General features: G+C 39.0%; 72 protein-coding genes and 2 other annotated features (1 of these 74 running past the window's edge). Of the genes, 2 read left to right on the top strand and 70 right to left on the bottom strand.

All coding sequences use genetic code 11. The annotated features are described in order from the left end of the window. Window positions 1-223 precede the first annotated feature (223 nt). Window positions 224-442, bottom strand: a complete 219-nt coding sequence (locus ABH960_RS27245; RefSeq protein ID WP_002139933.1) for a hypothetical protein — start codon at window positions 440-442, stop codon at window positions 224-226. A gap of 193 nt (window positions 443-635) precedes the next feature. Between ABH960_RS27245 and pdaB the strand changes: the two genes are divergently transcribed. Then, window positions 636-1,400 (top strand): polysaccharide deacetylase family sporulation protein PdaB, encoded by a 765-nt coding sequence (gene pdaB, locus ABH960_RS27250; RefSeq protein WP_113938444.1) that lies wholly within the window; start codon window positions 636-638, stop codon window positions 1,398-1,400. 124 nt (window positions 1,401-1,524) lie between these two features. On the opposite strand, the gene kbaA is transcribed toward pdaB, so the two are convergent. Next, window positions 1,525-2,136 carry a KinB signaling pathway activation protein KbaA gene (kbaA, locus tag ABH960_RS27255; RefSeq protein ID WP_002124701.1) on the bottom strand — a complete coding sequence of 204 codons (612 nt, stop codon included), beginning with the start codon at window positions 2,134-2,136 and terminating at the stop codon, window positions 1,525-1,527. A gap of 139 nt (window positions 2,137-2,275) precedes the next feature. Between kbaA and gerD the strand changes: the two genes are divergently transcribed. Further along, window positions 2,276-2,890 (top strand): spore germination lipoprotein GerD, encoded by a 615-nt coding sequence (gerD, locus tag ABH960_RS27260; protein ID WP_002009716.1) that lies wholly within the window; start codon window positions 2,276-2,278, stop codon window positions 2,888-2,890. 53 nt (window positions 2,891-2,943) lie between these two features. On the opposite strand, the gene ABH960_RS27265 is transcribed toward gerD, so the two are convergent. The 68 genes from ABH960_RS27265 to mcsB all read right to left on the bottom strand — a co-directional run. Beyond that, a complete protein-coding gene (locus ABH960_RS27265; RefSeq protein WP_113938445.1) occupies window positions 2,944-4,011 on the bottom strand; it encodes an Mrp/NBP35 family ATP-binding protein in 1,068 nt (355 codons plus the stop codon). Between the two features lie 144 nt (window positions 4,012-4,155). Next, on the bottom strand, window positions 4,156-4,869 hold the full coding sequence (gene cwlD, locus ABH960_RS27270; RefSeq protein ID WP_002009721.1) for an N-acetylmuramoyl-L-alanine amidase CwlD: 714 nt from the start codon (window positions 4,867-4,869) through the stop codon (window positions 4,156-4,158). A gap of 66 nt (window positions 4,870-4,935) precedes the next feature. Further along, window positions 4,936-5,364, bottom strand: a complete 429-nt coding sequence (locus ABH960_RS27275) for a DUF2521 family protein (RefSeq protein WP_002029335.1) — start codon at window positions 5,362-5,364, stop codon at window positions 4,936-4,938. Window positions 5,365-5,526: 162 nt separating this feature from the next. Next, window positions 5,527-5,919, bottom strand: coding sequence for a 30S ribosomal protein S9 (rpsI, locus tag ABH960_RS27280; protein WP_002009728.1), 393 nt, complete (start codon window positions 5,917-5,919; stop codon window positions 5,527-5,529). Between the two features lie 21 nt (window positions 5,920-5,940). Further along, on the bottom strand, window positions 5,941-6,378 hold the full coding sequence (rplM, locus tag ABH960_RS27285; RefSeq protein WP_002029337.1) for a 50S ribosomal protein L13: 438 nt from the start codon (window positions 6,376-6,378) through the stop codon (window positions 5,941-5,943). Window positions 6,379-6,530: 152 nt separating this feature from the next. After that, window positions 6,531-7,274 (bottom strand): tRNA pseudouridine(38-40) synthase TruA, encoded by a 744-nt coding sequence (gene truA / locus ABH960_RS27290; protein ID WP_002124694.1) that lies wholly within the window; start codon window positions 7,272-7,274, stop codon window positions 6,531-6,533. A 14-nt stretch (window positions 7,275-7,288) separates the two neighbouring features. Then, complete coding sequence (locus tag ABH960_RS27295; RefSeq protein ID WP_002124692.1) at window positions 7,289-8,083, bottom strand: energy-coupling factor transporter transmembrane component T family protein; 795 nt, start codon at window positions 8,081-8,083, stop codon at window positions 7,289-7,291. After that, window positions 8,071-8,952, bottom strand: a complete 882-nt coding sequence (locus ABH960_RS27300; RefSeq protein WP_002124690.1) for an energy-coupling factor ABC transporter ATP-binding protein — start codon at window positions 8,950-8,952, stop codon at window positions 8,071-8,073. The genes ABH960_RS27295 and ABH960_RS27300 overlap by 13 nt, the downstream gene beginning before the upstream one ends. Next, complete coding sequence (locus ABH960_RS27305; RefSeq protein ID WP_002009740.1) at window positions 8,928-9,770, bottom strand: energy-coupling factor ABC transporter ATP-binding protein; 843 nt, start codon at window positions 9,768-9,770, stop codon at window positions 8,928-8,930. Before ABH960_RS27305 ends, ABH960_RS27300 begins: the two co-directional genes overlap by 25 nt. Before the next feature lie 104 nt (window positions 9,771-9,874). Further along, window positions 9,875-10,237: a 50S ribosomal protein L17 gene (gene rplQ / locus ABH960_RS27310; protein ID WP_000331490.1), complete on the bottom strand. Its 363-nt coding sequence runs from the start codon at window positions 10,235-10,237 to the stop codon at window positions 9,875-9,877. 35 nt (window positions 10,238-10,272) lie between these two features. Then, window positions 10,273-11,217, bottom strand: coding sequence for a DNA-directed RNA polymerase subunit alpha (locus tag ABH960_RS27315; RefSeq protein ID WP_404449553.1), 945 nt, complete (start codon window positions 11,215-11,217; stop codon window positions 10,273-10,275). 180 nt (window positions 11,218-11,397) lie between these two features. After that, window positions 11,398-11,787, bottom strand: coding sequence for a 30S ribosomal protein S11 (rpsK, locus tag ABH960_RS27320; RefSeq protein ID WP_002009745.1), 390 nt, complete (start codon window positions 11,785-11,787; stop codon window positions 11,398-11,400). Between the two features lie 24 nt (window positions 11,788-11,811). Beyond that, window positions 11,812-12,177: a 30S ribosomal protein S13 gene (rpsM, locus tag ABH960_RS27325; protein ID WP_002009746.1), complete on the bottom strand. Its 366-nt coding sequence runs from the start codon at window positions 12,175-12,177 to the stop codon at window positions 11,812-11,814. A gap of 21 nt (window positions 12,178-12,198) precedes the next feature. Then, a complete protein-coding gene (gene rpmJ / locus ABH960_RS27330) occupies window positions 12,199-12,312 on the bottom strand; it encodes a 50S ribosomal protein L36 (RefSeq protein ID WP_000868344.1) in 114 nt (37 codons plus the stop codon). A gap of 35 nt (window positions 12,313-12,347) precedes the next feature. Next, window positions 12,348-12,566, bottom strand: a complete 219-nt coding sequence (gene infA, locus ABH960_RS27335) for a translation initiation factor IF-1 (protein ID WP_001029884.1) — start codon at window positions 12,564-12,566, stop codon at window positions 12,348-12,350. Window positions 12,567-12,634: 68 nt separating this feature from the next. Further along, window positions 12,635-13,381: a type I methionyl aminopeptidase gene (gene map, locus ABH960_RS27340; protein WP_404449561.1), complete on the bottom strand. Its 747-nt coding sequence runs from the start codon at window positions 13,379-13,381 to the stop codon at window positions 12,635-12,637. Then, the gene (locus ABH960_RS27345) at window positions 13,381-14,031 is read right to left on the bottom strand and encodes an adenylate kinase (protein ID WP_002124689.1); all 651 of its coding nucleotides are present in this window, start codon (window positions 14,029-14,031) and stop codon (window positions 13,381-13,383) included. Before ABH960_RS27345 ends, map begins: the two co-directional genes overlap by 1 nt. 54 nt (window positions 14,032-14,085) lie before the next feature. Next, on the bottom strand, window positions 14,086-15,387 hold the full coding sequence (gene secY, locus ABH960_RS27350; protein ID WP_002124688.1) for a preprotein translocase subunit SecY: 1,302 nt from the start codon (window positions 15,385-15,387) through the stop codon (window positions 14,086-14,088). Then, window positions 15,387-15,827 (bottom strand): 50S ribosomal protein L15, encoded by a 441-nt coding sequence (rplO, locus tag ABH960_RS27355; protein WP_002009754.1) that lies wholly within the window; start codon window positions 15,825-15,827, stop codon window positions 15,387-15,389. The genes secY and rplO overlap by 1 nt, the downstream gene beginning before the upstream one ends. Window positions 15,828-15,860: 33 nt before the next feature. Then, a complete protein-coding gene (gene rpmD, locus ABH960_RS27360) occupies window positions 15,861-16,043 on the bottom strand; it encodes a 50S ribosomal protein L30 (RefSeq protein ID WP_002009757.1) in 183 nt (60 codons plus the stop codon). 13 nt (window positions 16,044-16,056) lie between these two features. Further along, a complete protein-coding gene (rpsE, locus tag ABH960_RS27365) occupies window positions 16,057-16,557 on the bottom strand; it encodes a 30S ribosomal protein S5 (RefSeq protein WP_002009759.1) in 501 nt (166 codons plus the stop codon). Between the two features lie 21 nt (window positions 16,558-16,578). Continuing rightward, window positions 16,579-16,941, bottom strand: coding sequence for a 50S ribosomal protein L18 (gene rplR / locus ABH960_RS27370; RefSeq protein ID WP_002009761.1), 363 nt, complete (start codon window positions 16,939-16,941; stop codon window positions 16,579-16,581). A 31-nt stretch (window positions 16,942-16,972) separates the two neighbouring features. Next, entirely contained in the window at window positions 16,973-17,512 is a 540-nt protein-coding gene (gene rplF / locus ABH960_RS27375) for a 50S ribosomal protein L6 (protein WP_002009762.1), read from the bottom strand. A gap of 32 nt (window positions 17,513-17,544) precedes the next feature. Continuing rightward, the gene (gene rpsH / locus ABH960_RS27380; protein ID WP_002009764.1) at window positions 17,545-17,943 is read right to left on the bottom strand and encodes a 30S ribosomal protein S8; all 399 of its coding nucleotides are present in this window, start codon (window positions 17,941-17,943) and stop codon (window positions 17,545-17,547) included. 29 nt (window positions 17,944-17,972) lie between these two features. Next, window positions 17,973-18,158 carry a 30S ribosomal protein S14 gene (gene rpsN, locus ABH960_RS27385; protein ID WP_001085700.1) on the bottom strand — a complete coding sequence of 62 codons (186 nt, stop codon included), beginning with the start codon at window positions 18,156-18,158 and terminating at the stop codon, window positions 17,973-17,975. 33 nt (window positions 18,159-18,191) lie between these two features. Beyond that, a complete protein-coding gene (gene rplE, locus ABH960_RS27390; RefSeq protein WP_002091528.1) occupies window positions 18,192-18,731 on the bottom strand; it encodes a 50S ribosomal protein L5 in 540 nt (179 codons plus the stop codon). Between the two features lie 26 nt (window positions 18,732-18,757). Further along, window positions 18,758-19,069 (bottom strand): 50S ribosomal protein L24, encoded by a 312-nt coding sequence (gene rplX / locus ABH960_RS27395; RefSeq protein ID WP_000558201.1) that lies wholly within the window; start codon window positions 19,067-19,069, stop codon window positions 18,758-18,760. 38 nt (window positions 19,070-19,107) lie between these two features. Beyond that, entirely contained in the window at window positions 19,108-19,476 is a 369-nt protein-coding gene (rplN, locus tag ABH960_RS27400) for a 50S ribosomal protein L14 (RefSeq protein ID WP_000615912.1), read from the bottom strand. Between the two features lie 43 nt (window positions 19,477-19,519). Next, complete coding sequence (rpsQ, locus tag ABH960_RS27405; RefSeq protein WP_002091526.1) at window positions 19,520-19,783, bottom strand: 30S ribosomal protein S17; 264 nt, start codon at window positions 19,781-19,783, stop codon at window positions 19,520-19,522. Window positions 19,784-19,803: 20 nt separating this feature from the next. Continuing rightward, complete coding sequence (gene rpmC, locus ABH960_RS27410; RefSeq protein WP_002091523.1) at window positions 19,804-20,004, bottom strand: 50S ribosomal protein L29; 201 nt, start codon at window positions 20,002-20,004, stop codon at window positions 19,804-19,806. Next, window positions 19,994-20,428, bottom strand: coding sequence for a 50S ribosomal protein L16 (gene rplP, locus ABH960_RS27415; protein ID WP_000928969.1), 435 nt, complete (start codon window positions 20,426-20,428; stop codon window positions 19,994-19,996). The genes rpmC and rplP overlap by 11 nt, the downstream gene beginning before the upstream one ends. A 1-nt stretch (window position 20,429) precedes the next feature. Then, window positions 20,430-21,089 (bottom strand): 30S ribosomal protein S3, encoded by a 660-nt coding sequence (gene rpsC / locus ABH960_RS27420; protein ID WP_002009771.1) that lies wholly within the window; start codon window positions 21,087-21,089, stop codon window positions 20,430-20,432. Between the two features lie 3 nt (window positions 21,090-21,092). Next, window positions 21,093-21,434 carry a 50S ribosomal protein L22 gene (rplV, locus tag ABH960_RS27425; RefSeq protein WP_002009773.1) on the bottom strand — a complete coding sequence of 114 codons (342 nt, stop codon included), beginning with the start codon at window positions 21,432-21,434 and terminating at the stop codon, window positions 21,093-21,095. A gap of 17 nt (window positions 21,435-21,451) precedes the next feature. Next, entirely contained in the window at window positions 21,452-21,730 is a 279-nt protein-coding gene (rpsS, locus tag ABH960_RS27430; protein ID WP_000124452.1) for a 30S ribosomal protein S19, read from the bottom strand. Window positions 21,731-21,790: 60 nt separating this feature from the next. Next, window positions 21,791-22,621, bottom strand: coding sequence for a 50S ribosomal protein L2 (gene rplB, locus ABH960_RS27435; protein ID WP_000511584.1), 831 nt, complete (start codon window positions 22,619-22,621; stop codon window positions 21,791-21,793). 28 nt (window positions 22,622-22,649) lie between these two features. After that, window positions 22,650-22,940, bottom strand: a complete 291-nt coding sequence (rplW, locus tag ABH960_RS27440) for a 50S ribosomal protein L23 (protein ID WP_001205557.1) — start codon at window positions 22,938-22,940, stop codon at window positions 22,650-22,652. Further along, window positions 22,940-23,563 carry a 50S ribosomal protein L4 gene (gene rplD, locus ABH960_RS27445; RefSeq protein WP_001127261.1) on the bottom strand — a complete coding sequence of 208 codons (624 nt, stop codon included), beginning with the start codon at window positions 23,561-23,563 and terminating at the stop codon, window positions 22,940-22,942. The genes rplW and rplD overlap by 1 nt, the downstream gene beginning before the upstream one ends. Before the next feature lie 25 nt (window positions 23,564-23,588). Next, the gene (gene rplC / locus ABH960_RS27450) at window positions 23,589-24,221 is read right to left on the bottom strand and encodes a 50S ribosomal protein L3 (RefSeq protein WP_000160209.1); all 633 of its coding nucleotides are present in this window, start codon (window positions 24,219-24,221) and stop codon (window positions 23,589-23,591) included. 34 nt (window positions 24,222-24,255) lie between these two features. Further along, window positions 24,256-24,564 carry a 30S ribosomal protein S10 gene (rpsJ, locus tag ABH960_RS27455; protein ID WP_001040595.1) on the bottom strand — a complete coding sequence of 103 codons (309 nt, stop codon included), beginning with the start codon at window positions 24,562-24,564 and terminating at the stop codon, window positions 24,256-24,258. A 400-nt stretch (window positions 24,565-24,964) separates the two neighbouring features. After that, window positions 24,965-26,155, bottom strand: a complete 1,191-nt coding sequence (gene tuf / locus ABH960_RS27460) for an elongation factor Tu (RefSeq protein WP_002009778.1) — start codon at window positions 26,153-26,155, stop codon at window positions 24,965-24,967. Between the two features lie 117 nt (window positions 26,156-26,272). After that, on the bottom strand, window positions 26,273-28,351 hold the full coding sequence (gene fusA, locus ABH960_RS27465; protein ID WP_002169326.1) for an elongation factor G: 2,079 nt from the start codon (window positions 28,349-28,351) through the stop codon (window positions 26,273-26,275). 207 nt (window positions 28,352-28,558) lie between these two features. Beyond that, window positions 28,559-29,029, bottom strand: a complete 471-nt coding sequence (gene rpsG, locus ABH960_RS27470; RefSeq protein ID WP_001137492.1) for a 30S ribosomal protein S7 — start codon at window positions 29,027-29,029, stop codon at window positions 28,559-28,561. A gap of 29 nt (window positions 29,030-29,058) precedes the next feature. Further along, window positions 29,059-29,481: a 30S ribosomal protein S12 gene (rpsL, locus tag ABH960_RS27475; protein ID WP_001142341.1), complete on the bottom strand. Its 423-nt coding sequence runs from the start codon at window positions 29,479-29,481 to the stop codon at window positions 29,059-29,061. Window positions 29,482-29,595: 114 nt separating this feature from the next. Continuing rightward, window positions 29,596-29,844 (bottom strand): 50S ribosomal protein L7ae-like protein, encoded by a 249-nt coding sequence (locus tag ABH960_RS27480; RefSeq protein WP_000121833.1) that lies wholly within the window; start codon window positions 29,842-29,844, stop codon window positions 29,596-29,598. A gap of 113 nt (window positions 29,845-29,957) precedes the next feature. Then, window positions 29,958-33,569: a DNA-directed RNA polymerase subunit beta' gene (gene rpoC / locus ABH960_RS27485; RefSeq protein WP_002009783.1), complete on the bottom strand. Its 3,612-nt coding sequence runs from the start codon at window positions 33,567-33,569 to the stop codon at window positions 29,958-29,960. Between the two features lie 37 nt (window positions 33,570-33,606). Further along, window positions 33,607-37,140 (bottom strand): DNA-directed RNA polymerase subunit beta, encoded by a 3,534-nt coding sequence (gene rpoB, locus ABH960_RS27490; RefSeq protein WP_002113316.1) that lies wholly within the window; start codon window positions 37,138-37,140, stop codon window positions 33,607-33,609. A 291-nt stretch (window positions 37,141-37,431) separates the two neighbouring features. Continuing rightward, the gene (locus tag ABH960_RS27495) at window positions 37,432-38,031 is read right to left on the bottom strand and encodes a class I SAM-dependent methyltransferase (RefSeq protein WP_404449581.1); all 600 of its coding nucleotides are present in this window, start codon (window positions 38,029-38,031) and stop codon (window positions 37,432-37,434) included. A 76-nt stretch (window positions 38,032-38,107) separates the two neighbouring features. Then, the gene (rplL, locus tag ABH960_RS27500; RefSeq protein ID WP_002009788.1) at window positions 38,108-38,467 is read right to left on the bottom strand and encodes a 50S ribosomal protein L7/L12; all 360 of its coding nucleotides are present in this window, start codon (window positions 38,465-38,467) and stop codon (window positions 38,108-38,110) included. A 67-nt stretch (window positions 38,468-38,534) separates the two neighbouring features. Continuing rightward, a complete protein-coding gene (gene rplJ, locus ABH960_RS27505; RefSeq protein WP_002009790.1) occupies window positions 38,535-39,035 on the bottom strand; it encodes a 50S ribosomal protein L10 in 501 nt (166 codons plus the stop codon). A gap of 39 nt (window positions 39,036-39,074) precedes the next feature. After that, window positions 39,075-39,220: a sequence feature (ribosomal protein L10 leader region), on the bottom strand. Between the two features lie 49 nt (window positions 39,221-39,269). Then, window positions 39,270-39,962: a 50S ribosomal protein L1 gene (gene rplA, locus ABH960_RS27510; protein ID WP_404449584.1), complete on the bottom strand. Its 693-nt coding sequence runs from the start codon at window positions 39,960-39,962 to the stop codon at window positions 39,270-39,272. Between the two features lie 180 nt (window positions 39,963-40,142). Next, window positions 40,143-40,568, bottom strand: a complete 426-nt coding sequence (gene rplK, locus ABH960_RS27515; protein ID WP_001085872.1) for a 50S ribosomal protein L11 — start codon at window positions 40,566-40,568, stop codon at window positions 40,143-40,145. 168 nt (window positions 40,569-40,736) lie between these two features. Further along, window positions 40,737-41,270: a transcription termination/antitermination protein NusG gene (gene nusG / locus ABH960_RS27520; protein WP_002009795.1), complete on the bottom strand. Its 534-nt coding sequence runs from the start codon at window positions 41,268-41,270 to the stop codon at window positions 40,737-40,739. Between the two features lie 131 nt (window positions 41,271-41,401). Next, window positions 41,402-41,581: a preprotein translocase subunit SecE gene (gene secE, locus ABH960_RS27525; protein ID WP_002009797.1), complete on the bottom strand. Its 180-nt coding sequence runs from the start codon at window positions 41,579-41,581 to the stop codon at window positions 41,402-41,404. A 32-nt stretch (window positions 41,582-41,613) separates the two neighbouring features. Continuing rightward, window positions 41,614-41,760: a 50S ribosomal protein L33 gene (gene rpmG / locus ABH960_RS27530; RefSeq protein WP_012260172.1), complete on the bottom strand. Its 147-nt coding sequence runs from the start codon at window positions 41,758-41,760 to the stop codon at window positions 41,614-41,616. A 128-nt stretch (window positions 41,761-41,888) separates the two neighbouring features. Continuing rightward, window positions 41,889-42,548, bottom strand: coding sequence for an RNA polymerase factor sigma-70 (locus ABH960_RS27535; protein WP_002009799.1), 660 nt, complete (start codon window positions 42,546-42,548; stop codon window positions 41,889-41,891). Between the two features lie 67 nt (window positions 42,549-42,615). Next, the gene (locus tag ABH960_RS27540) at window positions 42,616-43,128 is read right to left on the bottom strand and encodes an NYN domain-containing protein (RefSeq protein WP_002009801.1); all 513 of its coding nucleotides are present in this window, start codon (window positions 43,126-43,128) and stop codon (window positions 42,616-42,618) included. A gap of 3 nt (window positions 43,129-43,131) precedes the next feature. Next, window positions 43,132-43,875, bottom strand: coding sequence for a 23S rRNA (guanosine(2251)-2'-O)-methyltransferase RlmB (gene rlmB, locus ABH960_RS27545; RefSeq protein WP_002091503.1), 744 nt, complete (start codon window positions 43,873-43,875; stop codon window positions 43,132-43,134). Then, window positions 43,872-44,279 (bottom strand): Mini-ribonuclease 3, encoded by a 408-nt coding sequence (locus tag ABH960_RS27550; protein WP_002063411.1) that lies wholly within the window; start codon window positions 44,277-44,279, stop codon window positions 43,872-43,874. The genes rlmB and ABH960_RS27550 overlap by 4 nt, the downstream gene beginning before the upstream one ends. 2 nt (window positions 44,280-44,281) lie before the next feature. Further along, the gene (cysS, locus tag ABH960_RS27555; RefSeq protein ID WP_002091500.1) at window positions 44,282-45,679 is read right to left on the bottom strand and encodes a cysteine--tRNA ligase; all 1,398 of its coding nucleotides are present in this window, start codon (window positions 45,677-45,679) and stop codon (window positions 44,282-44,284) included. Further along, window positions 45,660-46,325 carry a serine O-acetyltransferase gene (gene cysE / locus ABH960_RS27560; protein ID WP_002169329.1) on the bottom strand — a complete coding sequence of 222 codons (666 nt, stop codon included), beginning with the start codon at window positions 46,323-46,325 and terminating at the stop codon, window positions 45,660-45,662. The genes cysS and cysE overlap by 20 nt, the downstream gene beginning before the upstream one ends. A 137-nt stretch (window positions 46,326-46,462) precedes the next feature. Continuing rightward, window positions 46,463-46,708: a binding site (T-box leader), on the bottom strand. A 47-nt stretch (window positions 46,709-46,755) separates the two neighbouring features. Then, window positions 46,756-48,213, bottom strand: coding sequence for a glutamate--tRNA ligase (gene gltX, locus ABH960_RS27565; RefSeq protein ID WP_002091496.1), 1,458 nt, complete (start codon window positions 48,211-48,213; stop codon window positions 46,756-46,758). Window positions 48,214-48,302: 89 nt separating this feature from the next. Further along, complete coding sequence (ispF, locus tag ABH960_RS27570) at window positions 48,303-48,779, bottom strand: 2-C-methyl-D-erythritol 2,4-cyclodiphosphate synthase (protein ID WP_353706480.1); 477 nt, start codon at window positions 48,777-48,779, stop codon at window positions 48,303-48,305. 113 nt (window positions 48,780-48,892) lie between these two features. After that, window positions 48,893-49,573: a 2-C-methyl-D-erythritol 4-phosphate cytidylyltransferase gene (ispD, locus tag ABH960_RS27575; RefSeq protein ID WP_002009811.1), complete on the bottom strand. Its 681-nt coding sequence runs from the start codon at window positions 49,571-49,573 to the stop codon at window positions 48,893-48,895. Window positions 49,574-49,589: 16 nt separating this feature from the next. Continuing rightward, window positions 49,590-50,693 carry a PIN/TRAM domain-containing protein gene (locus ABH960_RS27580; RefSeq protein ID WP_002063406.1) on the bottom strand — a complete coding sequence of 368 codons (1,104 nt, stop codon included), beginning with the start codon at window positions 50,691-50,693 and terminating at the stop codon, window positions 49,590-49,592. Between the two features lie 160 nt (window positions 50,694-50,853). Beyond that, the gene (gene disA / locus ABH960_RS27585; RefSeq protein ID WP_000392162.1) at window positions 50,854-51,927 is read right to left on the bottom strand and encodes a DNA integrity scanning diadenylate cyclase DisA; all 1,074 of its coding nucleotides are present in this window, start codon (window positions 51,925-51,927) and stop codon (window positions 50,854-50,856) included. Between the two features lie 3 nt (window positions 51,928-51,930). Beyond that, window positions 51,931-53,307 carry a DNA repair protein RadA gene (gene radA / locus ABH960_RS27590; RefSeq protein WP_002169331.1) on the bottom strand — a complete coding sequence of 459 codons (1,377 nt, stop codon included), beginning with the start codon at window positions 53,305-53,307 and terminating at the stop codon, window positions 51,931-51,933. Window positions 53,308-53,401: 94 nt separating this feature from the next. Continuing rightward, the gene (gene clpC / locus ABH960_RS27595; RefSeq protein ID WP_002063405.1) at window positions 53,402-55,837 is read right to left on the bottom strand and encodes an ATP-dependent protease ATP-binding subunit ClpC; all 2,436 of its coding nucleotides are present in this window, start codon (window positions 55,835-55,837) and stop codon (window positions 53,402-53,404) included. 22 nt (window positions 55,838-55,859) lie between these two features. Then, on the bottom strand, window positions 55,860-56,828 hold the 3' portion of the coding sequence (gene mcsB / locus ABH960_RS27600) for a protein-arginine kinase McsB (RefSeq protein WP_404449593.1). 96 nt of this gene lie beyond the right edge of the window; the window shows 969 of its 1,065 coding nt (coding positions 97-1,065); its start codon lies beyond the right edge, outside the window; the stop codon is at window positions 55,860-55,862.

Raw genomic sequence — 56,828 nt, forward strand, 5'->3', positions numbered from 1 at the left:
GTTAGTTTGTCTAGCATCTAAAAATAAAAATTGACGTTCACGTTGTTTGTTTCGTTCAGTTTTCAAAGAACTACTTGGTCGCTCATTTGCGACTTCCTTATGTTAACATCTTCATTTTTCGATGTCAACTAAGTTTTTCAATTTCTTTTTTGCCGTTTTCTGCGTTTCTGCATCAGCGACGTTTATTAATTTATCATATACTTATTCTTAACGTCAATACTTTTTAATAAAAAATTCTTTTTCTTACATAACGAATACATTCTTCCCTATTAGCAACTCTCCGAAATAAACAAAAAATGATTTTATACCTTTCTTCCATCGCCTTTTTTACAACGCTATGTATACGCTCATCTTCAAAATCAAATAAAAGTTCCTCTAACTCTCTCTTCAGTATGTATTCCATTTCTTTTTTCTCTTCCTTCGTCAACATAATCCCAAGCAAATTATCACCCCAATAACTCCTTACGTGTACCTATAAACGCCCCACTCATTTTCAATTATTAATAATGTATCATCAAAAAACAAAATTCTATCACTCATTATATCCACCACTTACGATATTAATCCTTTGTTCTCTTTTTTTAATTTAAAGCATATATGTAACTGAAAAGGATTGGACAAAGGGGCGTAATATTATGTTTTTCTTTTTTATTACGAGTAAAAGAACATTTAAACACATTAGCTTAATAATCGTACTTTCCTTATTTACAGCATGGCTACTCTTTTTAAAAACATATTCACATGAATCTGCTTTTTCAACTGCTACTGGCCCTAAAGTGATTTACAAAGGGGACACTGCAAAAAAACAAGTTGCATTCACGTTTGACATTAGTTGGGGGGACAAAAAAGCTATTCCAATCCTTAATACACTCAAAGAAAGAGAAATTAAGAATGCAACCTTCTTTCTCTCTGCTGCATGGGCTGAAAGACACCCTGATATTGTCGAACGCATCATGAAAGATGGACATGAGATTGGTAGTATGGGCTATAATTACACATCCTACAATTCACTAGAAGCAAATGAAATACGACGAGATCTTTTGCGGGCACAAGATGTTTTTACGAAACTTGGCGTAAAACAAGTCAAGCTATTACGTCCACCTAGTGGCGATTTTAACAAAACAACTCTTAAAATAGCGGAATCACTCGGGTACACCATCGTTCATTGGAGTAACAATTCAAATGACTGGAAAAATCCCGGCGTAAATAAAATCATTTCCACAGTCTCTAGCAATTTAAAGGGTGGAGATATCGTCTTATTACATGCTTCTGATTCTGCTCTTCAAACAAATAAGGCTTTACCATTACTCTTACAAAAATTAAAGAGCGACGGATATGAACAAACATCTGTATCACAACTTATTTCCAACACAAGTACAAAAAGTGAAGATATTAAGTAGTTCCTTTCTACACGGTCCTTCACACATAAAAAGCTCTGCTATCTTTTGTTAAGATAGCAGAGCTTTTTTATCCTAGCATTTACAGACGATAAGAATCTGGATAATTAAAAATCCCCTCTCCTCATTAAGCTGACTTACTCTTTTGTCCAATTAAACGATGCAATACAAGTAACTGATATGAATTACATAATAAAAGTGGTATCACCATTAAATATAACCAATCTGTATCATTAATCCGGAGCGCTGGTACCCATTCAAGAATTGTTACAACAACCATAAAGAACAGAGCGGGAACAAATGCTTTTTTATTCGTTTCTTTACTCTTTATATAAGCGACAATTGCCCCAAACACAAATAACATCCCAGCAACAAGTATGTTATTCCCTAATGAAACTTCCCCATTTGCAACAAGTACTGACCTTAAATAAACGAAATCAAATAATACGAACGCAATAAAGAACAGTTGCACTGTATTCCATAAAGAAGATGACCGAAACATCCCTAATCCAAAACGATGGATCGTTAAATACGCAAAGAACCCCATTTGACTTATAACACTAAAAATAAACCCTACGCCCATCAACCAAAAGGAAATTGCTAAAATCTCTTTTCCGTCGAAATTTTGAAAAAATTTAGCGTACTTGTCCCACTCTAAAACAAAACCAATAAAGACTGTGCTAATCCCACCAAGAAACAACGTCGTAAAAAATAGTCGTACCCACTTGCGGCTATTCACAACACATCCCCCATTATTCTTATATTTCTAATTAAATTGTAACAATGACAATTTCAAAAAGCTAGCCATGTTAATGTATAAATTCCTTAAAGAGATTTATATTAAAAAAAGAGAACTTTGTTGAAAGGAGCTCCAACTTATGAAACGGATGCTGCTCGTTTTGATTTCTTCTTTTCTATTTATAGCACTAGCGGCATGTGCACAAGAAAAAGAAGCAAAATCCGAACTTGATTATGATCAAACAAAAAAAATGATTGTTGATATTTTAAAAACCGATCAAGGAAAAAAAGCGATCCAAGATGTATTAACTGATGAAAAAATGAAACAAGCACTCATACTAGATGAAACAGTAGTAAAGAAAACGATTGAAGATGCACTGGTATCTGAAAAAGGGCAACAATTCTGGGAAAAGCTCTTTAAAGACCCTGAGTTCTCATCGAAATTTGCTAAAAGTATGGGAAAAGAACAAACAAACTTAATGAAAACTTTACTAAAAGATCCTGAATACCAATCAGGTGTTATAGAGATTATGAAAAATCCTGAAGTAGAGAAAATTATGTTACAAACAATGAAGAGTAAAGAATATCGTCAATATTTACAGCAAGTACTAACTGAAACTGCCGAAAGTCCACTCTTCCAAGCTAAGATGATTGACATCATTAGTAAAGGTGTACAAAAAGCCGAAAAAGGTGGATCTGATAAGAAAGGCGCAGGTGGTGAAGGCGGTTCTCAAGATGGGAACAAAGAACAATAATAAAAATTATAGTAATGAGTGGACAATGTATATATTGTCCACTCATTACTACTTTATTTTTGCGCGACAGCTGTTTTATCAATAACTGTCTCAGCTATCGTACGATAAATGAGACCCGTTGTATGTGTATCTTCATATACTGACGGCGCAAAGTCCTCTTTATTCCAATCAGGTTGTTGAAGTGGAATTCGGCCAAGTACATCCGTTTGGAGTTCCGTAGCCAATTTATCTCCTCCGCCTCTTCCAAACACATACTCTTTTTCACCAGTTGCTTTACTTTCAAAATACGCCATATTTTCAACAACACCAAGAATACTATGTTCTGTACGTAAAGCCATGGCTCCAGCGCGCGCTGCTACAAATGCCGCTGTTGGATGCGGCGTTGTTACAATAATCTCTTTACAAGCCGGCAACATCGAATGTACATCTAGAGCAACATCACCCGTACCTGGTGGTAGGTCCAATACTAAGTAATCTAAATCACCCCACTCTACTTCTGTGAAAAAGTGATTTAACATTTTCCCAAGCATCGGTCCTCTCCAAATAACAGGTGCGTTATCTTCTACAAAGAATCCCATTGAGATTACTTTCACGCCTAGACGCTCCACTGGTATTATCTTATCACCTCTTACGATTGGACGTTTTTCTATACCCATCATATCCGGTACACTAAAACCGTAAATATCCGCGTCAATGATACCAACCTTTTTGCCTAAACGAGCTAAAGCAATTGCAAGGTTAACAGAAACAGTTGATTTCCCTACTCCACCTTTTCCACTTGCCACTGCTAAAAATGTTGTATTTGAGTTCGGCGATAATAAGGATTCACTTTTCTCTTCCTCTTGCGGTGGTGCAAACTGAGCTAATTCCTCTTCTGTAAATTCTGCAAAACGAAGTCCAACTGTTGTTGCTCCAAGTTCTTTTACTAACTTTACAATTCCAGACTGCAACTGCATTTGTTCCGCTGTACCCGTCTTTACAATTGCAATTTTAACACTTACATGTTCTTTCTCAGGCTTGACTGTCACCTCTTTAATTGCATTTGTTTCTTTTAACGTTTTATGTATAAACGGATCTACAATCCCTTCCAATGCTTCCACTACCTGCTCTTTTGTTACCATAATTAGCCCAGCCCCCTGTATAAAAAATAACGTAATGTTAATTAAATTTATCTCTCTTTATTTTTGAAATAAATGCGTTTACATTTCCAGTATAACATATTTTCGGAAAACTTCGTTAACGAGAGAAACTCGAAAAAATCCTCCTTATTCTGGAGGATTTCCTTTTTCCGTAAAATAACGTAATATACCACGATATATTGCAGCAGCTACTTTTTGTTGGTATTTCTCCGAATTTAACATATATCTTTCATTCACATTCGATAAAAAGCCAGCCTCAATTAAAGCACCTGGTGTTTTGGCATACTTCAATAAATACACGTGAGGAATTGTTTTAGCAGAACGATTCGTATTTTCTAAGCTTGTTCTCAATTCAGCTTGTATAAATTTCGCAGCCCGTTCATTTTCAATCGAAGAACGATAGTAGAACGTTTGTGCGCCCTTAGATCCACTACTAGTTAGGGCATTTAAATGAATACTCGCAAAAAAGTCTACATCAGGCTTATTAATGATCTCAACACGCTTTTTTAAATCCTCTGCTTTACGTCTACTATATGACTTTGTATCTTTATTAGCTAAATCATAATCTCCTTCACGCGTTAAAATAACTAAAGCACCTTGTTCTTGTAAATAATCTTGTACCTTTTTTGTAATCTCAAGTGTAATATCTTTTTCTACAATATCCTTTCCACCAACAGCCCCTCCGTCTGGCCCACCATGCCCAGCATCTAATACAATCACTTTCCCTGATAAGGGTAAATTCCAAGCTCGCCACGATTTTGTAATTTGAAATTCTTGTTTAACTAAAAAAAACAAAACAACCGCAGCGAGCGCAAAAGAGATAATTCGAATTCTCTTCATACCTTTCCTCCTCCAGCTAGTCCCTCTAATTACTTATATGGGACAAGAGGAAAGTTTATGCTTGTCTTAGTGTAGCTTTAATCGATATCTTCTTTCGCCTTTTTCATACCCTTCCTGCCACCACAGGCCGATAAACTGCTGGCAAGATTCAAAAAGCAATTCCTCGTCTTGCAACTTAATTTCACGTATAGTCATACTCGTTAAAAATTGAAATAACGTTTCAGTTAATTGTTGTTCTTCTTCTAAAGCCCTATATTTCACATCAAAGAATGATTCACCATGATAACCAAATTTACTGTATCTCGCTCCTAATAAATAAGATTCTATCCCTAGTTCAATACAATAATCTTCATACTGACGATGAAGTTCTTGCATCTGAAAGGCATCACGAATATTTAAACGCAATGTTTTTAATGATAATTCTCGCAGCATCTTCCGCTCGTATTTTAACTGCTTTTCTTTTTGTTTTTCTTGTAAGCTGACAATGACATTCATAGTACTTATAAACCTCCCTAATACGTATTAGTCTAAACTTCTAAAGAAGAAGCATACGCGAGGCGGTAGCACTAAAATATTCCAAGCTAAAAAAATTACAAAAGAAGAATTAAACATAAAAAAACCCCAACCAAAATGGTTGGGGTTTGTAGTTCGCAAAAATTAACGTTTTGAGAACTGAGGTGCACGACGTGCGCCTTTAAGACCGTATTTTTTACGCTCTTTCATACGTGCGTCACGAGTTAATAGACCCGCACGTTTTAATGTTAGACGGTATTCTGGATCAGCTTTTAATAAAGCGCGAGAAATACCGTGACGAATAGCACCAGCTTGACCAGTGTATCCACCACCATTTACGTTTACAAGTACATTGTAGTTACCTAAAGTTTCTGTTGCAACTAGAGGTTGTTTCACTACTTCACGTAATGCAGCAAATGGGATATAGTTTTCAAAATCACGACCGTTAATAATAACGCGTCCTTCGCCTGGAACTAGGCGTACGCGCGCTACTGAACTCTTACGACGTCCAGTGCCATAGTATTGAACCTGTGCCAAAGTAAGCCCTCCTTTAATTAATTATCCGCGAAGTTCGTAAACTTCTGGTTGTTGTGCTTGGTGTGGATGCTCTGCTCCAGCATACACGTTTAATTTCTTAGAAACTTGACGTCCTAAACGTCCTTTTGGAAGCATGCCTTTAATTGCAAGCTCTAACATTTGTACAGGGTAGTTTGTACGCATTTCTAGAGCTGTTCTTTGCTTAAGTCCACCTGGGTGGTTAGTGTGACGGTAGTAAATTTTATCGTTTAATTTATTACCTGTTAAATGAATTTTCTCAGCGTTAATAATAATTACATGATCACCCGTGTCAACGTGTGGTGTAAATGTTGGTTTGTGTTTACCACGTAAAATGGATGCTACTTCAGTAGATAGGCGACCTAAAGTTTGACCTTCAGCATCAACCACATACCATTTACGCTCAACTTCGTTAGCTTTTGCCATAAAAGTCGTACGCATGTGTTTCCCTCCTCGTTATCTTTTCCATAGAAAAAATCTATTGTTTATCTTAAACACGATTTCCTTCCGGGGCTAATCGTGGTTTTAGAAACAATACCATATGTTATGATATACTTTTGAGTTTCTAATGTCAAGCAAATGTTACACCAGGATTAGTTGTTATAGTTTACCTGCCATAAGTAAAGTCCATGACCTGGAGCCATCTTTCCAGCAAACTGGCGATTTTGTTTCGCTAAAATCTCTGGAATACTATCTGGATCAAGCTTTCCTTGACCTACGCTAAGTAACGTACCAACAATAATTCTGACCATATTATATAAAAATCCATTACCTACAAAGCGAAAAATTAATTCATCGTCTTGCTCAATTAATTCGATTTCATAAATTGTTCGTACTTTATCTTTTTTGTCAGTTTTTGCCGAACAAAAAGAAGTAAAGTCATGCGTTCCAATAAAATAAGGAATCGCTTTTCTTATAGAGTTTATTTCGAGTGGATATGGATATTGATATACATAATTTCTACGGAATACATCCGCAGTCTTTGATAATAATACACGATAGCGATATTCTTTTTTCTCGACACCGTAACGTGCATGAAATTCTTCTGTTTTCTTCTCTACCTGCCTGATAATAATATCATCCGGCAACATTGTATTTAAAGCATTACTCCATTGCCACTCTTCAAGAGACAAAGGTGTATCAAAGTGTATCACTTGTCCTTTGGCGTGAACGGTAGAATCCGTTCTGCCTGATGCCTGCACACGAACAAGTTCTCCTTTATGCAACTTCTGCAATGCTTTCTCTATTTCTTGTTGAACAGTCCGATGCTGTGGTTGAATTTGGTAACCACAAAAATGAATGCCATCATATGCAACTGTACATTTTATTCTTTCCATTTCTCTATTCTCCATTACGACCGCACCCATGCCAAAATACAAGCTAAACAAAGTAAGCTTACAATTGTTACTGTATCACTTATTTTCCAGCGTAGTTGCCTAAATTTAGTACGTCCTTCGCCACTTTTATATCCACGAGATTCCATCGCAATCGCTAAGTCCTCTGCACGCTTAAAAGCACTGATAAATAATGGAACGAGTAGTGAGATAATAGCTTTCATCCTATCTTTTATCGGTCCCCCGGCGAAATCAATGCCACGTGACGCTTGTGCTTTCATAATTTTACTCGTTTCATCCATTAATGTCGGGATAAAACGTAGTGAAATTGACATCATTAATGCGATTTCATGAACAGGAACTTTTATACGCTTGAACGGCTTTAATAACGTCTCCAACCCATCTGTAATTTCAATAGGTGTCGTCGTTAACGTTAATAATGTCGTCATTAAAATAATAACGAAGAATCGTATAGAAATGTATATTCCTTGCTCTAATCCTTTTTCATGTATCGAAAACCAACCAAGCTGGAATAGTACTTCCCCTTCTTTATTTGTAAAAATATGCAGGAAAAATGTAAAAAGAAAAATCCACAGAATTGGTTTTAAGCCCGAAAGTACATAACGAATCGGCACTTTTGCAAAAAATAAAGCAATGAGTGCATATAAAAATAAAAATCCATATGAAATCGCATTATTTGCTAAGAAAACAACAAATACATATAAAAAGACAATCAACAGCTTCGTACGAGGATCCAGTTGATGAATGAGTGACTGACCTGGAATATATCTCCCAATAATCAACTGCTGCATGATTCATGACCACCTTTTCGTAACACCTGTACAACTTCATGAGTAAGATCCTCTAAAGATAAGGTAGCCTTCGAAATTGAAATACCAAACTTCTCTTCAATTGCACGTTTATACTTTAAAGACATTGGAAGATCCACACCGATTTGTTCTAATTCATCAGCATATGAAAATACTTCCTCTGCTCTTCCTTGCAAAAAGACCGTTCCTTTATGCATGACCACTATTTGATCTGCATACTTAGCGGCATCCTCCATATTATGGGTAACAAGAATGACTGTAAGCCCCTGTTCCTTATGCAAATTGTAAAACATCTCCATGAGCTCGTGCTGTCCTTTTGGATCAAGCCCTGCTGTAGGTTCATCTAATACAAGCACTTCGGGTTCCATCGCAAGTACGCCTGCTATTGCAACACGCCTCATTTGCCCACCGCTTAATTCAAACGGAGAACGTGCTAATAACTCTATGTCCAATCCAACAAGCTGGATTGCATCTTTCGCCTTTTGTTTTGCCTCTTCTTCAGATACACCAAAATTAGTCGGTCCAAAACAAATGTCCTTTTCAACTGTTTCTTCAAATAGTTGATGTTCTGGAAACTGAAAGACAACCCCTACTTTTTTTCGTAGCGGCTTAAGCTTTTTCTCTTTCTTCCCTGCTGAAATTAAATGTTCACCAATTTGAACCGTACCATTTGTCGGCTGCAATAAACCATTTAAATGTTGAATCATCGTCGACTTACCTGAACCAGTATGACCGATAATGGCATAATAGCCCCCACTTGGAAACGACACGTCTACATCATAAAGTGCGCGTCTTTCAAATGGAGTTTTATATTGATAACGATGTTCTACTTTTTGGAATGTAATCTCCAAAGTTCGTTCACCAAGCTTTCCATTGTAAGATGCGTATTTTGCAAGTGAATTTCATTTCTTTTTAATAATTCTGCTATTTTCACCGAAAAAGGTACATCTAATCCAATCTCTTGGAGCATATGAGAGGATTTGAAAATTTGCTCTGGAGTACCTTCCTCTAATATTTCTCCCTTGTTCAAAATAATAATACGGTCTGACTGTGCCGCTTCTTCTAAATCGTGCGTAATCGATAATACCGTAATACCCTTTTGATCAACAAGTTGTCTGACCGTTTCTACTACTTCACGTCTCCCCTGAGGGTCTAACATTGAAGTTGCTTCATCTAGTATTAAAATAGATGGTTGAAGTGCTAGAACACCTGCTATTGCGACTCGCTGCTTTTGTCCACCAGATAACGAATGGGGTTCTTCATTTAAAAAATCTTCCATACGGACAAGTTGCAGAGCTTGTTCTAGTCTTTCTATCATCTGCTCCCTTGGCATTCCGATGTTCTCTAGGCCGAATACAACGTCATCTTGTACTGTCGTTCCAACAAATTGATTATCTGGATTTTGAAATACCATGCCAATTTGCTTTCGAACATCCCATACTGTTTCCTCTGATAAAATCATTGTATCATTTAAAGTAATTTTCCCTGATTCCGGTAAAAATAAGCCATTCAATAATTTTGCAAGTGTAGACTTCCCTGAACCATTTTGTCCAATAACAGATACCCATTCTCCTTCATATAAGGAAAACGAAACATCTTTTAATGCATAAGAGGCTGCCCCAGGATATTGAAATGATATATTTTCTGTCCGAAGTTTCTCTTTTTTCAATACAAGGCACCCTTTCTTTCGTCAAGTTAGCCTATTTTTATACTTAAAAAAAAAGGGCCATGACCAGTTACTTGAAAAGAACTGTCCTGCCCTTTTAATCATCATTATACTAACTCGATAATTACCATTGGTGCTGCGTCTCCGCGACGTGGACCAATTTTTGCAATACGAGTGTATCCGCCTTGGCGCTCAGCATAGCGTGGAGCTACATCAGCGAATAATTTTTGAAGTGCATCTTGACCAGTCTCAGCGTTAGCAACCTCATTACGGATGAAAGCTGCTGCTTGACGACGAGCATGAAGATCTCCGCGTTTACCTAAAGTGATCATTTTTTCCACTACAGAACGAAGTTCTTTTGCACGAGTTTCTGTCGTTTGGATGCGCTCGTTGATAATTAAATCAGTAGCTAAATCACGTAACATAGCTTTACGTTGCGCACTTGTACGGCCTAATTTTCTGTATGCCATTCGTAGTTCCCTCCTTTGTTGATGGGTTTAAATCCTCAGTCGTCTTTACGTAAACCTAAACCTAATTCCTCAAGTTTATGTTTAACTTCTTCTAAGGATTTACGTCCTAAGTTACGAACTTTCATCATATCTTCTTCTGTTTTGTTCGCAAGCTCTTGTACAGTATTAATTCCTGCACGTTTTAGGCAATTATAAGAACGAACAGAATGATCTAGTTCTTCGATAGTCATCTCAAGAACTTTTTCTTTTTGATCTTCTTCCTTCTCGACCATAATCTCAGCATTTTGTGCTTCGTCAGTTAAACCAACAAAGATATTTAAATGCTCAGTTAAGATTTTGGCACCTAAAGAGATAGCTTCTTTTGGCCCGATGCTTCCATCCGTCCATACATCAAGCGTAAGCTTATCATAATTAGCCACTTGTCCGACACGTGTCTTTTCCACTTGGTAAGTCACACGTGATACTGGAGTATAAATAGAATCAATAGGAATTACTCCTATTGGTTGATCTTCGCTTTTATTTGCATCAGCTGGCGTATACCCACGGCCACGCTTTGCAGTTAAACGCATGCGGAAATGCGCATTTTTTGCTAACGTCGCAATGTGTAAATCTGGATTTAAGATTTCAACATCACTATCGTGAGTAATATCAGCAGCTGTGACAATACCTTCGCCCTGTACATCGATTTCCAACGTCTTCTCTTCTTCAGAGTAGATTTTAAGAGCTAACTTTTTCAAGTTTAAGATCATCGTCGTAACGTCTTCTACTACGCCCTCAACTGTTGAAAATTCGTGTAAAACGCCATCAATTTGGATAGCAGTTACAGCGGCACCAGGGAGTGAGGATAAAAGAATACGACGTAAGGAGTTACCCAAAGTAGTACCATATCCACGCTCAAGCGGTTCAATCACGAATTTGCCATACTTAGCATCTTCGTTAAGTTCAACCGTTTCGATTTTCGGTTTTTCGATTTCAATCATTAACTAAACCCTCCTTCAAAACGTCGAAACCCCGGTTAAACAAAGGAAGAACCTCTGTTTAACCGAAAGTCCCCCTTAGGCAGTTCCCGATTGTGCACAACAAGCGATGTTTCTGTACGAAATTTCTCGATAATGCATCATATCCATTATAGACAAAAGGGAAAATTCTATACAGAAAAATTACACACGACGACGTTTTGGTGGACGACATCCATTATGAGGAACTGGAGTAACATCTCTAATTGCTGTTACTTCTAGACCTGCCGCTTGAAGAGCACGAATTGCAGCTTCACGACCAGCACCAGGACCTTTAACAGTAACCTCTAAAGTTTTTAAACCATGCTCCATTGCAACTTTAGAAGCAGCTTCAGCAGCCATTTGCGCAGCGAATGGAGTAGATTTACGAGATCCACGGAAACCAAGTGCACCAGCACTAGACCAAGAAAGTGCGTTACCATGAGTATCTGTAAGTGTTACGATTGTGTTGTTGAAAGTAGAACGAATATGAGCTATACCAGCTTCAATATTCTTTTTCACACGTTTTTTACGAGTGTTTGTTTTACGTGCCATTGTTAGTTCAACCTCCTTTACTTATTATTTCTTTTTATTTGCTACTGTACGACGTGGACCTTTACGTGTACGAGCATTGTTTTTAGAGTTTTGACCACGAACTGGTAAACCACGACGGTGACGAAGACCACGGTAAGAACCGATCTCCATTAGACGTTTAATGTTAAGAGATACTTCACGACGAAGGTCTCCCTCAACTTTAATACGATCGATGATATCACGGATACGTCCTAATTCATCTTCCGATAAATCACGAACTCGTGTTTCCGAAGAAATACCAGCTTCTGTAAGAATTTTTTCAGCAGTTGTGCGACCAATGCCGAATACGTAAGTTAAAGAAATAACAACGCGCTTGTCACGAGGAATATCTACACCTGCGATACGTGCCATTTTGAATGCACCTCCTTCTGATTAACCTTGTTTTTGTTTATGTTTAGGGTTTTCACAAATAACCATTACTTTTCCACGTCTACGAATAACTTTACATTTTTCGCAGATTGGTTTAACTGACGGTCTTACTTTCATGTCTCGAACCTCCTTAAAGATTACGGAGTGCTATATTATTTAAAACGGTACGTAATACGACCACGATTTAAATCGTACGGAGATAATTCTACCGTAACTTTGTCTCCTGGTAAAATACGAATGAAATTCATACGGATTTTACCAGAAACGTGAGCCAATACGACATGCCCATTCTCTAATTCTACTTTGAACATAGCATTTGGCAACGTTTCAAGAACGGTACCTTCGACTTCAATTACATCATCTTTAGCCATTCAATAGTTCTCCCTTCTTCAAATCAGTAACATTTTACACTGCTCTGAAATCCCGGAGAGCCAGCTACTTATAAAGTGGTAAGGATTTCGTATCCTGCTTCTGTAAGAGCAATCGTGTGCTCAAAATGGGCACACCATTTACCATCTACCGTTACCACTGTCCAGTCATCAGATAGTGTTTTTACATATCGTCTTCCTTGATTCACCATCGGCTCAACACAGATGACCATTCCCGGCTTTAATCTAGGGCCTCTATTTGGTGGACCATAGTGCGGGATTTGAGGGTCCTCATGTAAGTCTTGCCCGATTCCGTGACCAACATACTCCCTAACGATCGAGAACCCATTCTCTTCAGCATGTGTTTGAACCGCATGCGAGATATTTGATAATCTTTCGCGTGGTTTTACTTGTTCTAGACCAAGATACAACGATTTTTCTGTGACATCAAGTAGCTTTTGAACAGATTCAGAAATGTTTCCAACTGGATACGTCCATGCAGAATCACCATGGTACCCATTGTATTTCGCACCAATATCGATACTGATGATATCGCCCTCTTCGAGCTTACGCTTCCCTGGAATCCCGTGTACAAGCTCTTCATTTACAGAAGCACAAATGCTCCCCGGAAATCCGTTGTATCCTTTAAAAGATGGCGTAGCACCATATTTTCGAATCGTCTTTTCCGCTATTTGATCGAGCTCTTTCGTTGTAATTCCTGGAGTAATATGTTGTTTCAACTCTTGATGAGTTAAAGCAACGATCCTGCCAGCTTCTCGCATGATTTCTATCTCGCGAGGAGTTTTGCAGATGATCATTACGCTAAGTCTCCGATGAGAACATCGATATCAGCAAATACTTTATTGATATCTTGCTCACCATTAATGCTTTGTAAGTAGCCAAGCTCCTCGTAGAAATCAAGCAAAGGTTTTGTTTGCTTAATATTTACATCTAAACGATTTGCTACAGTTTCTTCATTGTCATCAGAGCGTTGATATAATTCGCCACCACATTTATCGCACACATCAGCTTTTGCTGGCGGATTGAATTCTAAGTGGTAAGTCGCACCGCATTCTTTACAAATGCGACGGCCTGTAAGGCGTGTTAATAACAACCCTGAATCCACATTAATGTTTAAAACATAGTCGATTTTTTTGCCAAGATCTTTCATAATCTCTTCAAGAGCTGATGCTTGTGCAACAGTTCGTGGGAAACCATCTAATAAGAAGCCTTTAATACAGTCTTCTTGGCTTAAACGTTCACGAACAATTCCAATTGTAACTTCATCTGGAACAAGCGCACCTTTATCAATAAAAGATTTTGCTTGTAAACCAAGTTCAGTTTCAGCCTTCATAGCTGCACGGAACATATCTCCTGTTGAGATGTGAGGGATGTTATACTTGGCAATAATCTGTTCGGCTTGTGTACCTTTACCAGCACCAGGAAGCCCCATTAAAATCAAGTTCATCCTTGTTCCCCCTCAGTACATGAGCATGTAGGGAAGACAGTTCTTCCCACTTACTCACTGCTTGATAAACCCTTTGTAATGGCGTTTTACCAATTGGCTTTCTAGCTGCTTCATTGTTTCTAAAGCAACGCCGACAACGATTAACATACTCGTTCCACCAATCTGTGCAGATGGAGGAAGATTTCCCAATTTCGTAAAGATAACTGGTAAGATTGCAATCGCTGCTAGGAAAATTGATCCCACAAAGGTCAAACGATACAAGATTTTTGTTAGATATTGTTCTGTATTCTTACCCGGACGAATACCTGGAACATATCCACCTTGCTTGTTTAGATTCTCTGACATTTGCTCTGGATTAACCTGAACAAATGCATAGAAATATGTGAAGGCTACAATGAGCGCAACATATATGATCATTCCCACTGGGTGAGAATAGTTAAAGTTTGCAATAATCCACTGCGACACATCATGTTTCGGGAAGAACTGTGCAATAGTTGGAGGCGTAATTAAGAATGAAACAGCAAAAATGACTGGAATAACACCCGCACTATTTACCTTAAGTGGTAAATGAGTGTTTTGTGCTCCAGCATGATTCCCATTCCCTCCTGTTACACGCTTCGCGTATTGAATTGGGATCTTTCTAACAGCCTGTTGAATGAAAATAACACCAACAATAACCGCTAGCACAGCTAGTAAAATCAATGCAACTTTAACGATACTCATGAACAATTGATCTCCGATATTTTGAAACTGTTGTTGATACACTTGAGATATAACACTTGGGATCGCTGCGGCAATACCGCCAAAGATAAGAATGGAAATACCATTACCTACACCTTTAGCTGTAATCTGTTCACCTAACCACATTAAAAATGCAGTACCAGCAGTCAGTACCGTAGCAATGTATAAATAAGTGCTCCAACCTGGATTCAAAATTAATTGCCCACCTACCATACCGTTAAAACCGATTGACATACCAAACCCCTGAATAAACGCAAGAACAATTGTAAAGTAACGCGTGAATTGCGTTAGTTTACGACGGCCCATTTCGCCTTGCTTCGACCATTCCGAAAATTTAGGAACAACATCCATCTGCAATAATTGCACGATGATGGATGCTGTAATATACGGCATGATTCCCATCGCGAAGATGGAGAAGTTTTTCAAGGCGCCACCGCCAAATGTATTTAGGATACCTAAGGCATTTAATTGATCTTGTGCTTTCAGTACGTCTCCATTTGTAAATGGCACTGGGATAAACGTGCCAATCCTGAATACGACTAACATCGCTAAAGTGAATAATATTTTACGTCTTATCTCAGCAACGCGCATAAAGTTGGAGATTGTACGAAACATTAGATCACCTCAACTGATCCGCCAGCTGCTTCAATTGCTTCTTTAGCACTTGAAGAGAACTTGTGCGCTTTAACAGTTAATTTTTTCTCTACTGCTCCGCTTGCAAGAATTTTAACACCGTCGTTTAATTTGCTGATAACGCCAGTTTCCAGCAATAATTCAGGTGTTACTTCTGTACCATCTTCAAAACGATTTAACGTTGATAAGTTTACAATAGTAAACTCTTTACGGTTAATGTTTGTGAAGCCGCGTTTTGGTAAACGACGGAATAGTGGAGTTTGACCACCTTCGAAGCCAAGACGAACACCGCCGCCAGAACGTGCGTTTTGTCCTTTATGACCTCTACCAGCAGTTTTACCGTTACCAGAACCGATACCACGACCGACACGGTTACGTACTTTACGAGAACCTTCTGCAGGTTTTAATTCATGAAGTTTCATTCCCAGGCACCTCCTTATATTAATGAGTTATCCTTAAGCTTCTTTTACAGAGATAAGGTGAGAAACTTTGTTGATCATACCAAGAATAGCAGGAGTTTCTTCCTTAACTACAGTTGAATTCAACTTTTTAAGACCTAAAGCTTCTACCGTCGCACGTTGATCTTGTGGACGACCAATTACACTACGAGTGAGGGTAATTTCTAACTTTTTCGCCATTTGTTTTCCCTCCTTAACCTAGTAGCTCTTCTACAGATTTACCGCGTAATTTTGCAACATCTTCAGCGCGCTTAAGTTCGCTTAATCCGTTCACAGTAGCGCGAATCATGTTGATTGGTGTGTTAGAACCAAGAGATTTCGAAAGAATATCTTGTACACCAGCTAATTCTAGTACCGCACGAACAGGTCCACCAGCAATAACACCAGTACCCTCAGCAGCAGGTTTTAAGAATACTTCACCAGCTCCAAAATGACCGTTGATTGTGTGAGGAATTGTTGTACCAACTAATGGTACAGCGATTAGGTTTTTCTTAGCGTCTTCGATAGCTTTACGGATTGCGTCTGGTACCTCTTGTGCTTTACCAGTACCGAATCCAACATGACCGTTTTTATCGCCAACTACAACTAGTGCAGCAAAGCGGAAACGACGACCACCCTTAACAACTTTCGCGACACGATTTATCGTAACTACACGTTCTTCAAGTTCTAATTTACTTGGGTCAATGCGTTGCATCAATTTTCCCTCCTTTGACCATTAAAATTGTAATCCAGCCTCACGAGCAGCTTCAGCTAGAGCTTTAACACGGCCATGGTATAAGTAACCACCGCGATCAAATACTACTTCTTTAACGCCTTTCTCTACAGCACGCTTAGCAACTGATTCTCCAACTTTCGTAGCAGCTTCAGTATTGCTAGTACCGTTAAGAGCAAGGTCTTTATCAAGAGTAGATGCACTTACTAATGTTACACCATTTACATCATCAATAACTTGAGCGTAAATATGTTGGTTAGAACGGTACACGTTTAAACGTGGACGTTCTGCAGTACCAGTAAGTTTAGCACGTACACGTGCATGTCTTTTCTTACGAGTCGCATTTTTAGCAGCTTTAGTGATCATTCTTGTCACTCCTTTCTTTCACCTAACGGGTTTACTTAGCAGTTTTACCTTCTTTACGACGAACAACTTCGCCTTCGTAACGAATACCTTTACCTTTATATGGTTCAGGAGCACGTACAGCGCGGATGTTAGCAGCAAATTCGCCAACACGTTGCTTGTCGATACCTTTAATTACGATTTTAGTTGGTACAGGTACTTCAACTTCAAGTCCTGCTTCTGGAGTCATTTCTACTGGATGAGAATAACCTACGCTTAAAACAAGTTTATCTCCTTGTTTTTGAGCACGGTAACCAACACCGACTAATTCAAGTCCGCGTACGAAACCTGTAGTTACACCTTCAACCATGTTTCCGATTAAAGCACGAGTTGTACCGTGTAATGCACGGTGTTCCTTCTGTTCAGATGGACGCTCAACTGTTAGTGTATTTTCTTCAATTTTGATAGACATATCAGTTTTGAAAGTACGAGTTAATTCACCTTTAGGGCCTTTTACTGTTACAGTATTGTCTTCTGCAACTGTAATAGTAACACCTGCAGGGATTTCAAGAATCTTTTTACCAATACGAGACATGTGGTCACACCTCCGTTCGTTTTAAATATATATTACCAAACGTATGCTACTACTTCTCCACCAGTTTGTAATTGACGAGCGTCTTTGTCTGTCATTACTCCCTTAGATGTAGAAACAAGAGCGATACCTAATCCGTTAAGTACACGTGGTACTTCATCAGCTTTTGCGTAAACGCGTAAGCCAGGTTTACTGATACGTTTTAATCCAGTGATTACACGTTCATTGTTTGCACCATATTTCAGGAAAATACGAAGGATACCTTGTTTGTTATCCCCAATGTATTCTACATCACGAATGAAACCTTCACGTTTTAAAAGTTCAGCGATCTCTTTTTTGATTTTAGAAGCAGGAACCTCTAATTTCTCATGACGTACCATGTTCGCATTACGGATGCGAGTAAGCATGTCTGCAATTGGATCTGTCATCACCATGTGTTTTACCTCCTTCCCATTTGTGGGTTTTACCAACTAGCTTTTTTAACACCAGGAATTTGACCTTTATATGCAAGTTCACGGAAACAAATACGGCAAAGCTTAAATTTGCGGTATACAGAATGCGGACGACCGCAGCGTTCGCAACGTGTATACTCTTGTACTTTAAACTTAGGAGTACGCTTTTGTTTCGCGATCATAGATTTTTTAGCCACGTTTTCGCCTCCTCTACTTAGCGTTGGCTTCCATTATTTTTGGAATGGCATACCGAATTGTGTTAAAAGTTCACGAGCTTCTTCATCAGTTTTCGCTGTAGTAACGATTACGATGTCCATACCGCGGACTTTACTTACTTTATCATAATCAATCTCAGGGAAAATTAGTTGCTCTTTAACACCTAATGTGTAGTTCCCACGACCATCGAATGATTTCTTAGAAACACCACGGAAATCACGTACACGTGGTAAAGAAACTGATACTAATTTGTCGAAGAACTCATACATTTGTTGTCCGCGTAAAGTTACTTTCGCACCGATTGGCATACCTTCACGAAGACGGAAACCAGCGATTGATTTTTTAGCGCGAGTTACAACAGGTTTTTGACCTGCGATTTGCGTTAATTCTTCTACTGCATTGTCTAAAGCTTTTGAGTTAGATACCGCGTCACCAACACCAGTGTTGATTACGATCTTTTCGATTTTCGGTACTTCCATCACAGATTTATAGTTAAACTTGCTCATTAGAGCAGGAGTAATTTCCTTTTGGAACTTCTCTTTAAGGCGATTCAATGAAGTGACCTCCTTTCTTAAGAAAATTATTTATCTAATAATTCACCAGATTTTTTTGCAATACGAACTTTTTTACCATCTTCTACTTTGAAGCCTACGCGAGTAGGTTCGCCTGTTTTCGGATCTAATACCATAACATTAGAAACGTGAATAGGTGCTTCTTTCGTAATAATTCCACCTTGTGGATTTAATTGAGATGGCTTAGAGTGTTTTTTAACGATGTTAACACCCTCAACGATAACACGGTTTTGCTTTGGGAAAGCCACAAGGATAACGCCTTGTTTTCCTTTGTCTTTACCAGTGATTACCTGAACTTTATCACCTTTTTTTACATGCATCTTAATTCTGCACCTCCTTAGCAAGGCAATACCTTAAATTATAGAACTTCTGGAGCTAAAGAAACGATCTTCATGAAGTTGCTATCACGTAATTCACGAGCTACTGGTCCGAAGATACGAGTACCACGTGGGCTCTTATCGTCTTTGATGATAACCGCTGCGTTTTCATCAAATTTAATATAAGAACCGTCCGGACGACGAGCTCCGCTCTTCGTACGTACCACTACTGCCTTAACAACGTCACCTTTTTTAACAACGCCACCTGGTGTTGCTTGTTTTACCGTAGCAACGATAATATCACCAATATTAGCATATTTACGACCAGAGCCGCCTAATACTTTAATTGTTAAAAGTTCACGTGCACCAGAGTTGTCAGCAACTTTCAAACGAGATTCTTGTTGGATCATGTTATGAAACCTCCCTTCGGACTAAAAATTCCGATTCGTCTATTTAGATAACAACCGCTTCTTCAACGATTTCAACTAAACGGAAACGCTTAGTAGCAGAAAGCGGGCGAGTTTCCATGATTTTAACGATATCGCCAAGTTTTGCTTGGTTTTGCTCATCATGGGCTTTGTACTTTTTAGAATACTTAACACGTTTTCCGTACAAGGAATGAGTTTTGTAAGTTTCAACTAAAACTGTAATCGTTTTGTCCATTTTATCAGACACAACACGACCAGTATAAACTTTGCGTTGGTTACGTTCGCTCACTATGCAAACCTCCCCTCAATTTATCGATTAATTCCGATCTCTCTTTCACAAACTACAGTTTTCATACGAGCAATCGCTTTACGCACTTCACGGATGCGAGTTGGATTCTCTAATTGTCCTGTAGCAAGTTGGAAGCGAAGATTGAACAATTCTTCCTTTAAAGCTTTAACTTTTGTTTCGATTTCGGCAGTGGTTAATTCACGAATATCATTAGTTTTCATTAGATTCACCACCATTTTCTTCACGTTTTACGAACTTACATTTCACAGGTAGTTTGTGAGCTGCAAGACGTAATGCTTCGCGTGCTACCTCTTCAGATACACCCGCGATTTCAAACATAATTTTCCCAGGTTTTACTACTGCTACCCAGCCTTCTGGTGCCCCTTTACCGGAACCCATACGTACTTCTAGAGGTTTTGCAGTGTAAGGTTTAGAAGGGAAAATTTTAATCCATACTTTACCGCCACGTTTCATGTAACGAGTCATTGCACGACGAGCAGCTTCGATTTGACGGTTTGTAATCCATGAAGCAGCTTGTGCTTGTAAACCGAATTCACCGAAAGCAATTTCAGTTCCACCTTTTGCACGACCACGCATTTTACCACGATGCTCTCTACGATATTTTACGCGTTTTGGCATTAACATATTATTTTCCTCCTTCCTCAGAAGCTTTCTTTTTTGTAGGAAGGACTTCTCCACGGTAGATCCATACTTTTACGCCTAATTTACCGTATGTTGTATCAGCTTCAACTGCTGCATAGTCAATATCAGCGCGAAGTGTATGAAGTGGAACAGTTCCTTCACTGTAAGATTCTGCACGAGCGATATCAGCCCCGCCAAGACGACCAGAAACCTGTGTTTTAATACCTTTTGCTCCTGCACGCATAGCACGTTGAATAACTTGCTTTTGTGCACGACGGAATGATACACGGTTTTCTAATTGACGAGCGATGTTTTCGCCCACTAATTTAGCGTTAAGATCAGCTCTCTTAACTTCTAAAATGTTAATGTGTACACGCTTGCCTGTTAATTGGTTAAGAGCTTTACGAAGTGCTTCAACTTCAGTACCACCTTTACCAATTACCATACCAGGTTTTGCAGTGTGAATTGTAACATTTACACGATTTGCTGCACGTTCGATTTCTACTTTAGCAACAGCAGAATCTTTTAAGCGTACAGTAATGTACTCACGGATTTTGATGTCTTCATGTAATAACGTAGCATAATCTTTCTCAGCGAACCAACGAGATTCCCAGTCGCGGATAATACCGACACGAAGACCAATTGGATTAACCTTCTGACCCATCGATTATCCCTCCTTCTTTTCTGATACCACAACTGTGATGTGGCTTGTGCGTTTGTTAATTTGGCTTGCACGACCCATTGCACGTGGACGGAAACGTTTCAACGTTGGACCTTCGTCAACGAAGACTTTTTCAACAACTAGGTTGTTAATATCCATCTCATAATTGTGCTCTGCATTTGCGATTGCAGATTTTAAAACTTTTTCTACAACTGGAGAAGCAGTTTTTGGTGTGTGGTTAAGGATAGCAATCGCTTCACCCACTTGCTTACCTCGGATTAAGTCTACTACTAAACGAACCTTACGAGGAGCAATACGAACTGTTCTCACTACTGCTTTAGCTTGCATTGAAGTGCCTCCTCTCATTATCTTCTAGTTTTCTTATCGTCAGCAAGGTGACCTTTATACGTACGAGTTGGTGCGAATTCACCTAACTTATGGCCAACCATATCCTCAGTGATGTACACAGGTACGTGTTTACGACCATCATATACAGCAATTGTATGTCCGATGAACTGAGGGAAGATTGTTGAACGGCGAGACCAAGTTTTAACAACTTGTTTTTGCTCAGATGCAACTAATTTTTCCATTTTGTTCATTAAGTGATCATCGACAAATGGTCCTTTTTTTAAGCTACGAGCCATTTTGGTGCCTCCCTTCGTGATTGGCGTACGGTTCTTGAAATGAACCGTACTACAATCCCATTATTTTTTACGACGACGAACGATAAATTTATCAGACGCTTTGTTTTTCTTACGAGTCTTGAATCCAAGAGTTGGTTTACCCCATGGAGACATTGGAGACTTACGTCCGATTGGAGAGCGTCCTTCACCACCACCGTGTGGGTGATCAACCGGGTTCATTACAGAACCACGAACTGTTGGGCGCTTACCTAACCAGCGAGAGCGACCTGCTTTACCGATTTTGATAAGTTCGTGTTGTTCGTTACCAACTTGACCGATTGAAGCGCGACAAGCAGATAATACTAAACGTACTTCACCAGAAGTTAAACGTACAAGTACGTATTTTCCTTCTTTACCAAGTACTTGAGCAGATGTACCAGCAGAACGGACTAATTGTCCTCCACGACCAGGCTTAAGCTCGATATTATGAACAACAGTACCTACTGGAATGTTGATTAATGGTAATGCGTTACCGATTTTAATGTCAGCTTCAGGGCCAGACATAACTTCCATACCTACTTCTAAAGTTTTAGGAGCAAGAATGTAACGTTTTTCACCGTCAACGTAGTTAATTAATGCGATATTCGCAGAGCGGTTTGGATCGTATTCGATCGTAGCAACGCGTCCTGGAATTCCATCTTTGTTACGCTTAAAGTCGATGATACGGTATTGACGCTTATGTCCGCCACCTTGATGACGTACAGTAATTTTACCTTGGTTATTACGACCAGCCTTTTTGCTTAAAGGAGCAAGTAAAGACTTTTCTGGTCTGTCGGTCGTGATTTCAGCGAAATCATTCGTAGTCATGTTACGACGACCGTTAGTAGTTGGATTATACTTTTTAATTCCCATCTCAATTTCCCTCCTTCTTTAGTAAGAATTAAACGCCTTGGAAGATTTCGATTTCTTTGCTGTCAGCAGTTAGCTTAACGATTGCTTTACGACGACGGCTAGTAAAACCAGCGTGACGACCAACACGTTTTGCTTTCGGCTTGTAGTTCATGATATTTACTTTGTCTACATTAACACCAAAGATCGCTTCTATAGCGTCTTTAACCTCTGTTTTATTAGATTTAACGTCCACGTCGAACGTGTATTTTTTTTCAGCCATCATTTCCATAGAACGTTCAGTGATAACTGGGCGCTTAATGATATCACGAGGATCTCTCATTATGCAAGCACCTCCTCTACTTTTTCCACTGCCGCTTTTGTCATGATTAGCTTATCATGATGAAGCACATCTAGCACGTTTACGCCATCAGCAGTGATTACTGTTACTCCAGGGATATTGCGAGCAGATAACTCTACAGATTCGTTTGCATCAGCAGTTACGATAAGAGCTTTCTTCTCAACAGTTAATCCTTTAAGTACTGCTACCATGTCTTTTGTTTTTGGTGCATTTAACACTAGGTCCTCAAGAACTACAATGTTGTTCTCAACTACTTTAGTAGCTAATGCAGATTTGATTGCTAAACGACGAACTTTCTTAGGAAGTTTGTACGCATAGCTTCTTGGTGTAGGTCCGAATACCGTACCACCACCACGCCATTGAGGAGAGCGGATAGAACCTTGACGAGCACGTCCAGTTCCTTTTTGACGCCATGGTTTACGACCACCACCACGAACTTCAGAGCGAGTTTTTACTTTGTGTGTACCTTGACGTAAAGATGCACGTTGCATCATTACAGCTTCAAATAGTACAGCTTCATTTGGTTCGATACCGAAAATAGCTTCAGCTAATTCGATTTCACCAACCTGTGAACCAGTTTGGTTATATACAGTAACTTTTGGCATTGGAATTCCTCCTTCCTATTGTGAATTATTTGCTAACCTTCACAGCGCCTTGAACAACTACAAGAGATTTCTTAGCACCTGGAACGTTACCTTTTACTAGTAATAAGTTGCGCTCAGTGTCAACTTGAACGATTTCTAAGTTTTGGATAGTAACTTGGTCTCCACCCATACGTCCAGCAAGTTTTTTGCCTTTGAATACACGGTTCGGAGCAACTGGCCCCATTGAACCTGGACGACGGTGATAGCGAGAACCATGAGACATAGGTCCGCGAGATTGTCCGTGGCGTTTAATAACACCTTGGAAACCTTTACCTTTAGAAATTCCTGTTACGTCAACGATTTCACCTGCAGCGAAAACTTCAACTTTTACCTCTTGACCAACCTCTAATCCGTCCACGTCTGCATCGCGGATTTCGCGAATGAAGCGCTTAGGAGTTGTAGATGCTTTAGCAGTGTGGCCTTGTTCAGGTTTGTTAGTTAACTTTTCACGTTTATCTTCAAATCCTAACTGAATTGCGTTGTAGCCATCAGTTTCAGTTGTTTTCTTTTGAAGAACAACGTTTGGATTAGCAGCGATTACTGTTACTGGGATTAACTCACCGTTCTCAGCAAATACTTGAGTCATACCGATCTTTCTTCCTAAGATTCCTTTGGTCATGAGTTACACCTCCTACATTTTTAAGTTATATGAATTATAGTTTGATTTCGATATCTACACCAGATGGTAAATCTAAACGCATTAATGAATCTACTGTTTGCGGAGTAGGACTCACGATGTCGATTAGACGTTTGTGTGTGCGCATTTCGAATTGTTCACGAGAATCTTTGTACTTATGAACAGCACGAAGAATTGTGTAAATAGTCTTCTCAGTTGGTAATGGGATCGGACCAGAAACTGTTGCCCCAGAACGCTTAGCTGTTTCTACAATTTTCTCAGCTGATTGATCAAGAATACGGTGATCATAAGCTTTTAAACGGATACGAATTTTTTCTTTTGCCATTATTTTCCCTCCTTCGTTCGCCTATTTCTAAAATAGACCTTCTCCATGGAAATTTCCCCACACCATGCCATGGCAAAGCGGCCGGGTGTGTCAGCAACCTTCCACTTCATCGCAGTCAAAGACCAACATTGTCTATTATACAATGTTATTCGTCTAGATGCAAGCATCTTTTTGTTTGCATCTGCTTTTCTCTACTTTTGCTATTATACATGGCACTTTAAAGAATATCAAGTTTTCATCTACTCTTATTCACCTTACAGTTTTTGGGTGTTGTTTTCGTTTTATATACTATAGAAGAAACTCATCCAAAAATAGAAAATACATCTCTTTCTTCTATAGTAATAAGCAATAAAAAAACTCAAGGGAGAATCCCTTGAGTTTTTAATAATCTAATTAAAGACTACTCAGCAACGATTGTAGCAACTACACCGTAACCTACTGTACGTCCACCTTCACGAATAGAGAATTTAGTTCCCTCTTCGATAGCGATTGGAGCGATAAGTTCGATAGTCATTTCGATGTTGTCACCAGGCATTACCATTTCAGTACCTTCTGGTAATTGGATGATACCAGTTACGTCAGTTGTACGGAAGTAGAACTGTGGACGGTAGTTAGCGAAGAATGGAGTATGACGTCCACCTTCTTCTTTAGATAATACGAAAACCTCAGCTTTGAATTTAGCGTGTGCTTTTACAGAGCCAGTTTTAGCAAGAACTTGTCCACGTTGGATGTCTTCACGAGCAACCCCACGAAGTAGAGCACCGATGTTGTCTCCAGCTTGAGCTTGGTCAAGAAGCTTACGGAACATTTCTACACCAGTTACAGTTGTAGTAGCATTCTCTTCAGCAAGACCGATGATTTCTACTACGTCACCAACTTTAACGATTCCACGCTCAACACGACCAGTTGCAACTGTACCACGACCTGTGATAGAGAATACATCCTCGATAGGCATTAAGAATGGTTTGTCAGTTTCACGTTCTGGAGTTGGGATGTAAGCATCAACTTCAGTCATTAATTCGATGATTTTTTCTTCCCACTCAGCTTCTCCTTGAAGAGCTTTAAGAGCAGAACCTTTAATTACAGGAATATCATCGCCTGGGAATCCGTATTCAGATAATAGGTCGCGAACTTCCATTTCTACTAATTCTAATAATTCTTCGTCATCTACCATGTCGCATTTGTTTAAGAATACAACGATGTAAGGAACACCTACTTGACGAGAAAGAAGGATGTGCTCACGTGTTTGAGGCATTGGACCATCAGCAGCAGATACTACTAAGATACCGCCGTCCATTTGAGCAGCACCAGTGATCATGTTTTTAACATAGTCAGCATGACCTGGGCAGTCAACGTGTGCATAGTGACGAGTTTCAGTTTCGTACTCAACGTGTGCAGTTGAGATTGTGATTCCGCGCTCTCTTTCTTCTGGAGCAGCGTCGATTTGATCGTATCCGCGTGCTTCAGCACCACCAGCTTTTGCAAGAACTGTAGTGATCGCAGCAGTTAATGTAGTTTTACCATGGTCAACGTGGCCGATTGTACCGATGTTAACATGGGGTTTAGAACGTTCGAATTTAGCTTTAGCCATTCTAAATTCCTCCTTAGTTTATATGGGTTATTTTATATTTAGACTAGAAAGTGAAACTTGCGTCTCACTTTCTAAGCTTACATAAGTAGTTATACTTGAACAATCGATAAAAATCAATTATTCACCTTTATTTTTTTTAATAATTTCTTCAGAAACAGACTTCGGTACTTCTTCATAATGATCAAATGTCATTGAGAATGTTCCGCGTCCTTGAGTGTTAGAACGTAATGCCGTTGCATAACCGAACATTTCAGAAAGTGGAACCATAGCGCGAACAACTTGAGCGTTACCGCGAGCTTCCATACCTTCTACACGTCCACGACGAGATGTTACGTCGCCCATAATGTCACCCATGTACTCTTCAGGAATTACAACTTCAACTTTCATCATTGGCTCAAGAATTACTGGGCTACATTTAGAAACCGCAGCTTTAAGCGCCATAGATGCAGCGATTTTGAACGCCATCTCAGATGAATCGACATCATGGTAAGATCCGTCAACTAACGCAGCTTTGATGTCAACTAGTGGATAACCAGCTAGTACACCATTTTTAAGTGAGTCTTCAAGACCCGCTCCAACAGCTGGGATGTATTCACGTGGAACTACACCGCCGACGATTTTGTTTTGGAATTCAAAACCTTTACCTTCTTCATTAGGTTCAAACTCAATCCAAACGTGACCGAATTGTCCACGACCACCAGATTGACGAGCGAACTTACCTTCAACTTTCGCAGCAGCGCGGAAAGTCTCACGGTATGCTACCTGAGGAGCACCAACGTTTGCTTCCACTTTGAATTCACGGCGCATACGGTCAACGATGATATCAAGGTGAAGTTCACCCATACCAGCGATGATTGTTTGGCCAGTTTCTTGGTCAGTGTGAGCACGGAATGTTGGATCTTCTTCAGAAAGCTTAGATAATGCTGTACCCATTTTATCTTGGTCAGCTTTAGATTTTGGTTCGATAGCTACAGAGATAACTGGTTCTGGGAATTCCATAGACTCAAGGATAACAAGGCTCTTCTCGTCACAAAGAGTATCACCAGTAGTAGTATCTTTTAAACCTACAGCAGCAGCGATATCACCAGCGTAAACTGTTGAAATCTCTTCACGGCTGTTAGCGTGCATTTGTAGGATACGACCTACACGCTCACGCTTACCTTTAGTTGAGTTTTTCACGTATGATCCAGAGTTTAACACACCAGAGTACACACGGAAGAACGTTAACTTACCAACATAAGGATCAGTCATGATTTTGAATGCTAAAGCTGCGAATGGTTCTTCATCGCTAGACTTACGCTCGATAGCTTCATCTGTATCCGGAAGAGTACCTTTAATAGCAGGTACATCTAATGGAGATGGTAGGTAGTCGATAACTGCGTCTAACAGAATTTGAACACCTTTATTTTTGAATGCAGAACCACAGATTACTGGGAAGAATTCTACAGAAGTTGTAGCCTTACGGATACCAGCTTTAAGCTCTTCTACAGTGATTTCTTCACCTTCTAGGTACTTCATCATCATTTCTTCATCAAGCTCAGCTACCGCTTCAATAAGTTTTCCACGGTATTCTTCAGCTAATTCTTTATGCTCTTCAGGAATTTCGACACGCTCGATGTCTGTTCCTAAATCGTTAGAGTACATGTAAGCACACTCTTCAACAAGGTCAATGATACCATTGAACTCATCTTCAGCACCGATTGGTAACTGAATTGGATGTGCGTTTGCTTGTAAACGATCGTGGATTGTTCCTACAGAGTATAAGAAATCTGCACCAATCTTATCCATTTTGTTAACGAATACGATACGAGGTACACCATAAGTAGTAGCCTGACGCCAAACAGTTTCTGTTTGTGGTTCTACACCAGATTGTGCATCAAGTACTGCTACTGCGCCATCAAGTACGCGTAAAGAACGTTCTACTTCTACTGTGAAATCTACGTGTCCTGGAGTGTCAATGATATTTACACGGTGACCTTTCCATTGTGCTGTAGTTGCAGCAGAAGTAATTGTGATACCACGTTCTTGCTCTTGCTCCATCCAGTCCATCTGAGATGCACCTTCATGAGTTTCACCGATTTTATGAATACGTCCTGTGTAATACAGAATACGCTCAGTTGCTGTTGTTTTACCAGCATCGATGTGAGCCATGATACCAATATTACGAGTGTTTTCTAAAGAGAACTCTCTAGTCATTTGGTGTCTTGCTCCTTCCATATATGGATTGGATTATTTTATTTTAAGTAGCAAAAAAGCCACTTTATATTGTTACATATGCCAGTGTCCAGTACCCTCATTATGTAAAACGAGCGCCCAACGAAAGGGAGAGGCATTCTCCCTCTCCACACTTCCATAAGCGACAAATAAAGCGGTTTATGCTTACAATTTATTTTACGTTGAATCCTACCAACGGTAATGAGCAAATGCTTTGTTAGCTTCTGCCATTTTATGAGTGTCTTCACGTTTCTTAACAGATGCACCAGCGTTGTTAGCTGCATCTAAGATTTCGTAAGCTAGACGCTCTTCCATAGTTTTTTCACCACGAAGACGAGCATAGTTTACTAACCAGCGAAGACCTAAAGTTGTACGGCGTTCTGGACGAACCTCAACTGGAACTTGGTAGTTAGCACCACCAACACGACGAGCGCGTACTTCAAGAACAGGCATGATGTTCTTAAGAGCTTGCTCGAATACTTCCATTGGTTCTTTATCTGAACGTTCACGAACGATATCGAAAGCGTTATAAAGAATTGTTTGAGATTTACCTTTTTTACCGTCAACCATCATTTTGTTGATTAGGCGTGTTACAAGTTTAGAATTGTACATTGGATCTGGTAACACGTCACGTTTTGCAACAGGTCCTTTACGAGGCATATTGAGTTCCTCCTTTCATTATAAGTTTATTATTTTTTAGCAGGTTTTGGTCGCTTAGTACCATATTTAGAACGTCCTTGCATACGTTTGTCAACACCAGCTGTATCAAGCGCACCACGAACGATGTGGTAACGTACCCCTGGTAAATCCTTTACTCGACCACCGCGAATTAATACTACGCTATGCTCTTGTAGGTTATGACCGATACCTGGGATGTAAGCTGTAACTTCAATACCGTTTGTTAAACGTACACGAGCGTATTTACGTAACGCTGAGTTCGGTTTCTTCGGAGTCATTGTACCAACACGAGTACACACACCACGTTTTTGAGGTGCAGAGATATCAGTTGATTTTTTCTTTAAAGAATTAAAACCTTTGTTTAACGCAGGTGATTTAGACTTCCATACTTTATCAGTACGACCATTTCTCACTAATTGGTTAATAGTAGGCATTTGATTATCCTCCCTTCGCATGTTTGTATGACCACATATCCAGGTGGTTCATTATTAGTTGAAAACAAAGTTTTTGCAAGGAAGAGCAAATGCTCTCTCCTCACAAAAACAGTTTTAACTTATTATTCCTATTGCTGAAGCTCCCACTTGAATCCCCGAAACTTTTCCAAGCTTACGAACTGATTCAACTTTGGTTATGGGTATGTTATGTTGCAAGGCAGTACGAATGATAACATGGGTTAACCGCACATCAGCATCTTCCGCAATAACAACTTCTTTAACTATACCATTTTTGATTGCTTCCAATGTTCGTTTATGACCAACGACTACATTTTCAGCATTTGACACTTTTTGATAAGACATTTAAATATCCTCCAAAGCATCGTTCAGGAGCAACCTTGATTATAGTAACATTTTGTCTCATACAATGTCAACTAGGATCAGCTGTTTTTATACAAAATTTACGACGGAAAATTTTACTGTTCCACATAAACTTCATCGTTTTCTACATTCATGTTATCTTGTGTTGTTTTTACAAGATCCACTTTGCGATAACGATTCATACCTGTTCCAGCAGGAACAAGCTTACCGATAATAACATTCTCTTTCAATCCTAGAAGCTCATCGCGTTTACCCTTAATTGCTGCATCTGTTAGAACACGAGTTGTTTCTTGGAATGACGCCGCAGATAAGAACGAATCTGTCTCAAGTGAAGCTTTTGTAATACCAAGTAGAACCGGTCTAGCCGTTGCTGGTTGTTTACCTTTCAGTAACACCTTCGCATTCGCATCAGTAAACTGATGGATATCTAGTAATGTTCCTGGTAATACATCTGTTTCACCCGCATCACTTACACGAACTTTACGTAGCATTTGACGTACCATTACTTCTACGTGTTTGTCACCAATTTCTACCCCTTGCATACGGTATACTTTTTGAACTTCACGTAATAAGTATTCTTGAACTGCTGTAATGTCCGTTACTTTTAGTAATTCCTTCGGATCAATAGAACCTTCTGTTAACTCTTTACCGTGGCTAATTGGCTGTCCTAGAGTTACTTTCAGACGAGCACCGTAAGGAATAGCATACGTACGAGCTTCAACTTCACCCTGTACAACTACTTCTTGGCGATCTTTAACATCGTTGATCGCTGCGATAACACCGTCAATTTCACTGATAACTGCCTGACCCTTCGGATTACGAGCTTCGAAGATCTCTTGGATACGAGGTAAACCTTGTGTGATATCATCCCCGGCAACCCCACCTGTATGGAACGTACGCATCGTTAACTGTGTACCTGGCTCACCGATAGATTGAGCTGCGATAATACCTACCGCTTCTCCTACTTCTACGTCTGTACCAGTTGCTAAGTTACGACCGTAACACTTCTTACATACACCATGGCGAGTATTACACGTAAACGCTGAACGAATGTTTACAGTTTCAACACCCGACTTTTCAACGATATGAGCAATATCTTCAGTAATTAATTGATTTTCAACAACTAATACTTCACCTGTTTCAGGATGTTTTACAGTTTTTCTTGCAAAACGTCCAACAAGACGATCATATAGTGACTCAATAACTTCATTACCCTCTTTAATCGCACCAATTAGTAAACCGCGATCTGTTCCACAATCATCTTGACGAACAATTACATCTTGTGCAACGTCTACAAGACGACGTGTTAAGTAACCAGAATCGGCAGTTTTAAGTGCTGTATCGGCAAGACCTTTACGCGCACCATGCGTAGAGATGAAGTACTCAAGTACTGTTAAACCTTCACGGAAACTCGATTTGATCGGAAGCTCAATGATACGACCAGATGGATTGGCCATCAGACCACGCATACCAGCAAGCTGAGTAAAGTTCGATGCGTTACCACGGGCACCGGAATCACTCATCATGAAGATTGGGTTGCGTTTATTCAAGGATTTCATCAGCTTTCCTTGGATAACATCTTTTGCATTACTCCAAATAGAGATAACACGATCGTAACGTTCTTCTTCCGTGATTAAACCGCGACGGAATTGTTTAATTACATTATCTACTTTTGCTTGTGCTTCATGGAGAATTTCATCTTTTTCACCTAATACAAGAATATCTGATACCCCAACTGTAATGCCAGCTTTTGTAGAGTATTTAAATCCTAAGTTTTTCATACGGTCAAGCATGCGAGACGTTTCTGTAATTTGGAAACGTTTGAATACTTCCGCAATAATATTACCAAGGATTTTCTTGCTAAATGGTGCCACTTCTTCGCGACTAGCAATAATTTCTTTAATGTTCGCACCTTTTTCAACGAAATATTCCGCTGGTGTTTCTTTTTCAAGGTTTGAGTTTGTTGGTTCATTAATATAAGGGAACGACTCTGGTAAGATTTCGTTAAATATTAATTTACCAACTGTTGTTAATAGAAGCTTACTCTTTTGCTCTTCAGTAAACGTTACATTATTTACCGAACTCGCAGCAACTGCAACACGTGTGTGCAGATGTACATATCCATTTTGGTATGCAAGTATTGCTTCGTTTGCATCTTTGAAGACCATACCTTCACCGATTGCACCCTCGCGCTCAAGTGTTAAGTAATAGTTACCTAATACCATATCCTGAGATGGAGTAACAACTGGTTTTCCGTCTTTTGGATTCAAGATGTTTTGTGCCGCTAACATAAGGATACGAGCTTCTGCTTGTGCCTCTGATGATAACGGAACGTGAACCGCCATTTGGTCACCGTCAAAGTCCGCGTTGTATGCAGTACATACAAGTGGGTGAAGACGGATTGCACGACCTTCTACTAGTGTAGGTTCAAACGCCTGGATACCAAGACGGTGAAGTGTTGGTGCGCGGTTTAGAAGTACTGGATGCTCTTTAATCACAGATTCTAAAACGTCCCAAACTTCAGGGTGTACACGCTCGATTTTACGTTTAGCACTCTTAATGTTGTGTGCTAATCCTTTTCCAACTAACTCTTTCATAACGAAAGGTTTAAACAATTCAAGTGCCATTTCTTTCGGCAATCCACATTGGTACATCTTTAAGTTCGGTCCTACGACGATTACAGAACGGCCAGAGTAGTCAACACGTTTACCTAATAAGTTTTGACGGAAACGTCCTTGTTTACCTTTAAGCATGTGAGATAGTGATTTTAATGGACGGTTACCTGGTCCAGTAACTGGACGGCCACGGCGACCATTATCGATTAATGCGTCTACAGCTTCTTGTAACATACGTTTTTCGTTTTGAACGATAATGCTTGGTGCACCTAAGTCCAATAGACGTTTTAAACGGTTGTTACGGTTAATTACACGACGATATAAGTCGTTTAAGTCAGAAGTAGCAAAACGTCCACCATCTAACTGTACCATCGGGCGTAGTTCTGGTGGGATAACTGGAAGAACCTCTAAGATCATCCAAGATGGGTGATTTCCAGAGTTACGGAATGCTTCTAATACTTCTAGACGTTTAATAGCACGAGTACGGCGTTGTCCTTGTGCTGTTTTTAATTCTTCTTTTAAGAAGTCTACTTCTTTATCTAAATCGATGTCTTGCAGTAATTTCTTAATCGCTTCTGCACCCATAGCAGCATGGAATGTACTGCCATATCGATCACGATATGCACGGTATTCTTTTTCAGAAAGTAATTGCTTCTTATCAAGTGGTGTATCTCCACTTTCTGTTACAACATAAGAAGCGAAATAAATTACTTCTTCAAGCGCGCGAGGGGACATGTCTAAGACAAGTCCCATGCGGCTCGGGATACCTTTGAAATACCAAATATGAGATACAGGAGCAGCTAATTCGATATGACCCATACGTTCACGACGAACTTTTGCACGCGTTACTTCAACGCCACATCGATCACAAACTACACCTTTATAACGTACACGTTTATATTTCCCGCAATGACATTCCCAGTCCTTTTGTGGTCCGAAAATACGCTCACAGAACAAGCCATCTTTTTCAGGCTTTAACGTACGATAGTTAATTGTTTCTGGTTTCTTAACTTCACCGTATGACCAAGAACGAATCTTGTCAGGTGAAGCAAGTCCAATCTTCATATATTCAAAGTTATTTACATCTATCAAGGGGCCTACCTCCCTTTTAGTCTACAGGTTATCCCAATTATTCCTTAGTTGTCTCAACTTCAACATTCAATTTATCTGCTGATTGATGATCATCGTCATCTTCCGTATCACGCATTTCAATTTCTGTATCGTTGATAGACATCATTTTAACGTCCATACCTAAACTTTGCAGTTCTTTAATCAATACTTTGAATGATTCAGGAACGCCTGGTTCTGGAACATTTTCACCTTTAACAATTGCTTCATACGTCTTAACACGTCCAATAACATCATCAGACTTCACTGTTAAGATTTCTTGAAGAGTATAAGCAGCACCATAAGCTTCAAGTGCCCAAACCTCCATCTCACCGAAACGCTGTCCACCGAACTGAGCTTTACCTCCAAGAGGTTGCTGCGTTACAAGTGAGTATGGTCCAGTAGAACGAGCATGAAGTTTATCGTCAACCATGTGCGCAAGTTTGATCATATACATGACACCAACAGATACACGGTTATCGAATGGCTCACCAGTACGTCCGTCATACAGGATTGTTTTCGCGTCATTTGCCATACCAGCTTCTTCAATTGTGCCCCATACATCTTCCTCACGAGCACCATCGAATACCGGTGTTGCAATGTGAATACCAAGGTATCTTGCTGCCATACCAAGATGAAGCTCTAATACCTGACCGATATTCATACGAGATGGTACCCCTAATGGGTTTAACATGATATCGATTGGCGTACCATCTGGTAAGTAAGGCATATCTTCTTCCGGTAAAATACGGGAGATAACACCTTTGTTACCATGACGACCGGCCATTTTGTCACCTTCAGAAATTTTACGCTTTTGAACGATATATGCACGTACAAGTTGATTCACGCCTGGTGGCAATTCATCGCCATCTTCACGGTTAAACACTTTTACGTCTAAGATAATACCGCCACCACCGTGTGGTACACGTAGTGATGTATCACGTACTTCACGTGCTTTTTCACCGAAGATTGCATGTAATAGACGTTCTTCTGCCGTTAATTCTGTTACACCTTTTGGCGTTACTTTACCAACAAGTAGATCTCCATCTTTTACTTCAGCACCGACGCGAATAATACCGCGCTCGTCAAGATTACGAAGTGCATCTTCTCCAACATTCGGGATATCACGTGTAATTTCTTCTGGTCCAAGCTTCGTATCACGAGCTTCTGATTCATATTCTTCAATATGGATAGAAGTGTACACATCATCTTTTACAAGGCGCTCACTCATGATGATCGCATCCTCATAGTTATAACCGTCCCATGTCATAAAGCCAACAAGCACGTTACGTCCAAGCGCCAGTTCACCTAGTTCCATAGAAGGACCATCCGCAAGGATTTCACCTTTTACAACTTGGTCTCCAACACTTACGATTGGACGTTGGTTGTAGCAAGTTCCTTGGTTAGAACGAATGAATTTTTGCATTTTGTAGCGATCTAAGTCGCCTTTTACTGTTTGACCGTCAACGTCTACATAGCGACGTACCCAAACTTCACGTGCTTCTACGCGCTCAACAACACCAGGCTGTTTACAGATTACTGCAGCACCTGAGTCTTTTGCTGATACGTACTCCATACCTGTACCTACAATCGGAGATTCCGGATTTATTAACGGAACCGCCTGACGTTGCATGTTCGCTCCCATAAGTGCGCGGTTAGAGTCATCGTTTTCTAAGAACGGAATACAAGCTGTCGCTGCCGACACTACTTGTTTTGGAGATACATCCATGTAGTCGATGCGTTCTTTATTTGTGACAATGTTTTCACCACGGAAACGAGCTACGATATCTTCATCAAGGAATTCCCCTACTTCAGATAATTTCATATTCGCTTGGGCTACAACATAGTTATCTTCTTCATCTGCTGTTAAATAATCAACCTGCCCTGTTACAAGACCAGTTTCTGGGTCAACACGACGGTATGGCGTTTCAATGAAACCAAACTCATTTACTTTCGCAAACGAAGATAATGAGTTAATCAAACCGATGTTTGGTCCCTCTGGTGTTTCAATTGGACACATACGACCATAGTGAGAGTAGTGAACGTCACGTACTTCAAAGCCTGCGCGCTCACGCGTTAAACCACCGGGTCCTAATGCAGATAGTCTTCGTTTGTGAGTTAACTCTGCTAATGGGTTTGTTTGATCCATGAACTGAGATAACTGAGAACTTCCGAAGAACTCTTTAATAGATGCAATAACCGGGCGAATGTTAATTAACGCTTGTGGTGTAATTGCATTTGTATCTTGAATCGACATTCTCTCACGAACAACACGTTCCATACGAGAAAGACCGATACGGAATTGGTTTTGTAGTAACTCTCCTACAGAACGCAGACGACGATTTCCTAAGTGGTCAATATCATCTGTATCCCCTACTTTATATAGCAAGTTAAAGAAGTAGCTAATAGAAGCAAGAATATCACCTGGTGTGATGTGTTTTATATCACGAGTAATATTTGCATTCCCAATTACGTTTATAGATCGTTCGCCTTCTGATTCTGGAGCATAAATCTTAATAGATTGCAGCTCAACATCGCCTGCTACCACTCCACCCATTGGTTTCGCTGTTTTGAATCCAATGTTTTTCTCTAAGTAAGGTAGAATGCGATCCAGTGTACGACGATCTAAGACTGTTCCTTCTGCCGCTAAAATTTCACCAGTTTCTGGATCCACCAGTGTTTCAGCTAAACGTTGGTTAAACAATCTGTTTTTAATGTGTAGCTTTTTGTTGATCTTATAGCGACCTACATTTGCTAAATCGTAGCGCTTCGGATCAAAGAAACGAGACACAAGTAAGCTCTTTGCATTTTCTACTGTTGGTGGTTCACCAGGGCGTAGACGCTCATAAATTTCAAGCAATGCCTTCTCAGTGCTATCTGTGTTGTCTTTTTCTAACGTATTGCTTAAGTATTCGTTATCACCTAAAAGCTCGGTGATTTCTTGATCAGAGCCAAACCCTAATGCGCGTAACAAAACAGTTACAGGAAGTTTACGCGTACGGTCAATACGCACATATACAACATCCTTAGCATCTGTTTCATACTCTAACCAAGCTCCGCGGTTTGGAATTACAGTAGCAGTAAAACCACGTTTTCCGTTTTTATCCACTTTGCCACTATAGTATACGCTTGGAGAGCGAACTAACTGGGAAACGATAACACGTTCTGCACCGTTAATTACGAATGTTCCAGTCTCTGTCATGAGTGGGAAATCTCCCATGAACACATCTTGTTCTTTTACTTCACCAGTTTCCTTGTTGATTAGACGCACTTTTACACGAAGTGGTGCTGCATACGTCACATCACGCTCTTTGCATTCTTCTACAGAGTATTTAGGTTCACCCAAGCTGTAGTCGATAAATTCAAGCGATAGATTTCCCGTAAAGTCTTCGATCGGAGAAATGTCTTGGAACATTTCTCGCAAACCCTCATCAAGAAACCACTGATAAGAAGAGGTTTGAATTTCGATAAGATTTGGTAACTCTAATACTTCACTAATACGGGCATAACTTCTTCGTTGGCGGTGGCGTCCGTATTGAACTAGTTGACCTGTCAACTGCTTCACCCCTCAAATCATGAGTATTATAAATGCACAAAAAAATTTGTGCAAAATCACAAATAAATACAACTACTGCTATTAGCGTAGTTTTTTTCTCTTAAAGATAGATACGTTGAGTCTTTCTACCTGCTCAAAAAAGAAAAATGGCTTCTATAAGAAAACCATCATTCTGTTTCATAATCTGCTGATTTTACTATCTTTTCCAAGAGAAGCAAAAATATACATCTTTCTCAACGCAGAAAATCATATATTGGCATTGTATAATGTTAACATAGCCAAAAATAACCGTCAACGCTTTTTTGATTTTATGATATAATATCCTTTTTTCTTTTCTACAACTTCAACTTCAGAAAATACTTCTTCTAGTTTTTTCATCGCAGATGGCGCACCTTGTTTCTTTTGAATAACAATCCACAATTCTCCACCTGAAACTAAATACTCCGCAGCCTTTTCTAAAATCTCATGCACGATATCTTTACCAGCACGAATTGGAGGATTAGATAGAATAACAGCATACTTGCCATCTACATTTTCATAGACACTACTTTGCAAAATACGTATATTTTCAATTCTGTTATTAGCGGCATTTTCTTTTGCAAGTCCCAAGGCCCTTTCATTCACATCCACCATGTGAATTTCACGATTTTGAAACTCTTTCGCTAACGACAAACCGATTGGACCGTACCCACATCCTACGTCTAACACATTACCTTTAACATCTGGCATTTGAAACGCTTCAATTAAAAGACGAGAACCAAAGTCCACTTCGTTTTTCGAGAACACCCCATGGTCAGATAAAAAAGTAAATCGAGATTCACGAAGTGTAACTTCCCATCGTTTACGATCACTTTTACTAGAAGGGTCGTTAGAAAAATAATGGTCTGCCATATGGCCACCTCTTTTCTTTACAGTTAAAAAAAAAGCTCGCATAAGAGCGAGCTTTTTTTAAAGCACCAAAAGTTAATTACTTAACTTCTACAGCAGCGCCAACTTCTTCAAGTTTAGCTTTCATTTCTTCAGCTTCCTCTTTAGTAACGCCTTCTTTGATTGCTTTTGGAGTGTTGTCAACTAATTCTTTAGCTTCTTTTAAGCCAAGACCAGTGATTTCACGTACAGCTTTGATAACTTTGATTTTTTGAGCGCCAGCACTTGCAAGTACTACGTCAAATTCAGTTTGCTCAGCAGCAGCTTCACCAGCGCCACCAGCTACAGCTACAGGAGCAGCAGCAGTTACGCCGAATTCTTCCTCGATAGCTTTTACTAAGTCGTTAAGTTCTAATACAGTCATAGATTTAACTGCTTCAATGATTTGTTCTTTAGTCATTGTAAATATCCTCCCTTAAATAGGTTTGTATTGTTTTATAGATAACAAGTAATTATCTTTTAAAAAATTAAGCGCCTTGCTCTTCCTTTTGATCTGCAACTGCTTTAGTAGCAAGTGCAAGGTTACGGATTGGAGCTTGAAGAACGCTAAGAAGCATAGAAAGTAAGCCTTCACGTGATGGAAGAGTAGCGATAGCTTTAACCTCATCAAGTGTTACAAGTTTACCTTCGATTACGCCCGCTTTAATTTCTAAAGCTTCATGATTTTTAGCGAAGTCGTTTAATACTTTCGCAGGAGCAACTACATCCTCGTTACTGAACGCGATTGCGTTTGGTCCTGTTAAGAATTCGTTTAACTCAGCCATTTCAGCAGACTCTGCAGCACGACGAGTTAAAGAGTTTTTGTAAACTTTGAACTCAACGCCAGCTTCACGTAAGTTTTTACGTAATTCTGTTGCTTCAGAAACTGTTAAACCACGGTAGTCAACAACAATTGTAGATTTACTCGCGCGAAGTTTTTCAGCGATTTCAGTTACAACTTGTTGTTTAGTTTCGATTACTTTGCTCATGTTATTACACCTCCTGTAGATTATATAGAAGATGTACCGAAAGTGCACTAAAAACCTCCATGCCCAACTTGTAGACATGGAGGCATATAGTCACAGAAAAAAGATTCCGCTTCGTATATTAACACCTAGGTAGGAAATTAAGTCGAATCGACTCCTACTGTCTACGGTACACTATTAAAATTCACAACATAAATGATTATATTAAAACTTCTTTATGAAGTCAACTTCCAATTTTTACGCAAGTGTAGAAATGTCTACGCGTACGCCAGGTCCCATTGTAGAAGCAACAGTTGCGTTCTTCATGTAAGTACCTTTTGCAGCAGCTGGCTTAGCTTTTTGTAGCGTGTCAGCAATTGTTTTGAAGTTTTCTACTAATTTAGCATCTTCGAAAGATACTTTACCGATTGGAACGTGGATGTTACCAGCTTTATCAACGCGGTATTCAACTTTACCAGCTTTGATTTCGTTAACAGCTTTAGTTACATCGAAAGTAACTGTTCCAGTTTTAGGGTTTGGCATTAAACCTTTAGGTCCTAATACACGACCAAGTTTACCAACTTCACCCATCATGTCAGGAGTTGCTACTACTACATCGAAATCGAACCAACCTTTTTGGATTTTACCGATGTAATCAGCATCGCCTACGAATTCAGCGCCAGCAGCTTCAGCTTCTTTTGCTTTTTCGCCTTTAGCGAATACTAATACACGTTGTACTTTACCAGTACCGTGTGGAAGAACAACTGCACCACGAATTTGTTGGTCAGCTTTCTTAGGGTCAACACCTAAACGGAATGCAGCTTCTACAGTTGCATCAAATTTAGCTGTGTTTGTTTTCTTTACTAATTCTACTGCTTCTGTTGCAGAGTAAGCAGATGCACGATCAACAAGCTTCGCAGCTTCAACGTACTTTTTACCTCTTTTAGCCATGTTTGTTTCCTCCTTGAATGTGGTTTTAGCGGAATAACCTCCCACGTTTACGCCTTCATTCCGGGAACCCCCGAGGATGTGCGCCCATCCATTTATTTAAAAATGATGATCATTTACGATAATAAAGGTTGCGAATTGGAATTCCAGACCCGCAACCTTTTTTACAAAAAACAAATCGAATTAGTCTTCGATAACGATGCCCATACTGCGCGCAGTACCTTCAACCATACGCATTGCAGCTTCTACGCTAGCAGCGTTTAGGTCAGGCATTTTAGTTTCAGCGATTTCGCGTACTTTATCACGCTTAACAGTTGCCACTTTATTACGGTTTGGTTCACCAGAACCAGACTCAATACCAGCTACTTTCTTAAGAAGAACAGCAGCAGGAGGAGTTTTAGTAATGAAAGTGAATGAACGGTCCTCAAATACCGTAATTTCAACAGGGATGATAAGACCAGCTTGATCAGCTGTACGAGCGTTAAACTCTTTACAGAAGCCCATGATGTTAACACCTGCTTGTCCTAATGCTGGACCAACCGGCGGAGCTGGATTAGCTTTACCTGCAGGAATCTGAAGTTTTACCATTTTAATTACCTTTTTAGCCACGAGACACACCTCCTTAAGTCCGTGATGTGGTCAATTGGGCAGTGATTTGCCCTCCCACTTCATATTTTATCATAATGATAAAATCTTTTTCAAAAAACGTCTCCGTTACCGAAGACGTACTGACTTAAAAGATATTATCACTTTTTACAATTCATTTCAAGTTTCATTTTATAATTTTTCGATTTGATGGAAATCAAGTTCAACCGGAGTCTCGCGACCGAACATGTCTACAAGCACGCTAACTTTTTTCTTTTCCACATCAATTTCTTCAATCGCACCTGTATAATCCGCGAATGGTCCCTCATTTACACGCACTGTTTCATGAAGTTCAAATTCGAAATCAACCACTTCATTGTCCATTCCCATATGCTTCATGATGGTAACAACTTCCTCTTCTAATAGAGGCGATGGTTTAGATCCTGAACCAGAAGAACCGACAAAACCTGTTACACCTGGCGTGTTACGAACAACATACCAAGAATCGTCAGTCATGATTAGTTCTACTAATACGTAACCTGGGAACACTTTTCTTTTCGTTATTTTTTCTTTACCATTTTTCATTTCTACTTCTACTTCTTCCGGGACAACAACACGGAAAATTTTATCTTGCATACCCATTGATTCTACACGTTTCTCTAGGTTTGCTTTTACTTTATTTTCATATCCAGAATAAGTATGGACAACATACCAACTTTTTTCCATTCATTTAGGACGAGCGTCCTTCCCTCCCTGACGTACATTTTTTTGCGCAAATGAAAAAACCCGTTCACCGGGCTTTTACACAGTTCTTATAAATAACATTATATCATGGATAAGTGCTTCTTATTCAAGAATTAACCAAGAATTAACCGAATTAAAGAAGAAATGCCCATATCAACCACTGCGAAGAAAATCGCAAAGAACACAACTGTCGCGATAACAGTCGTTGTTGATCGGAGTAATTCATCTTTTTTAGGCCAACTTACTTTTTTCATTTCGCGACCTACATCGCCGAAAAAGTTCGTTAAACGCATCTACGGGACCTCCAGTTTATTATTTCAATTATTTATTTTGTTTCTTTGTGAACTGTATGCTTATTGCATGTTTTACAAAACTTCTTTATCTCAAGTCGCTCTACTGAGCTCGTATCTTTCATCGTAGAGTAGTTTCGATTTTTACACTCTTCACATGAGAGTACAACTTTTTTCCTCATTAGTTACACCAACCTTGTAACATTGTCCCTAAAAATGTATCATACAACAAAAGACAATGTCAATGTCATGACTTTCACTCTCTTAACAAAAAGAAAACAGGTGAATTATTTTACACCTGCGGCACTTGCTATGAATTTAAAGTTGTGCTTTCTCTCATCTCCATATATCTTTCTAATTTCCTTTTTACACGCTGCAATGCGTTATCAATAGATTTCACGTGCCTGTTTAACTGTTCTGAAATTTCTTGATAGGAACGACCATCTAAGTATAAAGAGAGCACTTTCCTTTCTAAATCGCTTAATAATTCAGATATTTTAGATTCTATGTCTGTATATTCTTCCTGACTTATAATCATCTCTTCTGGATCAGTTACTTTCGATTCCGAAATAACATCTAATAATGTTCGATCAGATTCCTCATCGTAAATTGGCTTGTCTAAAGACACATACGAATTTAACGGAATATGTTTTTGCCTTGTTGCTGTTTTAATAGCGGTAATAATTTGTCGAGTGATACACAGTTCAGCAAATGCTTTGAACGAAGACAGCTTGTCCCCTTTATAATCACGAATAGCTTTAAACAATCCAATCATGCCTTCTTGAACAATATCTTCTCGATCGGCACCCACTAAGAAATAAGATCTTGATTTCGCGCGAACAAAGTTCTTATATTTGTGAATTAAATATTCTAGAGCGTCAGTATTACCTTTTCGAACTAACTCAACGATTGCCTCATCCTCTAAATCACGAAATGTAACGTCACCTACACTTACGAAGCCTGCTTCCACCCTGATCCCTCCGACCGCTATATATTTAGCAATATTATACAGTAAAAAGATAAAGAGCGTCAATGCTTCAACGCTCTCCTCTTCTTAATTTTTCTAATTTTTCTGTAATATCTTCACTAAATATCTTTCGCATGGCGGGTTGCTTTTCTTTCGTGTCTTTGGTACACCTTCTTACTTGTTGTTCCATCGCTTGCACTTCTAACTCTAATTCACGCGCAGATTTTCGAAGTGCACCTTGCGCAAATATAATCCATTGCTCCGTATAATCCGAAGTTGCAACGTATATTTGTGTATTTATATTTCTAAGCTCAATCGCAAGTTGTTCTATCTTTTCATCTGCGGTTTGATTTTTTCTCGTGAATATTACTTCCACCCGTGATTGTTTCATCTTTTTTTCAATACCATAGACTGTATAGGCATCAAAGACAATCATTACCTTTGTGCCTGTATAGCCTTGATAATCCGCCATCTTATCAATAAGTGCGTCTCTTGATGACTGTAAATCTACATCCCGCAGTTTCTTCAAGTCTCCCCAAGCCCCGATAATGTTGTAACCGTCAACGATTAAAATATCGTTCATTTTTTATTTACCAATTTCGTGACGTTTACGATATACCTCATACATTAACAAACTTGCGGCTACTGAAGCATTTAAGGATGTAACTTTACCGACCATCGGTAAAGTAATTAGGAAATCACACTTTTCACCAATAATACGACTCATACCTTTTCCTTCACTACCAATTACTAGTCCGATTGGCATATTACCATCTAAATTACGGTAATCTGTTTTCCCTTTGGCATCTGTACCAGCAATCCAAAGTCCACGTTCTTTTAATTCATCAATTGTACGCGATAAGTTTGTTACACGTGCAACAGGAATATATTCAATTGCCCCAGTCGACGCTTTCGCAACTGACGCTGTAAGCCCCACCGCTCTTCTTTTTGGAATAATAACCCCATGAGCCCCTGTTGCATCCGCAGTACGCATAATAGAGCCTAAGTTATGTGGGTCTTCAATTTCATCTAAAATTAAGAAGAACGGATCTTCATTGCGTTTTTCTGCTAATTTAAACAAATCCTCTAACTCAGCATATTGATATGCAGCTACTTGAGCAATTACACCTTGATGATTACCCTCAACCAATTGATCTAATTTCTTCTTTGGTGCGTGTTGCAAGATAACCTTATTCTCTTTTGCTAATGCTAGTACAATTTGCACTTGTCCTTTGGCAGCACCTTCCGCTACCAAAATTTTATTAATATCTCGCCCCGCTCTTAAAGCTTCAATTACAGGGTTACGTCCGATAATATATTCACTACTCATGATGATGTGCTCCCTTCCTTTTCTTCCAAAACGTCAATCGCCTTATATACAATCTCGTCCAATCTTTCACGATTATTCAACAAGTGATGATAACCGATTAGCGCTTCAAAGGCTGTACTGTGTCGATATGTTTGTACATCTGTATTTTTTGGAACAGTACCCGAATTCGCATTACGCCCTCTTCTTAATACCGCCTCTTCCTCTTCTGTCAAAAATGCCGTTTCTAATAAATGATAAACAACTTTCGCCTGTGCTTTTGCCGAAACAAAGCTCGTCCCTAAGCGATGTAATTGATTAGGGCGAACTTTCCCCTTTTGAAGGAGGTGATAGCGGATATATTGCTCATATACCGCATCACCCATATATGCTAAAGCTAAGCTGTTTAATTGCTTTGCATCAATCATTCTTATCCTCTTTTCCATCTTGTACCTTGAGCGGTATCTTCTAAAATAATATTACGTCCTTTTAAATCATCGCGAATTTGATCAGATAGTGCGAAGTCACGATTTTGACGAGCTTCAATACGCTTTTGGATTAGTGCTTCAATTTCTTCATCAAGCAACTCTTCTTGCGCTAATTCTAATCCTAAAATACTAAATAATGTTTCAAGTTGTTTTACATACGCTTCAATTACAACTTTAGAAGTATGTTCTTCTAACAAATATTGATTTGCGTGATTTGCTACGTTATATAATTCAGTAATCGCATTAGCCGTATTGAAATCATCATCCATCGCTTCTTCGAATGCAACCTGGAACTTTTCCATTTCAGCTAACCATTTTTCATTATGGTCCGTTAAATCCGTACTACTTTCCATACGATGCTTTAAGTTACCGTAAGCTGTTTTAATTCTTTCTAGTCCATTATTAGTACTTTGCAATAAATCCTCGCTAAAGTTAATTGGGTGACGGTAATGTACCGATAGCATAAAGAACCTGATTAACTGTGGATCATATTGTTTAATGATATCGTGAACTAAAATGAAGTTTCCAAGCGACTTAGACATCTTCTCGTTATTAATATTAATATATCCGTTATGCATCCAATAACGTGCAAATGTTTTTCCTGTCAACGCCTCAGACTGCGCAATTTCATTTTCATGATGAGGAAACGCTAAATCTTGACCACCAGCATGAATATCAATTGTATCCCCTAAATATTTACGCGCCATTGCTGAGCATTCAATATGCCACCCTGGGCGTCCTTTCCCCCAAGGGCTTTCCCAGAAGATTTCTCCTTCTTTCGCAGCTTTCCATAAAGCAAAATCAAGAGGGTCTTGTTTCTTTTCTCCTACTTCAATACGTGCACCGTGACGTAAGTCTGCAATCGGTTGATGTGATAATTTACCGTAACCTTCGAATTCTTTCGTTTTAAAGTACACATCACCTTCTGATTCATATGCATACCCTTTATTCACAAGTTCTTGAATAAATTCAATAATGATATCCATATTTTCCGTTACACGTGGATGAACCGTTGCATGTTTGCAACCTAGTGCCGTTACATCTTCAAAGTAAGCTTCAACAAAACGATCTGCAATTGTTGGCACATCTTCACCTAATTCATTTGCCGCCTTAATTAATTTATCATCCACGTCAGTAAAGTTAGATACATACTGCACATCATATCCTTTATATTCTAAGTAACGGCGTACTGTATCAAACACCATAGGTGGTCTTGCATTCCCAATGTGAATGTAGTTATACACTGTAGGTCCGCACACATACATCTTTACCTTATTTTCTTCTAGTGGCATAAACTCTTCTTTTTGACGCGTTAACGTATTATAAATGTGAATAGTCATTTTTATCCTTCCTTCCTACCTTTACTTCGAGTTGCTTTCTCAATTTATCAAGTTCTACTTCCATAACCTTTAATTTATCAAAAATCGGATCCGGAAGATCAGAATGATTTAATTCTTGACCAATCTTTACTCCATTTTGAATAACGACTCGGCCAGGTATACCTACAACTGTAGAATGCGCAGGAACTTCCTTTAACACGACAGATCCTGCTCCAATTTTAGAATTCTCTCCAATAGTAATAGAACCTAGTACTTTAGCACCTGTTGCAATTAATACATTATCCTGAATTGTAGGGTGCCTCTTTCCTTTTTCTTTACCTGTACCACCTAATGTGACACCTTGATAAATTGTTACGTTTTCGCCAATTTCACACGTTTCTCCAATTACAACCCCCATTCCATGATCAATGAAAAAACGACGACCAATAGTTGCTCCTGGATGAATCTCAATGCCAGTAAAAAAACGACTAACTTGCGAAATCCAACGTGCCATAAAGAAAAAATCCCTTTTATAAAAAGCATGTGCAATTCGATGGGCCCAAACTGCATGTAATCCAGAGTAAGTTAAAATGACTTCGAAATAACTTCTTGCCGCTGGATCCTGTTCAAAAACGACTTCAATATCTTCCCGAAGCCTCTTAAACATCGATGTCCCCTCCCCTTTATGGGCTGCTTTTTTCGAGTGAACTAACTCCCCACTTCCCCCTAAATCTTTATACAAGGGGATAAAACTTATACTCACACCATTTACATGGTATAAAAAAAAGACGCCTCTGTCATATAGACAGAGACGCCTTTTAAGCGCGGTTCCACTCTGTTTAGGCTAAAGAAGCCTCAAACTCATCCATGATAACGGTTTACACCGCTTCTGTTTACTTTGCGCCCTAAGACGTTCCGCGAAATACTTCGCTGTTCAACAGAAGACTCGAAGGGGCATTTCAAAAATCCGCTTATAAACCACTTCCAGCCTAAGGGTGGTTCTCTCTGTAAAAAGCCTGATTTTCTACTTCTCCTTCTCGTCGCTTTTCCTTATTAGATTTTAGATATACTTATTATATTGCTAAACCTAGAAAATGTTAACCAATTACTTTTTGAATACGATTTAAAACTTTTTCTTTTCCAAGAAGAGCAATAGCGTTAGGAAGCTCTGGACCATGTGTTTGTCCAGTAGTAGCAACACGGATTGGCATAAATAGGTTTTTACCTTTATGTCCTGTTTCTTTTTGAACTGCTTTAATAGCCGCCTTAACTGCCGCTGGCTCCATTGCTTCTAAAGCTTCTAATTGATCGGCAAATGCACGAAGTACTTCAGGTACTTGTTCACCTTTCAATACTTCTTGTCCCTCTTCTTCATGATCAACATGATCTTTAAAGAACATTTCAGAAAGCTCTACAATTTCAGCTCCAAAGCTCATTTGGTCATGATATAAAGCAATTACATCACGAACCCACGCTTGTTCTTGTTCGCTTAAGTTTTCACCTACGCGACCCGCCTTCACTAAATGCGGTAAGCTTAGTTCAACAACCGTATCTAAATCTTGTTTTTTCATATATTGGTTGTTCATCCATTTTAGTTTTTGGGAATCAAATAATGCAGGTGATTTTGATAAACGAGCTGCATCAAACATTTTGATAAACTCATCTTGAGAGAAGACTTCTTCTTCACCTACTGGTGACCAACCTAATAATGCAATAAAGTTAAAGATTGCTTCTGGAAGATATCCAAGCTCTTTATATTGCTCAATAAATTGAATAATAGATTCGTCACGCTTACTTAGCTTTTTACGGCTTTCGTTTACAATTAAAGTCATATGACCGAACTTCGGGATATCCCAACCGAAAGCTTCATAAATCATCATTTGTTTTGGCGTGTTTGAAATATGATCATCACCACGAAGTACGTGTGTAATCTCCATTAAGTGATCATCTACCGCTACCGCAAAGTTATAAGTTGGAATTCCATCTTTTTTCACGATAACGAAATCACCAAAATCATTTGAATGGAATGCAACTTCATCTTTTACGAGATCTTTAAACGTGTAGTCGCTATCAGCCGGCACACGGAAGCGAATACTTGGAATACGGCCTTCAGCCTCAAATCCTTTAATTTGCTCCTCAGTTAAATCACGGTGGTTTCCTGCATAACGCGGTGTTTCACCACGAGCGATTTGACCTTCACGCTCTGCTTCTAGCTCTTCTTCTGTCATATAACATTTGTAAGCTAAATCACGCTCTAATAAATCTTTATATAATTTTTTATAAATATCTAAACGCTCTGTTTGACGATATGGTCCAAATTCACCACCAACATCAACACCTTCATCCCAGTCCATACCGAGCCATTTCAAGTATTTTAATTGGCTTTCTTCTCCACCAGCAACATTACGTTTCACATCAGTATCTTCAATACGAATAATAAACTTACCATCTTGATGACGAGCAAATAAATAATTAAATAATGCCGTACGCGCATTTCCGATATGTAAGTGTCCTGTTGGACTTGGCGCATAGCGCACTCTCACTTGCTTTTCCATAGTTGGTACACCTTCCAATCTTAATGTCAACACATTCTATAATTGTACACCAAAAAAACGTGATTATCCATCTTACGAATTAAAAACCACTATTTTTTCTGTAATAAAGCAACCGCTTGAGAAGCAATCCCTTCTTCTCTACCTGTAAATCCTAATTTTTCTGTTGTTGTTGCCTTTACATTAATATTATCAATAGACGTTTCTAATAGTTCACTAATGCGTTTACGCATGCTTTCAATATGCGGTGCCATTTTTGGCTTTTGGGCAATAATTGTACAATCTAGGTTCCCTAGCTCATAACCTTGTTCACGCACAAATTCCCAAACTTTTTGTAACAATACAGCTGAATCCGCATCTTTAAAGGCAGGATCTGTATCAGGAAAATGTTTTCCAATATCTCCTGCTGCAATTGCTCCTAGACATGCGTCAGCAATCGTATGTAACAATACATCTGCATCCGAGTGACCGATTAATCCTTTTTCATGAGGAATTGTAATTCCACCGATAATTAACGGTCTACCTTCCGCAAATTCATGTACATCAAAACCTTGTCCAATTCGAAACATTCTTTACATCCTCCTCAATCTAAACTACTTTATGAATTCTATATTATATTGCTATCTCTATAAAGAAAAGCCCGGCAACTGCCGAGCTTTTCTTTACTATAATACCATCACTTCTATTTCTTCTGAACATGAAGGAAACTTTCAGCAATTAGTAAATCCTCTGGAGTCGTCACTTTAATATTATAGTAACTCCCCTCTACTACGCCTACTTTCTTCCCTACACGTTCTACGAGACTTGCGTCATCTGTACCAAGAAAACAACTTTGCTTTGCACTTCTATGAGCTTCTAATAAAAGAGGAACAGAAAATCCTTGCGGTGTTTGAACCGCTTTAAGCTGAGAACGTTCTACCGTTTCAACAACAACACCCTGTTCTACTTTCTTAATGGTATCCTTCACTGGCACCGCACAAATGGAAGCACCATATTTCTCTGCTGCAGTTAATACATCTTGCATCATCTTATTCGTTACGAACGGGCGCGCACCATCGTGTACGAGAACATATTCAACACCACTCACATACTGAAGCGCATTATACACACTATCTTGTCTTTCGGCCCCGCCTTGAATAAATTGCACCTGCTTTTCAACCGGGTACTTCTGCATTAACTCCTCAAAATAAGGGCGTTCCTCTTCGTTAATCGCCATGATAATGCGTTTACATGCTTTATCTTTTTCAAAAGCACGTAATGTATGCACAATGATAGGTACTCCATTTATAAGTAAGAACAACTTATTTTTGCCAGCACCCATCCGTTTCCCTTGACCCGCTGCCGGAATAATTAATGTATACATATTAATAATCCTCTACTTATAATGCTTTTTCTAATAATTTACGTTTTGCGAAAATCATACGACCAGCCGATGTTTGCAACACACTTGTAACTAGTACATTAAGTTGCGAACCGACATATTCTCTACCGTCTTCTACTACAATCATCGTGCCATCATCTAAATATGCCACACCTTGATTTTGTTCTTTACCATCTTTCACAACATAAACACTTAATTCTTCGCCAGGGAGTACGACTGGTTTAATTGCATTTGCTAAATCGTTAATATTTAATACTGTTACTCCTTGTAATTCAGAAACTTTGTTTAAGTTGAAATCATTTGTTACAACAGTTCCACCAGTGATTTTAGCTAACTTTACAAGCTTGCTATCCACCTCTTGGATATCCTCAAAATCGCCTTCATAAATTTCCACCGGAATTGGTAGCTCTTTTTGAATACGATTTAAAATGTCTAATCCTCTGCGACCACGATTACGCTTTAATGCATCAGAAGAATCGGCAATATGCTGAAGCTCTTCTAATACGAATTGTGGAATCACAATTGTTCCTTCTAAAAACTTCGTTTGGCAAATATCCGCAATACGTCCATCAATAATTACGCTTGTATCGAGAATTTTCCAATGAGTTGTAGATTTTTCTACCTCTACCTCTTCGTTCTCGCTATTGTTTTTCTTCTTACCTCCACGCTGGGGTAATGTAAATAATCCTAGCAATTCATTTCTCTTTTTAAATCCTACTTGGAATCCTAAATAACCAAGTAAAAGAGTAAAGAACACTTGTAATACTGTACTAATGACTGGAATCGTGAATTCACGAATTGGTATCAAAATTAAATATGCAACAATAAGACCAGAGATCAACCCTAATGTACCAAATAAAACATCCGCTACCGGTGCCTTTACAAGGGCTTCTTCGATATGTTTAATAAGTTGAACAATATAATCCACAAGCCAAAATGTTGTTAAAAATAAAATAATTGCACCAATAATTGCACGAACGTACGATCCCTCAAGCAAAGGAACAGCACCAACGTCCAATACATTAATAACTTTTGGGATTAGAAAAATCCCTAACGCTCCCCCGATCACTAAAAAGAAGAGCTGTACGATCCTTTTTAACATCCAACCACCTCCTACTCATTATTAACCATTGTTTTGCTAATCAAAACGCCGAATGCAAAAGCGGACGTGTTTTTTTGTAAATAGTTTTATTTACCAATATACCATATCATATAACAAAAATGTTCTAGTGTCGTTATATTATGGAATCAATGTAATATTCTTAATTGTGTCTACTCATATAGAGATGCTCTTGAATTCTTTTTAGGCCCTCTCGTATTTTCTTCGCCCTAACTTCCCCAATTCCTTCCACATCATCCAATTCATTAATAGTTGCACGACAAACACCTTGCAATGTTTTAAATCGATTAATTAAATTTTCAATGATAAGTGGTGGAACACGAGAAATTTTGCTTGCGATTCGGTATCCCCTCGGTGTCACGCTTTCTTCTAAGCTCATTTGCCCTGGATAGCCGAGCAATTTAACTAAATCGCTATCCTCTAAAAGCTGTGTATTTGCAAGATCTTGTAACTTTTTCAAAATTTGATGGTGATCCTGCGTTTTTTCTTGATAATAATCCTTAATTAATAACGCTGCCTCTGCTTCTAAGTCGGCTAGTAATTCTGTAAGTTGTAAACGAATTAATCTTCCTTCCGTTCCTAACTCATGAATGTAGCTCACTATTTCATTTTTAATACGCAGTACCATTTCAACACTATGTAAAACGTGAACTACCTCGGACATTGTAACGACCTCTTCAAATTCTAGAATGCCCAAATTCGTAATCCCATCATTCCATACAGCTTTATATTTTTCTAACGTTTGAATAGCTTGGTTTGCCTTTGTTAAAATTACACCTATATCTTTTAGTGTATAACGTAAGTTCCCTTGATATAGTGTAATTACGTTACGTCTTTGTGAAATAGCCACAACAAGGCTAGCCGTCTGCTTTGCTACACGCTCTGCCGTTCGGTGACGCATACCTGTTTCAATAGAATCAATGGATGGATCTGGAACTAATTGTGCATTTGCAATTAAAATTTTGCTCCCAGTTTCATTTAAAATAAGTGCCCCATCCATTTTTGCTAATTCATATAAACTAGCCGGCGAGAATGCACAATTAATGTGAAATCCTCCATCAACAATACTTTTAATCTGCTCATTATACCCAAGAACAATTAGCCCTCCAGTTTGCGCACGAAGTACGTTATCTATCCCTTCGCGTAGTGGTGTTCCTGGGGCAACAAGCTGTAGAATATTAATCATACTTTTGACACGTTGCTTGTTTTCCTCCATAGCCTAGCCTCCTAATGTCAAACGAAGCGCTTCTCCTAAATTAGAAACACCTACTACCTCAATCCCATCTGGAATTGTCCATCCTCCCAAATTTTTTCTAGGAATAATAGCACGTTGAAATCCTAATTTCGCTGCTTCTTGTACACGTTGTTCAATTCTTGATACTCTTCTTATTTCTCCAGTTAGGCCTACTTCTCCTATTACCGCATCGGCTGGTGCAGTAGCTTTATCTCTGAAACTTGAAGCAATACTTAAGGCGACAGCTAAATCGATTGCTGGTTCATCTAATTTCAAGCCACCCGCAACTTTTAAATATGCGTCTTGATTTTGCAACAATAAACCTGTTCTTTTTTCTAGCACTGCCATAATAAGTGAAACGCGGTTATGATCAATTCCCGTCGCCATTCTTCGAGGATTTCCAAAACTAGTAGGGGAGATTAATGCTTGTATTTCTACTAAAACCGGCCTTGTTCCTTCCATTGAAGCAACCACTGTGGATCCTGCAACTCCAACTGGACGTTCCTCAAGGAAAATTTCAGAAGGATTTAGTACTTCTGCAAGACCTAGTTCCTTCATTTCAAAGATACCCATTTCATTTGTGGAACCAAAACGGTTCTTCACAGCTCGCAAAATACGATATGTATGGTGACGATCTCCTTCAAAGTAAAGAACTGCATCAACCATATGTTCTAGCATACGTGGTCCTGCAATTGCCCCTTCTTTTGTCACATGTCCGACGATAAAAATAGGAATCCCTTTCGTCTTTGCAAGTTTCATTAATTCCGCTGTACATTCACGTACTTGCGTTACACTCCCTGGGGCTGACGTCACTTCAGGTAAATGTATCGTCTGGATGGAGTCAATAACAACAAAAGCTGGATTCATCTCCTCAATGTGCGCTGCAATTCTCTGTAAATCAGTCTCTGCTACAACAAATAGATTACTACCCTTTACATGCAAACGATCTGCACGAAGTTTGATCTGCTTTGCTGACTCCTCACCTGATATGTATAGTACATCATATAAAGAATCTGCTAATTGCGATGAAATTTGTAATAACAATGTTGATTTCCCAATCCCAGGGTCTCCACCAATAAGTACTAAAGATCCATCTACAATCCCGCCACCAAGTACACGGTTAAACTCTTGAAATTTCGTTTCAATACGCGCCTCAGACTTTGTTTCTACCTCTGTTAAGCGTCTTGGTTTTGTTACTTCTGATTGAATTGCATTGGCATAATTAAGGCGTCTTGATGATACAACTGGTTCCATCTCTTCAACAAGTGTATTCCATTGACCACATCCAGGACATTTCCCCATATATTTTGGCGACTGATAACCACATTCTTGACATGTAAATTTTGTTTTCTTTTTAGCCATATCTTTTATAGTTCACTTCACTTTCATCTACAAACGTTTATCCTTCTCGTACAAGAAAGAGGGCTATCGCGTAGCCCTCTTTGTTTGTCTATACTTATTTTACCTTTTCCGCACTATGAATGACAAATGATTCTCCTTCTATATCAAAGATAACTTTTTGTCCTTTCTCAATAGCACCTTTTAACAGTTCTTCTGATAGTCTATCTTCTACATGTTTTTGAATTGCTCTACGAAGCGGACGAGCACCGTACTCTCGATCAAACCCTTTATCAGCAATTGCTGAAATTGCTCCTTCTGTTAAATGCAATTCAATCTCTTGTTCTTTTAAGCGATTCACTAACTGATTCACCATGAGAGTTACAATTTCTTGAATATGTTTTTTCTCAAGCATATGGAACACGATAATTTCATCAATACGGTTTAAGAATTCTGGACGAAATGCTTTTTTCAATTCATCCATTACTTTACCTTTCATATCTGAATAATCGCGGCTCTCATCTTGTACGTTAAATCCAAGATGTTTATTACGTTTTAATGCGTCTGCACCAACATTAGACGTCATAATAACAATTGTATTACGGAAATCAACTGTACGTCCTTTAGAATCTGTTAAACGGCCATCTTCTAATACTTGTAGTAAAATATTAAACACATCAGGATGAGCTTTCTCTACTTCATCTAATAAGACAACTGAATATGGCTTACGACGAACTTTCTCTGTTAATTGTCCACCTTCTTCATATCCAACATATCCTGGAGGAGATCCAACTAAACGAGAAGTAGAATGCTTTTCCATGTACTCAGACATATCGATGCGGATCATTGCATCCTCATCACCGAACATAGATTCCGCTAATGCCCTTGCTAGTTCTGTTTTACCTACACCAGTAGGTCCTAGGAAAATAAATGAGCCAATTGGACGTTTCGGATCTTTTAATCCCGCTCTCGCACGACGAACAGCTTTTGCCACAGCTACAACTGCTTCATCCTGCCCAATTAAACGATCATGTAAAATTGATTCCAAGTTTAATAATTTATCTGTCTCTGTTTGTGCAAGTTTAGAAACTGGAATACGCGTCCATGTGGAAACGACATTTGCAATATCTTCTACTGTTACTTCTGAGTTTTCTTGTCCTTGTTTCTCTTTCCACTGACGCTTTGTATCTTCTAACTTTTCACGCAAACGTTGTTCCATATCACGTAAGGAAGCAGCTTTTTCAAATTCTTGGCTTTGTACAGCTGCATCTTTTTCTTTTCTAATTTCCTCAAGCTTCACTTCAAGCTCTTTTAAGTTTGGCGGTGTTGTATAAGAACGTAAGCGCACTTTTGATGCAGCCTCATCAATTAAATCGATTGCTTTATCAGGTAAAAAACGGTCTGTAATGTAACGATCTGAAAGTTTTACAGCCGCATCGATTGCATCATCTGTAATAGATACGCGGTGATGCGCCTCATAACGGTCACGTAAACCTTTTAAAATCTGAACTGATTCTTCTAAGTTTGGTTCATCAACATGAATTGGTTGGAAACGTCTTTCTAATGCCGCATCCTTTTCAATATATTTACGATATTCGTCTAAAGTTGTTGCACCAATACATTGTAATTCACCACGTGCTAAAGATGGTTTTAAAATATTCGATGCATCAATTGCACCTTCCGCCCCTCCTGCACCAATTAACGTATGAAGCTCATCAATAAATAGAATGATGTTACCAGCTTGGCGAATCTCATCCATCACTTTCTTTAAACGATCCTCAAATTCACCACGATATTTTGTTCCAGCAACAACTGTACCCATATCTAATGTCATAACACGCTTATCTCTTAAAGTTTCAGGAACTTCATTATTTACAATTTGCTGTGCTAATCCTTCCGCAATTGCTGTCTTACCTACACCAGGTTCTCCAATTAATACTGGATTGTTTTTTGTTCTACGGCTTAACACTTCAATTACACGTTGAATTTCTTTACTACGTCCAATAACAGGATCTAAACGATTTTCACGTGCAACAACTGTTAAATCACGTGCTAGACTGTCAAGTGTAGGTGTATTCGCATTTGTTGATGAACCACCCTGGTGACCTGAACTAGCTTCATTACTTCCAAGAAGTTGTAACACTTGTTGTCTTGCTTTATTTAGGCTTACACCTAAATTATTTAAAACACGTGCTGCTACACCTTCACCTTCACGGATTAAACCAAGTAAAATATGTTCTGTTCCAACGTAGGAATGGCCTAGCTTACGAGCTTCGTCCATAGACAACTCAATAACTTTTTTAGCACGAGGTGTGTAATGTACTGTTTGAGAAGCTTCTGTTCCACGCCCAATTAATGCTTCTACCTCTTTTTGAACTTTCTCTGGACTTAATCCAAGAGCAATTAACGCCTTTGCTGCAATTCCTTCACCTTCGCGTACAAGCCCAAGTAAAATATGTTCTGTTCCAATATTATTATGCCCAATGCGAATTGCTTCCTCTTGAGATAAAGCTAATACTTTCTGTGCTCGTTCTGTAAATCTTCCAAACATCATAGAAATCGCCTCCTACTTGCGCTTAATTTTGTTCAATTCGTAATCGCTCACGGATTAAGGTTGCTCTTCGATAATCTCTTTCTTCTGGTCCTAAAGGTCCTCCTGCATATTGTTGCAAAATGCCTGGCTGAGTAAGAACCATTAACTCAGTTAAAATATTTCTCGATATACCTTGTATATATCCTAAGTCAATACCAAGCCGTACATCTGATAAGCAATTGGCTGCCTCTGCAGATTGAATTAAACGACTGTTAGCTAGTATTCCGTAAGAACGATATACTTTATCTTCAAGCTCGATACTTGAATTTTGTACAATTAATTCTCTAGCCATTTTTTCTTGATGGATGATTTGTTGAATGACACTCTTTAAATCTGCAATAATATCTTCTTCTGATTTCCCTAGTGTCATTTGATTTGACACTTGAAATATATTACCTAACGCTTCGCTACCTTCACCGTATATTCCTCTTACTACTAACCCTAATTTTTGAATTACTTGTATAATACGGTTAATTCTTTTCGTTAAAACCAGTCCCGGCAAATGAATCATTACCGAAGCCCTTAATCCTGTACCGACGTTAGTCGGGCAACTCGTAATATATCCAAGCGATTCATCAAAAGCATATTCAACCTGTTCCTCGATCCAATTATCTATTTGATTGGCACTTTGAAGCGCCTCTGATAACTGTAAACCTGAAAATAGGCACTGAATCCTAACATGATCCTCTTCATTAAGCATGATACTTATATGTTCACTTTCTGATAGTAGGCATGCTCCGTATTCTGTTCCTGCAAGATTTGGACTAATTAAATGCTTCTCAACTAAAACTCTCCTTTGAAGAGGATTTAATTCATTCATTTTTAATAGTTCAAACTCCCCAAAAGGTTCTACAGGTTTATTTATAAACTTCTTCTTAAATAACTCGTGAATCTGTTTAGCTTCTTCCTCGTTTTGCATAGTAGAGAATTGATATTTTTTAAAATTACGAGC

This window comes from Bacillus sp. RC252, from assembly GCF_044909215.1.
Lineage (GTDB): Bacteria > Bacillota > Bacilli > Bacillales > Bacillaceae_G > Bacillus_A > Bacillus_A mycoides.

Coding starts and splice junctions, on each gene's coding strand:
- rpmD (WP_002009757.1), bottom strand. CDS start 16,043: ATGGCGAAAAAGTTAGAAATTACCCTCACTCGTAGTGTAATTGGTCGT.
- rpsE (WP_002009759.1), bottom strand. CDS start 16,557: ATGCAACGCATTGACCCAAGTAAATTAGAACTTGAAGAACGTGTAGTT.
- cysS (WP_002091500.1), bottom strand. CDS start 45,679: ATGACTATTCACATTTATAATACGTTAACGCGTCAAAAAGAAGAGTTT.
- fusA (WP_002169326.1), bottom strand. CDS start 28,351: ATGACTAGAGAGTTCTCTTTAGAAAACACTCGTAATATTGGTATCATG.
- rplN (WP_000615912.1), bottom strand. CDS start 19,476: ATGATCCAACAAGAATCTCGTTTGAAAGTTGCTGACAACTCTGGTGCA.
- rplJ (WP_002009790.1), bottom strand. CDS start 39,035: ATGAGCAAAGTAATCGAAACTAAACAACAAGTTGTAACTGAAATCGCT.
- rplA (WP_404449584.1), bottom strand. CDS start 39,962: ATGGCTAAAAGAGGTAAAAAGTACGTTGAAGCTGCGAAGCTTGTTGAT.
- gerD (WP_002009716.1), top strand. CDS start 2,276: ATGAAACGGATGCTGCTCGTTTTGATTTCTTCTTTTCTATTTATAGCA.
- rplC (WP_000160209.1), bottom strand. CDS start 24,221: ATGACCAAAGGAATCTTAGGAAGAAAGATCGGTATGACTCAAGTATTT.
- rplF (WP_002009762.1), bottom strand. CDS start 17,512: ATGTCTCGTATTGGTAAAAAGATTCTTGAAATCCCTGCAGGTGTTACT.
- rpsK (WP_002009745.1), bottom strand. CDS start 11,787: ATGGCACGTAAAACAAACACTCGTAAAAAACGTGTGAAAAAGAATATT.
- ABH960_RS27550 (WP_002063411.1), bottom strand. CDS start 44,279: ATGATTGATGCAAAGCAATTAAACAGCTTAGCTTTAGCATATATGGGT.
- rplO (WP_002009754.1), bottom strand. CDS start 15,827: ATGAAACTTCATGAATTAAAACCTGCAGAAGGTTCTCGTAAAGTACGT.
- ABH960_RS27480 (WP_000121833.1), bottom strand. CDS start 29,844: ATGTCTTATCAAAAAGTGTCAAATGCTGAAAATGTAGTCGTTGGTCAT.
- rplW (WP_001205557.1), bottom strand. CDS start 22,940: ATGAGAGATCCTCGTGATATCATTAAGCGCCCAGTTATCACTGAACGT.
- ispF (WP_353706480.1), bottom strand. CDS start 48,779: ATGTTTCGAATTGGACAAGGTTTTGATGTACATGAATTTGCGGAAGGT.
- tuf (WP_002009778.1), bottom strand. CDS start 26,155: ATGGCTAAAGCTAAATTCGAACGTTCTAAACCCCATGTTAACATCGGT.
- ABH960_RS27540 (WP_002009801.1), bottom strand. CDS start 43,128: ATGAACGATATTTTAATCGTTGACGGTTACAACATTATCGGGGCTTGG.
- secY (WP_002124688.1), bottom strand. CDS start 15,387: ATGTTTCGTACAATCTCCAACTTTATGCGCGTTGCTGAGATAAGACGT.
- rpsL (WP_001142341.1), bottom strand. CDS start 29,481: ATGCCTACTATTAACCAATTAGTGAGAAATGGTCGTACTGATAAAGTA.
- rpmJ (WP_000868344.1), bottom strand. CDS start 12,312: ATGAAAGTAAGACCGTCAGTTAAACCAATCTGCGAAAAATGTAAAGTT.
- ABH960_RS27295 (WP_002124692.1), bottom strand. CDS start 8,083: ATGCAGCAGTTGATTATTGGGAGATATATTCCAGGTCAGTCACTCATT.
- ABH960_RS27265 (WP_113938445.1), bottom strand. CDS start 4,011: ATGGTAACAAAAGAGCAGGTAGTGGAAGCATTGGAAGGGATTGTAGAT.
- rpmC (WP_002091523.1), bottom strand. CDS start 20,004: ATGAAAACTAATGATATTCGTGAATTAACCACTGCCGAAATCGAAACA.
- clpC (WP_002063405.1), bottom strand. CDS start 55,837: ATGATGTTTGGAAGATTTACAGAACGAGCACAGAAAGTATTAGCTTTA.
- rplX (WP_000558201.1), bottom strand. CDS start 19,069: ATGCATGTAAAAAAAGGTGATAAAGTTCAGGTAATCACTGGTAAAGAC.
- infA (WP_001029884.1), bottom strand. CDS start 12,566: ATGGCTAAAGATGATGTAATTGAAGTCGAAGGTACCGTTCTTGAAACG.
- rpsJ (WP_001040595.1), bottom strand. CDS start 24,564: ATGGCAAAAGAAAAAATTCGTATCCGTTTAAAAGCTTATGATCACCGT.
- rpsS (WP_000124452.1), bottom strand. CDS start 21,730: ATGGCTCGTAGCTTAAAAAAAGGACCATTTGTCGATGATCACTTAATG.
- nusG (WP_002009795.1), bottom strand. CDS start 41,270: ATGGAAAAAAGTTGGTATGTTGTCCATACTTATTCTGGATATGAAAAT.
- cysE (WP_002169329.1), bottom strand. CDS start 46,325: ATGTTTAAGAGGCTTCGGGAAGATATTGAAGTCGTTTTTGAACAGGAT.
- rplQ (WP_000331490.1), bottom strand. CDS start 10,237: ATGGCATACAGAAAATTAGGCCGTACAAGTGCGCAACGTAAAGCTATG.
- rlmB (WP_002091503.1), bottom strand. CDS start 43,875: ATGAGTAGTGAATATATTATCGGACGTAACCCTGTAATTGAAGCTTTA.
- rplP (WP_000928969.1), bottom strand. CDS start 20,428: ATGTTAATGCCAAAACGCGTAAAATATCGTAGAGAGCATCGTGGTAAA.
- radA (WP_002169331.1), bottom strand. CDS start 53,307: ATGGCTAAAAAGAAAACAAAATTTACATGTCAAGAATGTGGTTATCAG.
- ABH960_RS27580 (WP_002063406.1), bottom strand. CDS start 50,693: ATGTTAAAAAGGATCGTACAGCTCTTCTTTTTAGTGATCGGGGGAGCG.
- rplR (WP_002009761.1), bottom strand. CDS start 16,941: ATGATCACTAAAGCTGCTAAAAATGCGACTCGTAAGAAAAGACATGCA.
- truA (WP_002124694.1), bottom strand. CDS start 7,274: ATGGAAAGAATAAAATGTACAGTTGCATATGATGGCATTCATTTTTGT.
- disA (WP_000392162.1), bottom strand. CDS start 51,927: ATGGAGGAAAACAAGCAACGTGTCAAAAGTATGATTAATATTCTACAG.
- ABH960_RS27275 (WP_002029335.1), bottom strand. CDS start 5,364: ATGAATGTCATTGTCAGCTTACAAGAAAAACAAAAAGAAAAGCAGTTA.
- ABH960_RS27315 (WP_404449553.1), bottom strand. CDS start 11,217: ATGATTGAAATCGAAAAACCGAAAATCGAAACGGTTGAACTTAACGAA.
- rplB (WP_000511584.1), bottom strand. CDS start 22,621: ATGGGAATTAAAAAGTATAATCCAACTACTAACGGTCGTCGTAACATG.
- rpsG (WP_001137492.1), bottom strand. CDS start 29,029: ATGCCTCGTAAAGGACCTGTTGCAAAACGTGACGTGTTACCAGATCCA.
- cwlD (WP_002009721.1), bottom strand. CDS start 4,869: ATGAAGAGAATTCGAATTATCTCTTTTGCGCTCGCTGCGGTTGTTTTG.
- ABH960_RS27495 (WP_404449581.1), bottom strand. CDS start 38,031: ATGGCAGACCATTATTTTTCTAACGACCCTTCTAGTAAAAGTGATCGT.
- rplV (WP_002009773.1), bottom strand. CDS start 21,434: ATGCAAGCTAAAGCAGTAGTGAGAACAGTTCGTATTGCTCCTCGTAAG.
- gltX (WP_002091496.1), bottom strand. CDS start 48,213: ATGGAAAAGCAAGTGAGAGTGCGCTATGCGCCAAGTCCAACAGGACAC.
- rpsC (WP_002009771.1), bottom strand. CDS start 21,089: ATGGGTCAGAAGGTTAATCCAATTGGTCTTCGTGTCGGTATTATCCGC.
- rpsH (WP_002009764.1), bottom strand. CDS start 17,943: ATGGTGATGACAGATCCAATTGCAGACATGCTTACTCGCATCCGTAAT.
- pdaB (WP_113938444.1), top strand. CDS start 636: ATGTTTTTCTTTTTTATTACGAGTAAAAGAACATTTAAACACATTAGC.
- map (WP_404449561.1), bottom strand. CDS start 13,381: ATGATCATCTGCAAAACTCCTCGCGAGATAGAAATCATGCGAGAAGCT.
- ispD (WP_002009811.1), bottom strand. CDS start 49,573: ATGTATACATTAATTATTCCGGCAGCGGGTCAAGGGAAACGGATGGGT.
- rpmG (WP_012260172.1), bottom strand. CDS start 41,760: ATGAGGAAAAAAGTTGTACTCTCATGTGAAGAGTGTAAAAATCGAAAC.
- rplM (WP_002029337.1), bottom strand. CDS start 6,378: ATGCGTACGACTTTTATGGCAAAAGCTAACGAAGTTGAGCGTAAATGG.
- secE (WP_002009797.1), bottom strand. CDS start 41,581: ATGCGTTTAACGAACTTTTTCGGCGATGTAGGTCGCGAAATGAAAAAA.
- rplD (WP_001127261.1), bottom strand. CDS start 23,563: ATGCCAAAAGTTACTGTATATAACCAAACTGGTTCACAGGTTGGTGAA.
- ABH960_RS27345 (WP_002124689.1), bottom strand. CDS start 14,031: ATGAACTTGATTTTAATGGGGCTTCCTGGTGCTGGTAAAGGTACACAA.
- rplL (WP_002009788.1), bottom strand. CDS start 38,467: ATGACTAAAGAACAAATCATTGAAGCAGTTAAATCTATGACTGTATTA.
- rpsM (WP_002009746.1), bottom strand. CDS start 12,177: ATGGCACGTATCGCAGGTGTAGATATTCCTCGTGACAAGCGCGTTGTT.